Raw genomic sequence first — 57,671 nt, 5'->3', positions numbered from 1 at the left:
CCAAACATCGCAACCAAGGGCCCTAGGCTAAGAAGCATCCCGATTTGCTCTTGAGAAAATTTAGCGCTATGCAGGTAAACCGGCATAAATGTGCCATAAACAGCATTTCCCATGTAAATGACTACGTAAAACAACAAAAAAGCGTTCATCTTCGTTGTCAGCCCCTTCTTTCCTTTTAGAATAATACGACATTTAAGAAGCAATCTCTTCCATTTCACGAACGAGAAGTCGGCAGTACTAACTGTACGACAGTGTAGTATGCGGTTCAAGAACTTTTTTTGTAATTCTGGCGCCGCTAGCATGGCCATAGTCTTACTCCCATCGAGGCTTCCCGCGTCGTTCGATATAGCGTCTCAGAGGAAGGAGTCTATCATTTTTTTGTCGAATTTTATAGGTACTATTAACTACTTCAGGAGAACATATGAAAAAGCAATTGAATAGCCCTAATATAGATCATAAGCCAAGAAATACCACTGAAGCTTTCATTGCCTTACAAAATGAAAATGATTACCTCAAAAAAACCATTCTCGATATCGCGCAAGGTATTGAAAGTGAAGTCGCAGAAAGTTTTTTTATTCACTTGGTACAATATCTAGCTCGCGCTTTAAAATGCTCCTATGCTTTCATTGCTGAAGTTGATCATCATTGTGTAAAAACAATCGCCATGTATAAGCAAGGAGAAATGATAGAGCAATTTGAGTATAATTTGGAACATACACCTTGTGAAAATGTTGTAAATGAAAAGCGTCTGTGTTGTTATCAAGAGTTTGTGCAGAATTTATTTCCTTTGGACTCGGATTTAACCAGATTTGATATTCAAAGCTATCTGGGTATTCCTCTTTTACATGTCGATGGTAGTGTAATTGGCATACTTGTTGTGATGAATGATCAACCGATTCATGACAGGACTCTTGCAGAAACAATACTGAAAATTTTCTCGTTTAGGGCATCTGCTGAGCTAATTCGATTGTTGGAAGAGAAAAAATTAAAAATAAGCGAGCAGAATTTACTAACTTTAATTCATACTATGCCTGACATCGTTGTTTTTAAAGATGGTAAAGGCAGATGGGTCGAAGCAAACAATACGGTTCTCCAACTTTTTGAGTTAGAACAAGATACATACAAAGGTAAAACGAACAGCGATTTCCAAAAAACCAATGAATTTCACAGAGAGATGTTCATTACATGTGAAGAAACGGATCAAGAAGCTTGGGAGGCACGTAAACCGATCATTTTCGAGGAAGAAATTAAGCGTTCAAATGGTGCAAGTTTGATGGTTGAATATACCAAAGTACCCATTTTTGATCATAAGGGAAGCCGACAATGGCTTATCGTTATTGGCCGCGACATTACGGATCGGAAATTAGTACAAGATAACTTACTAGGTCAAAATGATATTTTGGAAATGATCGCAAAAGGAAAATCCATTGGTGATATTTTGCATAGAATTATAGAATTAGTCGAACAACAAAGCGGCGCTATTTGTTCGATTCTTTTATTGGAAAACGAACAGTTGAAACATTGTGCAGCTCCAAACCTCCCTGAATCCTATGTTCGTGCGATAGATGGCGTGGAAATAGGACCAGCAGTAGGTTCTTGTGGCACAGCCGCTTTCTACAATACCAAAATCATAGTTTCAGACATCGGGAATGACCCTTTATGGAATGACTATCGCGAGCTTGCATTAGTCCACGGACTAAGAGCTTGTTGGTCCGTACCGATTACGGATAAAAATAATCAGGTACTTGGAACATTTGCCATGTACTACAAAGCTCCGCATTCTCCCCAAACCTATGAGCTTAAATTGATTGAACGAGCGGCATACCTTGTAAGTTTGGTGATTGAAAGAGATAAAGCGGAAGCAACCATTCGTCACTTGGCTTTTCATGATTCTTTAACAAAACTTCCGAATCGAAAATCGTTTCAACATATGCTTGAACAAGCCATTGTTGATGCCAAACAGAACGATCAAATCGTTTCCGTGCTTTATCTCGATTTAGACCGCTTTAAAATGATTAACGATTCCATGGGGCACTCCTTGGGAGATGTTTTACTGCAGAATGTTTCTGATCGTTTGAAAACCATAATTATGGATAGAGGCGTTGTCTCACGTCAAGGCGGAGACGAATTTACAATATTGTTACCCGACACATCCAAAGAGGAAACGGAAGTTATAGCTAAATCAATTATGGTTGCTTTAACTATACCCTTTCATATTCAAGATCAAGATTTATATATCTCAACTAGTATCGGAATCAGTATGTTTCCTTTGGATGGGAGCACTTTCGAAACATTAATCAAACATGCAGATATCGCGATGTATCAAGCGAAGAAGCAGGGGGAAAATTTACACCAGTTTTATGTAAAAGAGAATGAGTATCCCGCCTCTGAACATGTAGAACTCTACAGAAATCTAAGAAAAGCATTAGACAACAATGAATTTGTTCTTGTTTATCAACCGCAATATGATATAGAAACGAAAGAATTCATTGGTATAGAAGCATTAATTCGGTGGAATCATCCCGAGAAGGGAATCATCTCTCCATTGCAATTTATTCCATTTGCCGAAGAAGTTGGACTCATTGTCCCAATCGGGAAATGGGTCTTGCATGAGGCCTGCAAACAATGGCGTTTATGGATGGATCATAACTATCTTGGACGTACATTAAAAATGTCCGTCAATCTATCCTCGAGGCAGATGTATGAACCGGACTTAATTGAATTGATTTCCAAGATTTTGAATGAAACAGGCATGGATCCTCATTTCTTGGAAATTGAAGTTACGGAAAGCATCACGATGAATCTTGACCGTGCAACGATGCTGCTTTCCAAACTGAAAGGCATTGGAGTAAGCATTTCCATTGATGATTTTGGTACGGGGTTTAGTTCATTGGCGTATTTGAAGAACTTCCCCATCGACCGCATTAAAATAGATCGAACATTTATTAAAGACCTATCTAATGATATCAGCGATCAAAACATAGTGAAGACCATCATCGCCTTGGGTATCAATTTAAATCTAAAAGTAATCGCTGAAGGCGTCGAGTCTGAGGAGCAGCTTAATCTTTTAAGAAACTATGGTTGTCATGAAGCACAGGGATATTTTCTGGGACTTCCGATGTCTGCGGGTAACATAGCTAAGATTATTTATACGGAATAGTTTCTTTCAGTTAATTTAGAAGTGGGGCTGTCTCCAAAATGATAATACATTAGATGGGCAGCTTCTTCATGGATACATGCATCCATCTACCAATGGTAGGCTTCCACTAAAGGGAACGTAGAGACGCTATTTACATGAAATATGCTCTAATTCAAGCAAACGAGGAACGTAGAGACGCTATTCCGTTGTTTTAGCTTCAGTTTGCTCAAATTTCATCAAATAACGGCCTCTCGTCCGCTAATTCAATTTTTAGCTCATTTCATCCACTTTAGCGGCTTGTCGTTCCGCTAAGATCAACTCTGTGCCAAAAGGACCTCCCCCTATTGGCGGAAGTCCACATGGATACGTGTAACCATCTTTAAGGCAGATACCCCTCAAGTTCTATAACCCTTTTGGGACAACCACACTTCCTTTACGCTTCATTAAGAGTTCTCTATCCATTATTAAAGGCTCAAAAATGAATGCCAAATGAATATAACAAACCAAATAACAAATAGACAATCCGTCACTAAAAAAGTTGTATTAACAGAAATGCTTTTCTTATGGTTATTTCTACAACTCAAATGATCTTGCTTACATGTATCAATTGCTTCATTATCCAATAACCGTACTTTCAATTTGTTTAGATGATTGGATGCAGAAAGTAAAGCAGAGATTGAAACAACCGGCCATAAGAATAAAGCTATCAACAATACGGCTAATGCATTCATTAAGTACTCATTTGGTAAAACAATCTTCCATTTAATGATCAGCATGGCTACAAGATTAAAAGCAAGAATACCTAGGCCCAAATAACCTATTATTATTCCTTTTTTCTTATTTCTCATATCAATCTCCATATCGTTGCTTTCCCGCAATTTGGCTATCAGATTAAAGCGTGCTGCCTTAATCCTGATTTCTCAAAGCACTCTTGAACCGCCTGTCTCAAAATACCGCAGCCCTGCTCAAGCTCCTCCATTGATATAGTTAACGGGGGCATCAGCTTGATGACAGCGTCTTGACGACCCACCCTTTCCAAAATGAGTCCCAACTCATAACAGCGGCTGGCAATTTCTTTGGAAATGTTCTCATATTTGCTTGCGGACACATCAACGCCCCAGAGCAAACCCATCCCCCGGATCTGGATATCCTCGCTTAATGGAGCGATTTCCTCCTGCAAAAACCGACTGACAAAATGAGCTTTCTGGTGAATCTCAGCTTCTAAGTTATATAACTCCCTGTACTCCAGTGCTGCAGTTGCACCTACAAACGCCAGTTGGTTGCCGCGGAAGGTCCCCGTATGCTCCCCAGGGTTCCAGACATCCAATTCCGGCTTTAACAAGGTAATGGCCATCGGGAGACCATAGCCGCTGATCGATTTGGACAACACAACAAGATCTGGAACGATTCCCGCCCGTTCAAAGGAGAAAAATGGACCTGTTCGGCCGCAGCCAACCTGAATTTCATCGCAAATGAGCAAAATGTCATGACGGGTACACAGATCGCGAAGACGCTGCATCCACTCGATTGGCGCTTCATTCAGGCCTCCCTCGGCTTGCACGGTTTCAAAGATGATGGCGGCCGGCTTGTCGATACCGGAATGGTCATCCGTCAGCACCTCATCTATATATTTGATCGTGTCAAATGTACGCATGTAACCGCATGGAAAAGGCATAAAAGAAACATTGTGTAAATCCGTACCCGCCGCTAATCTGTGGTACAGGTTGCTGGTTACCGATAAGCTGCCAAGGGACATACCGTGAAAAGCCCCCATAAAGGAGAAAATTCCCGAGCGTCCTTTGACTTTGCGAGCCAGCTTTAACGCCGCTTCCACAGCATTCGTTCCGGTCGGCCCGCAAAATTGAACTTTATAATCAAGCTCTCTCGGCTTCAAAATGAGCTCTGAAAATGTATGCAGAAACGTCTCTTTCGCCGAAGTAAACATATCGAGGCCATGGGATATGCCGTCCGATTCCAAATATTCGACCAGCTTACTTTTGATGTAATCATTATTGTGACCGTAATTCAAAGCGCCCGCTCCCGCAAAAAAGTCGATAAACGTTCTACCGGACTCGGCGTACAGTGTAGAACCTTTCGCTTTCGTGAACACATCGGGAAAAGACCTGCAGTAAGAACGTACATTCGATTCCATTTTTTCAAAAATAGACATGAATTCCACTCCTCTTATCTTTCGATTGATTTCATGAAAGCAGCCTTCTCTTACGCGATGACCGGTTCCGTCTCGTGCTCTTTATGCGATTGCTGCCGGTACAGCTTTGCATATAATCCTTCTTTGGCCAAAAGCTGCTGGTGGCTTCCCTTTTCCTTTACGACACCTTGTTCCATCACATAAATGACGTCCGCCTGTTCGACAGTAGATAGCCGATGAGCGATCATCAGGGTCGTCCTGTTTTTCATCAATGTATGTAAAGCACTTTGTACCCAAAACTCGGATTCAGCATCCAGTGCTGAGGTAGCCTCATCGAGCAGGAGAATCGGGGCGTTTTTGAGCAAAGCCCGGGCAATGGCAATTCGCTGACGCTGTCCTCCGGATAACGAAGTTCCCCGCTCGCCAACCATCGTATCGTAACCGTCTGTCAGCTCCATAATAAATTCATGCGCATAAGCCGCCGTTGCCGCATCCTTCATGTCTTGATCCGTGACATCGGGTTTGCCGAATCGGATGTTATCGCCAATTGTACCGTGAAACAAATAAGGATCCTGTGGAACATAGGCAGTTAGCTCACGGATTTCGGAAAGCTTATAATGACCCAGCGGCTTTCCAAGGATGCGGATCGTCCCGCCCTTAGGCGGATAGAAGCCGAGAAACAGCTTCATGACTGTGCTTTTACCGCTGCCACTGGCGCCTACGAGGGCGGCTACCTGACCTTTCTGCACGGAAAGTGTACTCCCGGATAGAATGCCAGCAGCAGTACCGTAATCGAAGATCACGTCGCTCATTTCCAATTCTGTACTTGGAATCGCCTCCTGCTCGCTGCCCTGCGGGGATACAGACGAATACCGATCCGGTTCCGCCCTTTCATCAAGCAGCTCGAATACGCGTGCGGCCCCGGCAAACGAATGCTGTATCAGAGAAACGATGCTGCCAAGCTGCAGAAATACCATCGAAACACCCGTTTGCAGCTGAATGATTTGCCCTAGAACGCCGAGCTCGATCATACTCTGCGAATACATGATAATCCCAACAACGAGCATTCCGCCTAAGCTCATGAAGTTAATCAGGAAATTCACTGCTTCAAGCAAACCCGTTTGATTCCCTTGCTTCATCGCTGAAGCTGTGACCTCCCCATTCCTATCATGGAAACGCTTCGTAACCGTGCGATGAAGCGAGAACATTTTGATCACTTGCAGACCAGCGAGCAGGTCAGCCAAACGTTCGGTCAAACCGCCGGTTTGTGCTTGAAACCGATCGCTTATTTTTCGTAAAGGGCGTGCGAAGCGCGTATTGATCAAGATGGACAGCACACCGAGCACCAGCAATACCAAGGCAAGCCGCCAATCGAGTACAAACATAACGGTCAGGGAGCCGACCAATGTCAAGCATTCTACAATGATCGATTTCAAATGTTCAGTAAACGTTTGTTCCATCAAATGCATATCATTCGTCGTTCGCGAAACGATATCTCCTGAATGACGGGATTCATAATAGCTCTGCGGCAGCCGTCCCAGCCGTTCGAAAACGAGCAGCCGGATGTCCACCATCGTTTGTTTCACACTGCGATGATACATATAGCTAAAAAACGGCGACAGTACACTCAGCATGACGAACGTGCCGCCAACGATCCAAACCGCCTTCATAAGCACCGCCTGATCGCGATGAACGGAAAATTCAAGTAAATATTGAATAACAAAAGACATCAGGATAGCAATGCTGGCATTGCTTAAGCTATCTCCGATTAATCCGATGAAATACCTTTTACGGCGCAGCTGCATAAAAGACATCAGTCGTTTAAATTCCCTGTAGGACTGCCTCAGGAACATGACTTAAGCCCCCTCTCTGTCTGCGCTGGCGGTACCGTCTTGCAGCACAAATTGTTTGAAGTACAGCTTCTTGTAAGGACCATTGCTGCGGATTAATTGTTCGTGTGTGTTGCATTCCACAATTTTCCCATCGCTCATAAAAATCACACAATCCGCTTTATCAATCGTTGTCAGGCGATGCGAGATGACGAGAACGGCACGGTCTTTCATCACCCGTTCGATCGCTTCCTGAACGATGGCTTCGGAGTGCGTATCGAGCGCGGATGTCGGCTCATCCAGCAGCAGAATCGGCGCATCCTTTAACAGTGCGCGCGCGATCGCAATCCGCTGCTTTTGACCTCCAGACAAGGAACCCCGTTCTCCGATGACGGTTTCATACCCTTCAGGCTGCTGCATAATAAAATCGTGCGCATTCGCTTCTTTGGCCACCCGTACGATATCGTCACGGGTGGCATGAAGGTTCCCGAAACCGATGTTCTCAGCAATCGACCCCGGAAACAGGTGGGTGTCCTGAGAAACGAGTGAAATTTGGCTGCGAAGCTGCTTCAGATTCCACTCATTGAGCGGCCTGCCGAGTACCTTAATCGTACCGCCCCCTGGTGACAGTTCGTAAAAGCCGCAAAGCAGCTTGAACAACGTGCTTTTCCCGCATCCACTGGAGCCTACAAGAGCGATCGTCTGTTGATTTTGCAGCCAAAAGCTTAAACCATTCAGCACATTCGTTTGTCCGTCATAGGAGAACGTGACGTTCTCAAATTCAATCGGTGCCGCATTTAGATCCACATCTTGGAAGGAGAGGATGTCCTGCTCCACCGACATATCAAGAACATCAAACAACCGCCTGGCTGCCCCGGTCACTTCCTGTACCTGAGCAGACAGCACCGGGATCATGGATATGGGCTGAAGAACAAACGAAAACATATACAAGAAAATGATGATGTTGCCGGATGTCAGCTCGCCTTTTTCAATCAAGTAGCCGCCGATGACGACCATAAAAATGAGCGGTGTTGACAGCAGCAGAATACTGATTGGCGACATGAGTGCGCGACGCTTTTCGAGCAGCAGACTTTTGGACAAAACCTGCTGCATCACTTTGCTGTACTTTGCGAACAGCGTATCCTGCCTGTTAAAAGCTTTGACCATCGAGATTCCGCCGATCATATCTTGGGTGACTGCATTAGCAGAGCCCAGTTGTTCCTGCAGCTGTTCGGAATATTTGCTGATCGGCCTGCTCAATATGGCGGTAACGGCAATGCCAACAGGCAGCAGGGTGAGACTGAACAGGATCAGCTTCCAACTCGTAAGCAAAAGAATCGTAAGCGCACTAACAAAGACGACTGGCATGTAAAAAAGATTGGCAAAATGGTGGATAAAAAAGTTTTGCAGCACCGTCGTATCGTTCGTCAGACGGGATACGAGATCGCCCGATTGCTGCTTCTCCACGGTGGAAACCGGCAGGTTTTCCAGATGATTCGCAACCGCATTGCGCAAATCTCGCAGCGCGTAGGCACTAAACCGGGTCGAAGCATATTTGATCAAATACTTCGAAATCACACCGATCAGCGCCATAATGCCAATAAAACCAGCGGAGAACAGCAGTTTATCCGAAGAGCTGTCGACCATTTGCTCAATCAGCTTTCCCATCCCGATATCGACGCCTGCAGCCATGAGCGAGGTTACAATCGTCAGAAGAACCCAAAAGCTGTAAGGCTTAATATAGGCCATTAGCCGGAAGAAAATCGGCTTCGGTCTTGGTGGCTGCGACTTGCTTTTTCGACTGGCCAAAGTATCGCTCCTCTTCATCGCGGGTTATAAGGATAAGATTTCCTTGACGATCTCTGCATTTTTGGCGGCATACGGCGCATCCAACATGTCTTCATGAGGACCTGCTCCCTCATAGCTGCGGTACTTCGCAGTGGTAGATTGGTTCCACAATGTGCTGCCGCTTAACTTGCTGCTTGGTTTGATTTCATTTTGTACAAAATGGACGTTTGCACGAACGGAGCCGCTATTTTGCAAACCATTCAAGTAGATCATGTAGCTTTTCATTTTTTGAATCACACTGTTTTTGATAAGTTCGTTACTTACATAAGCTTCGTATTTTGCGTTAGACTCGGCTTCCTGGAGCAAAGCGTCGACCTCTTTTGCCACTACCTTTTCGGATTGACGTATAACTTTGCTTTTCCTTGAAGCATCCAGCATGATCAGATCCGAGACAACGTACCCTTTTGCCTCCATCGCCTTCGTCAGCTCGAACATGAGGTTGCCGCCGGCGGAATACCCCATAAAGACATACGGTCCTTCTGCCTGAACACTTGTCACAAGTTCGATGTAACGTTCCAGGCGATCCTCGCTCTCAATAAAATCAAGACCGTAGAGGGCATGCGAACCGATCTGCTCCGCGAGCTCTTTAAACACAAAACCGATGCCGCCAACCGGTGGGAAACAGAATACATGACGATCCGTTTTCCGGTTCAATAAGGTAATAGGTTTGTTAAAATCGATCCTCAGCTCTTTGGAATCCATGTATTGAGCCATTTGTTCAACAGTCGGATGCTGGAATAAGTACTGCAGCGGTAATTCCTCCTGCATCGATTCGTAAATTCGCGTCACAAGCTGAATAGCTTTCAGCGAATGGCCGCCAATTTCGAAAAAGTTGTCGTGAACGCCAACTTGCTTCAGGCCAAGGATCTCCTGCCAAATAGCTGTGAGCCGCTCCTCAGTAGCGTTACGAGGTGTGACATATGCTGCGCGTGCCAATGTGCTTTCATCCGGTTTCGGCAGTGATTTTTTATCCAGCTTACCGTTCGGAGTCAGCGGCATGGCTTCCATGCGGATGAAATAACTCGGGACCATGTAAGCCGGCAGCTCGGAGGAAAGATACGCTCTCAGCTCTGCCATGTCCGTACCTTCTCCCGCAACAATGTAGGCGCAAAGCACCTTCTCCCCGTGCATCTCTTCCGTCACGACGACAGCTTCCTGCACATGTTCATGTCTAAGGAGATTAGCTTCTATTTCTTCCAGTTCGATCCGGTAGCCCCTAATTTTCACCTGCTCGTCGAGGCGTCCGATATATTCAATCGTACCGTCTGGTAAGAGGCGGGCAAGATCTCCCGTTTTGTACAACCGTTCGCTTTTGCCTGCTTTGGATGTGAATGGATTCGCGACAAATTTTTCGGCAGTCAGGTCATCACGATTCAGATACCCTCGGGCCAAACCGTCTCCTGCGATACACAGCTCGCCAATGATGCCGATCGGCTGCAGATGATGATCTGTCTCATTCACAATGTAAACTTGCGTATTTGCGATCGGACGTCCGATTGTAATGTCCTTATCCGGCGCCAGATCACGCAGGAATGTGGCTACCACGCTGCTTTCCGTAGGACCGTATTCATTCACAAGCTCAATGTGCGGGAATAGCTGCTTGCTCCGCTCAATCACATGTGTGTTTACCTTCTCGCCGGCAACCGTAATGATGCGCAGCGAGCCAGCATCTTCGGTGTTCATGCACTCTAGCAGCGCTGCGTATAAGCTTGGCACGCTGATGAAATGCGTGATGCGATGCTCCGCGATCTGCTTTTTGATTGCGAAAGGGTCTTTCGCATCTTCTTCTTGCGGCAGGATAACCGTAGCTCCCGCCAGAATTGGTGTGAAAAAGCTGGTCACGAAGCCATCAAAAGCAAACGAAAACAGCTGCAGTACCTTATCGTTTGTGCTCAGCGCATATTCCGACTTTCTCCACAGGAGATTGCCGGCGATGCTGCGGTGCTCGATCATGACGCCTTTCGGTTTACCCGTCGTACCTGATGTATAAATGATGTAGGCCAAATCCGTCATCACATTGACTTGCTGCAGATTGGAGCCGTCAGCAGTGTAGTGCTGATCGTCGTTCAGATCCAGCCATTCTCCGGCGAAAGCCGCCTTTACTTCCCCGCTCATGCCCGCGATCAGTCGCTCCTGAGTCAGCACGATCGAAGTGCCGCTATCCTCCAGCATGTAGCGAATCCGCTCTTGCGGATACTTCGGATCAATCGGCACATAGGCTCCGCCGGCTTTCAGTATCGCCATGATACCGACGATCAGTTCGAGCGAACGGTCAGCCATAACGCCTACCCGCGTCTCTGGGCGAACGCCCTTATCCCGCAGCGTTCTTGCCAACTGGTTGGCCTTCGTATTCAACTCCGCATAAGTCAGCTGCCGGCCCGCACAGACGACAGCCGTTTGCTCAGGTGTTCTCGTCGCCTGCTCCTCAAACAGCCCGTGCAGCGTATTATCGGTTAGCACGTCAGTCTGCGTTGCGTTGAAGAGAGCCATTTGCGAAAGCTCATCTTCCGTCACTATGCCAATCTCAGCTAACGACGTATCGGGACGATCTAATAAGTTATCGATCAGCTTTAACAAATGGCGGCCCATACGCTCAACAGTTGCTTTGTTAAACAATTTTGTGCTGTACGCTAGATTAAATCCGATCTCACCTTCGGTCTCAACCGCTGTTAACGCAAGATCGAATTTGGCGACTTTATGCTCGAGAGGGAACGGTTTGAACTGCAGTTCGTTAAGTTCGATCACCGCTTCATCTGTATTTTGGAAAATAAAGATCGTATCGAACAGCGGATTACGGCTTAAGTCCCTTTGTAAGCCCAACTTTTCTACCAACAGTTCGAACGGGTAGTCTTGATGCTCGTAAGCCTGCAGCGAGGTTTCCTTGACTTGCTGAAGGAAGTTCCGGAACGTCAATCCGGCTTCTGGACGGCTACGAAGCGCTAGGGTATTAACGAACATCCCGACGACGCTTTCCACGTCCGCATGCGGTCTGCCGGCAATTGGTGTTCCCACCACAAGATCATCCTGACCGGAATATTTGGCAAGCAGCACGTTAAATGCGGCGAGCAGTACCATATACAGCGTCGTTTCCTGTGATGCTGCCAACCGGTTCAGCTGCTCCATCCTTTGAAGACCGGAGCCGAAGGCGATAAAATCCCCTGTGAAGCTTTTCACTTGCGGTCTAGGGTAATCAGTCGCGAGATTTAGCAGCGGCACTTCACCGGCAAACTTGCTTAACCAGTATTGCTCATGCCTCTGCATGACACCGCTTTGGAATTGCTCATTTTGCCATACCGCAAAATCCTTGTACTGGATAGTCAACTTCGGCTGCTCAGCACCGGCATACATGGCAGCAAAATCATTCACGATGATGCCGCTCGAGACACCGTCTGAAACGATATGATGCATATCTAAGACAAAGACATGCTTATCGTCCGCTCTTCGAATTACAGCTGCTCGAATCAATGGTGCTTCACTTAGCTTGAACGGACGGATGATTGACTGTACGAGTTGAACGGCAGCTTCGTCTGAATCAGCCTCGAAGACCTCGATTTGAGTATGAAGTTCAGCATCCGTATGCACCATCTGTCTCGGCTCCCCGTCCACCGTATGGAATGAGGTGCGGAGCGCTTCGTGCCGACTAACGAGTGCCCGATAAGCCTGCTCAAATCTCCCAAAATCCAACTCGCCTTCGATCAGCATCACATCCGGCATGTTATAACCAACGCTGCCCGACTCAAACTGCTGCAAAATGAACATCCGTTTCTGAGCGGATGACAACGGGTAATATTGCTGCTCTTGAGCAGACTGAATCGCGTGGTAATCGTGCGATGTGGATTGGTCAATAAACTTGGCAATCTGCTGCACCGTCGGCATCTCGAACAGCGTACGGAGCGGCACTTCCACGCCCGTTTCACGGTGAATCTGGGCGAGGAGCATCATCGCCTTCAAAGAATGGCCGCCCAATTCAAAAAAGTTATCTTGAATGCCGATCCGGCCGATTCCGAGTATAGGTTGCCAGATGATGCAAAGCTTACGCTCCGTCTCATTTGACGGTGCCGTATAATCAAGCTCTTGCCGACCATCTGGCTCCGGAAGCACTTTGCGGTTAATTTTACCGTTCGGTGTCAAGGGAAGCTGATCCATTTGGACAAAGTAAGAAGGCACCATATAACCTGGAAGCTCCTTGCTTAAGCTTTCCTTCAGCTCCGAAGCTGGCATGATTTCGTCCGATACGAAGTACGCGCATAAGTACTTTTGAGTATGGGAGTCCGTCCGATCGATGACTACGGCTTCTTTGATACCTGCTTGTTTCAGCAAAATCGCCTCGATTTCGCCGAGCTCGATCCGGTAGCCTCTGATTTTAACTTGATGATCCACCCGTCCGATATATTCCAAATTGCCGTCAGGCAAGAAGCGTGCCAAGTCGCCCGTTTTGTACATGCGAATACCTGTTTCGCTGCGGAAAGGGTCCTCCATAAACACTTTCTTCGTTCTCTCCAGGTCATTCAAATAGCCGCGCCCAACCCCGATGCCAGACACACATAATTCTCCTTGAACGCCAATCGGCACAAGCTTCATATAAGGGTCAACGATGTAAACATGCAGGTTTTGCACCGGCTTGCCGATCGGCACTGTTTCCAGCTTCGGCGCCTCATCCATCTCGTACAACGTAATGTCGTCCGACGCTTCCGTTGGCCCGTAAGCGTTGACCAGCTTCACGTGCGGATAGCGCTCGAACCATTTTCGCGCCAGCGGAGGTTTGATCGACTCCCCAGTCACCAGCACATATTGCAAGTCGGGAAGCTCTACGGCTTCCGGCAAATCGAGCATCGCGGTCATATAAGAAACGACTACCTCCAGAACCGTCGCCTTGTCTTCCGCCACTTGCTTCATAAATTCACGTACATTCAACACGAGTTCATGACTGTACATCGCCGTCCGTCCACCAATCACCAAGGCGGTAACCAACTGCCAGACGGAAATATCGAAGCAGTGCGGGGCATTCTGGACAATGACACTTTGTTCATCCAGTTGGAAGGCGCTGATCATCGCATCCATATGATTCAGCATGCCAGCATGCTCCAGCATGGCGCCCTTCGGCTTTCCGGTAGAACCGGATGTATAAATGACATAAGCAAGATTCCCCGATACGGGTACAGGAAGCCTGACTTTCTCCTCCTTTACCTGACGGATGACCTCATCGTCCTTATCAATTGGAATGATTACTCCGTTATAATCTTGCTCGATTTCAAGCGTTACGTATGGCATTTCGGTCAACAGGCACACAGCGCCAGAATCTGCAAGCATATCGCGGATTCTTTGCGGCGGATAGTCAGGATCGATAGGCACATAAGCGCCGCCCGCCTTCCAAATCGCCAGAATGCACACAATCATCCTTGGTGAACGGTGCAGCAAGATGGCCACCAATTCCTCCTGCTTCATACCTGTTAACAGCAAGAAACGCGCTAACTGGTTTGCCTGCTCATTCAACTCGCGGTAAGTGAGGTGCGTTCCTTCGAAGCTGACCGCAATGCGATCCGGCGTTTGCGCCGCTTGTTGTTCGAACAGCTGCGGCATCGTCACATCCAGGTTGAACGGTTCTCTCGTATCGTTAAATACATGGATGATTTCATGCCTCTCAGCAGCGCTTAGCATATCGATCTCAGCCAGTTTAGTATCTGGGCTCTTGACGATTTGATGAAGCATCCGCAAATAGTGCTCCGCTAATCTTCTCATCGTATCCCGGGTAAATAATCTCGTGCTGTATTCCAAATTGAAACGGATTTGATCTTCTTCTTCCGTTGCTTCCATCGAAAGATCGAATTTGGCAATTCGACTCTCTGTTTCATAAGGCGTAAATTGGAGCCCTTCCAATTGTGCCGCCCGAACAGCAATGTTCTGCATGCTGAACATGGTGTCAAACAACGGGTTGCGGCTTAAATCGCGGGCCATATTCAATTTGTCTACAAGAGATTCGAAGGGATAATCTTGGTGCTCGAATGCGCTGAGCGTCGTGTCTTTCACCCTTGCCAAAAACTGCTTGAAGGTTTGCCCGCCTTCCGAGCGGTTACGCAGTGCCAGCGTGTTTACGAACATGCCGATAACCGGTTCAAGCTCCGCACGCGGTCTGCCGGCGATCGGTGTTCCGATCACGATGTCTTCCTGCCCGCTGTATTTGGACATCAGCACATAATAAGCCGCTAACAGCACCATGTACAGCGTTGTGCCGGTTTCGGCGGCAAGTCCTTTTAGCTCGTCTGCCAACTCTTTGCCGGAGCCGACAGTCAAATAATCGCCTTCAAAGCTTTGGATGGAAGGTCTGGAGAAATCGGTCGGCAAATCAAGCACCGGAATTTCCCCCTCAAATTGAGATAACCAGTAAGTTTCCTGCTTTTGCATGAAGTCCGACTGGAAAAACTCGGTTTGCCACACAGCAAAATCTTTATACTGGATCGGAAGCTCCGGCAATGGTTCACCTTGATACAGGAGGGCGAATTCATCAACGAGGATAGCCATCGATACGCCATCGGAAATGATATGGTGCATATCGAAAAGGAATAAATGACGTCCAGGCTGTAGATGAATCAGACCTACGTGAAGTAAAGGCGCCTTCGTTAAATCGAACGGTCGTACGAACTGTTCAACTAAACGGTCTACTTCCGTATCATCTTGAACGCAATCTATATATTCAATCTCAAATTGCAGATTACGGTGAACGGTTTGGACTGGTTCGCCATCTACGACAGAGAAAGAGGTTCGCAGCGATTCGTGCCGTTCAACCAAGCGAATGAACGACTGTTTGAATCTTTCGAGGTTCAGCTCACCTTCGATGAACATGCTACCTGGCATATTATAAGCTGTTCCGGAGCCTTCAAATTGCCCAAGTACAAACATCCGCTTCTGGGCGGAGGAAACCGGGTAATAGTCGCGCGGCTCCACCAGCTTGAGCGCCGTATACGCCTCTCTATCGGCCTGTGCGATATGCTGGGCTAGCGCGTCAATCGTCGGCGATTCGAACAGCACCCGCAGCGGCACATTCACTTGAAGCTGCTGCTTGATCCGCGCCAGCAGCGTCATCGCCTTCAGCGAGTGGCCGCCGAGCAGGAAGAAATCGTCGCGGATGCCGACCTGCGGCACACCAAGTACGTCCTGCCAGATGGCAGCGAGCTGCTCTTCAGCCATATTACGCGGTGCTTCATACGCTGTGCCTAGTCCAAAGCCGCCTTCCGGCTCGGGCAGCTCACGGCGATCAATTTTACCGTTGACCGTCAGTGGCAACTTTTCCATCAGCACCACGTATGCTGGCACCATGTAAGATGGCAGCACTTGTGCCAGAAACGCCTTTACAAACAGTGCGTCCAGCTCCTGTTCCGCTACGATGTAAGCACACAAGAACTTCTGCCCATTCGCGTCCTCCCGTGCGGTCACTACGGCATCCTTCATGGCGGGATGCTTCAACAACTCCGCCTCGATCTCGCCCAGCTCGATCCGGTACCCCCGGATCTTCACCTGCTGATCGATGCGGCCCCTATATTCAATCGACCCGTCCGACAGCCATTTTGCCAGGTCGCCGGTGCGGTACATCGTCTCTCCCGCTATGAATGGGTTCGGTACGAAGGTCTCGGCCGTCAGCTCCGGCCGGTTCGCGTACCCTCGCGCCACGCCATCACCGCCGACGTACAGCTCACCCGGCACACCGACTGGCTGCAGCTGGTTGTACTTGTTAACGATGTACGCTGTGGAATTGCTGATCGGACGCCCGATCGGAATGCTTCCCTCGTAATCGCGTTCGACCCTAAATGTCGTGGAGAACGTGGTGTTCTCCGTCGGCCCATAGCCGTTAATCAAACGCAGACCTGGACACTTGCTGCGCACATGATTAATGTAGCTCGGAGACAGAGCGTCTCCGCCGACCAGCAGCTGTCGCACACCCGTAAACAACTCTGCATTCTCCTGCGAAAGCTGGTTGAAAAGCGGTGACGTGAGCCACATGGTCGTGATGTGGTGTTCAGCGATGAATGCGCCGAGCTGCTCACTATCCAGGATGACACTCTTGTCAGTTAGGTAGAGCGTACCACCGTTCAGCAGTGCCCCGAATATCTCGAAGGTGATCGCATCAAAACCAAGTGCTCCTGTCTGCAGGATCCGCTCATCAGCACTCCACTGAACGTAGTTCGTTTCCTTAACTAGCCTTACGACGCTGCGCTGCTCGTTGAGCACCCCTTTTGGCTTGCCGGTGGAGCCGGACGTGTAGATGACATACGCCAGATCGCGCGATGAGCCGGACAGCTCCAGGTTGGAGCAGTCGTTATCATGAGGGACAACCTCATCGTCAAGGATGATCACTTGAACAAAAGCAAATGCCGTAGTCTGTTGACGAAGGTGCCGCTCCGTCAGGATGATACGAGCACCGCTATCTTCGAGCATGTACTTCATGCGCTCTACAGGTACATCGAGATCAAGGAGCAAGAAGGCGCCGCCAGCCTTCAGAATGCCGAGCAGGCCGACCATGAGCTCCAATTTATGTTCCGCCATCAGGCCGACGACATGATCGGGACCTACTCCTTGTGCGATCAGCGTCCGGGCTAGCCGGTTCGCTTGCTCATTGAGCTGACGGTAAGTCAACTGCTGCCCCTTCCAAACGATGGCAGGATGATCAGGCGTTTGCTGGGCCTGCCGCTCAAACAACGCAGCAATGGTCATTTCACTCGGGTAATCCGTTTGCGTATCGTTGAAATCAACCAGAATTTGTCGTCTTTCTTCCTCTGAGAGCATGTCGAGCTCCGCCAGCTTCCTCTCCGGTTCCTGCACAATGGATTCGAGCAGAACGAGGTAGTGGCGGCCCATTCGTTCGACGGTTTCCCTTTCAAAAAGATTCGTGCTGTATTCGATATGAACCGTCAGACCGTTCGCCGCTTCCTTCGCTTCCAAGGACAGATCGAATTTGGAAATGTAATTCTCAACAGCGAATGGCTCAACATGCAGCTCGTCGAATCCGGCCTCCTGCACATCGATGTTTTGCACCATGAACATCGTGTCAAACAGCGGATTGCGGCTAATATCGCGCACAATGTTCAGCTTTTCGAGCAGAGATTCAAACGGGTAATCCTGATGGGTGTACGCCATCATCGCGTTCAATCTGACTTCCGCTAAAAACCGCTTAAATGTTTTGTGGCCCTCGGGCTTATTTCTCATCGCCAGCGTGCCGACAAACATGCCAATGATGCCTTCCACATCGGCATGGGATCTTCCGGCTGTCGGCGTGCCGACAACAATGTCTTCTTTTCCAGAATATTTGGAGAGCAAGACGTTATAAGCAGCAAGCAGCACCATGTAAAGTGTTGTTCCAGTTTCCGCAGCGATGCGCTTTATGCCTTCCAAAATTCGTTTTTCTGCCTGCAGCGTCAAATGATTGCCCTCAAAGCTTTGAACCGCAGGTCTCGCATAATCGGTTGGCAGCTCCAGCTGCGGCAGTTCCCCTTCAAACAAATCAAGCCAGTAGGCTTCCTGTTTTTTCAGTTTCTCGCTGTGCAGACTGTCGTGCTGCCATACGGCAAAATCTTTATACTGAACGGAAAGCTCCGGCAGCGCTGCCCCATGATACAATTCAGTAAATTCTTTGACGAGGATCGACATAGACACCCCATCCGAAATGATATGGTGCATATCACACATGAATAGGTGATGCTCATCGGCAAGCTGAATCAACCCTACGCGGAGCAGCGGAGCCAACTGTAAATCGAACGGCTGAATAAATAAACGGATCAACGCCTCGACCTCGACACGAGATGGCTCTCCCCCATCAACCTCCGTATAACTGATCTCAAACGGAACAGATGCGTGTACTCTCTGAAAAGGCTCTCCATTTACCGTTTCGAACGATGTTCGCAGCGTCTCATGCCGCTCGATCAATCGGCGGAACGCCTCTTCCAAGCGGTTTCTATCCAACTTCCCTTTCAAAATGAACATGCCGGGCATATTATAGCCTGTTCCTGATCCCTCAACTTGATTGATGATGAACATCCGCTTTTGTGCGGAAGAAACAGGATAAACATCCTGCTGAGGTGCAGGGCGAATCGCCGAATATCCGCCGCTTTCTTCGCCGTTAGCTTCTAAATAACGAGCCACCGCTTCAATATTCGGCGTCTCGAACATCAAGCTTAACGGCACTTCCACATCGTACGCTTTGTGCAGCGCTGTGAGGAGCGACATCGCCTTCAGCGAATGACCGCCCAGCGCGAAGAAATCGTCCAGCACACCGACCTGACTGCAGCCGAGCACCTCCTGCCAAATTTGCGCGATCCCCGCTTCCAGCTCTGTTCTCGGTGCTACGTAAGCCGTCCCCGAGTCCAGCCCGCCTTCCGGCTTCGGCAGCGCTTTGCGGTCGATTTTGCCGTTGGAGGTAAGCGGTATTTTGTCCAGCTTCACAAAATACGACGGGATCATGTACGCCGGCAGATCGCTGCCGATATGCGCCCTAAGCTCACTCACGGTCAGCTCCCCGTCTGAGATGAAGTAGGCGCACAGGAACTTCTGCCCCTGTTCGTCATCCTGCGCCAACACCGTCGCTTCCATGATCCGCTCGTGCCGAAGCAGCTGTGTTTCGATCTCGCCGAGCTCTATGCGATGCCCCCGGATCTTCACCTGATGGTCGATCCGTCCGAAGTATTCCATCTCGCCACTGGGCAGCAGACGCGCAAGGTCGCCAGATCGATACAACCGTTCCTCCGGCTTGTATGGATTCGCGACGAACCGCTCAGCCGTCAGCTCCTCGCGGTTCAAATATCCGCGGGCGACGCCATCTCCGCCCACGTATAGCTCGCCGACGACGCCGATTGGCACCAGTCTGCGCTGCGCGTCGAAGATGTAGCTCGTCAGCGTTGGAATCGGACGGCCGATGTTGCTCAGATTCGTTTCGATTTCGCGATCCGTTATTTCTTTATAAGTAACATGCACAGTCGTTTCGGTAATCCCGTACATATTGATCAGCAGCGTATCCGGATACTTCATCTTCCACGGCTTCAGCATGATCGGGTTCAGTGCTTCCCCGCCGAAGATAACGCAGCGGACGGCAAGCCCCTTGCCCGGCTGCTGCAGCTCCTCGTGGATCAGCGTATAGAATGCAGTCGGCGTTTGATTCAGTACCGTCACTTGCTCTTGCCGCAGCAGTTGGGCGAATGCTTTCGGGTTTTGTGCGGTTGTCTTCGGCACAACCACACACCTGCCGCCGTACAGCAGCGCCCCATACATTTCCCACACGGAGAAATCGAAGCAGAAGGAGTGGAATACCGTCCACACGTCGCGCTCGCTGAAATCGAACTGCAGCCGGTCATGAACGAGCAAACGCACAACATTCTGATGCTCGATCATAACGCCCTTCGGCTTGCCGGTCGTGCCGGACGTATAGATGATGTAGGCCATATCGTGCGGTCCATTCACCGGTTCCAAGTTTGTAGAATCCCCGGCATACAACACCGCATCGTTCAAGTCCAAGATGACGCCATCATAAGGCGCTTTATCAGCCAAATGCGGCTGCGTCAGCAGGACGTGGGCCCCGCTGTCCTCCAGCATGAACTGCGTGCGCTCATGCGGATAGTCCGGGTCGAGCGGTACATAAGCGCCGCCGGCTTTGAGGGTCGCAAGGATGCCGACGATCATATCGAGTGAGCGCCGGGCGAGCAGGCCGACCCTAACATCAGGCCCCACTCCGTGGCTGCGGAGGTTGCGGGCGAGGCTGTTGGCGCGTTCGTTCAGCTGGCGATACGTCAACCGCTCCTCACCGCAAGATGCAGCGACGCGCTCCGGCGTTCTTTGCACCTGCTCCTCGAACAAACCGTGAATCGTTTGATCCTGCGGGAACACCGCCCCTGTCTGGTTGAATTCGTCCAGCAGCGTCATTTTTTCAGCCTTGGATACAAGCTCAAGATCCGCCAGGCTGCGGTCCGGTTCGTTCAAAGCCGACCGCAAAAAATGAATCAGGTGAAACGCGATTTGCTTCATCAAAAATTCGCTATACATACCATTGTTGTATTGGACGACCAGTTCAACCTGCTCATCAGCTTTTGAAAACTGGAAAATAACATTGGATTGGACATGATCGACGATGCTGCGGTCATGAATGCTATCGAGCAAAACGAGCGTAGGCAGGTAAGGTTCGCTTCCGCTCCCCCCCGGCAGTTCAAGCTGCTCAGCCAATTTCGCATACGGAAAATTTTGATGCTCATTGGCCGAGGTGACGGTTTCCTTAACAGCTGTCAGCCACTGCTTGAACGTGCAGGTTTCCTGCAGGAAGGTCGTTTGCAGCAGCAGAAGCGAGTTCACCATAACGGCACTTTGCTTGTTTTGCTTGAAAACAGGCATACCAACGATGATCTCCGATTGGGCCGTATACCGATACAGGATGTATTTAACCCCAGACAAAAGGATCATATAAAGAGCAAAATCGGATTTATTCGTGATATGCTGCAGCTTCTGCGAGAGCTCTGACGGAAAGTCGTATTTCATCGCGGACATTTTGTCGGTAAGAGCAGCTGATCGATCGGCATCCCTCGGAAATTCCGAAAGAACGATTTCACCCTGCAGCTTGTTCAGCCAATACTGCTGCTCTTTCTCAAATTGACCGCCGGCAAGCATCATATTTTGTGAATATTTATCAATCATGAGCATCCTCCTAAGAGTTTTGCTTTAGCAAAACTAACTTCGTAAGCATAGGCTGAGTTTTCCGTAGGAAAACTGACTTCGTAAGCATAGGGGGCTGTCTCAAAAGGTTAAAAACCAAGAGAACAGCCTCTTCTTTGTCATAGCAGGGGCGAAGTCTAACAGGAATTCCTCCTGCTAAATTCGTTTTGAATAGTTCTGAACCGACATCTAGAGGGAAAATATCCCTATATTTCAAGGGGATCCTCACCAATTTGCGAAAAGGCATCGGAAATAGCAGGAGCTTTTCCATGTAATCCCGCTTTTTGAGCAGAAATGCCCACATTAACGGGAGGTTTTCCAGTTAGCGAAACAATAGGAGCAAGAAGCCGGCTAAAGTTCAATCACCTTATGGGGCAGCCCCTAAAATAGAAACTCCACTGCCCCATCCAACACATTTTCCAGCTTGTCGTAGTGCGTAAGTAGAATCTCACTCAACAAAATGTCCGGATTTTCCGTAACTTGCTGAAGTAACGCTTGATAATCGGTCATCATCCGTTCAATCGTCTCTTTATTAAACAAATGGATGCCGTATTCCGCATGGAGCACAATATCACTCTCATCCTCGATCGCTTTGACAGACAAATCGAACTGGGCGATTTTGTTTTCCCTGTGGTAAGGCTCAAAACGAAGACCGGCAAACTCCGAAGCCTTCAATTCCTGGTTCTGACTACTAAAGACCGTATCGAAGAGCGGATTTCGGCTTAAATCCCTGCGCAGCTCCAATTGATCAATAAGCATCTCCAAAGGGTAATGCTGGTGTTCCAGAGCAAGCAATGAACTTCGCTTCACTTCCTCCAAAAACTGCGCGAACGTTTTGCCGCTTTCCGGCTGGCTGCGTATCGCGAGCGTATTAACGAACATACCTAGGATGTTCTCCGTTTCAGCAAACGGCCTGCCTGCTACCGGTGTTCCAACGATTACATCCGTCTGCCCGCTGTATTTGGAAAGGAGTACTTGATAAGCAGCAAGTAACATCATATAAAGTGTGGCTCCATAATCGGACGCTATTTTGTGAATTTGATCATGCAATGGCTGCCCTAACCTAACGGTGACTGCATCCCCTTCAAAACTTTGCACGGCTGGTCTCGGAAAGTCGGTCGGCATCGCCAACACCGGAATATCGCCGGAAAACGTCTCAAGCCAGTACGCTTCATGGATACGCATCGACTCGGAAGAGAGCATGCCGTTCTGCCAAACGGCGAAATCTTTATAATGAACCGTTAATTCAGGAAGATCATCTCCGTGATACAGACAAGCAAATTCATTCAACAAAATGCCCATCGACACACCGTCGGATACAATGTGGTGCATATCAAACAGCAGTAAATAGCGCTGAGCACTTACATGTACGAGCTTGACTCTCAGCAGCGGCGCCTTTTGCAGATTGAATGGCTGTACAAACTCCGAAACGATGGATTCCAGCCCGTCCTCTGTGCTTCTGGCGTACTCAACCTGAAAATCAACATTCGTATGTACGATTTGCACCGCTTCGCCGTGGGCCGTCTCGAATGTCGTTCGAAGTGATTCATGTCGGGCGACCAAGCGCCGGAACGTTTGCTCGAATCTCTCCAGATCCAATTCACCTTCGATGAACATGACGCCTGGAATGTTATAGCTCGTGCCCGAGCCTGTAAACTGGCTCATGATAAACATCCGCTTCTGAGCGGAGGAAACCGGGTAATAGTCGCGCGGCTCCACTGGCTTAATCGTCTCATATGCTTCCTTATCGGCTTGTGCGATATGCTGGGCCAACGCCTCTATCGTTGGCGACTCGAAAAGCACCCGCAGTGGCACGTTCACTTGAAGCTGCTGCTTGATCCGCGCCAGCAGCGTCATCGCCTTCAGCGAGTGGCCGCCGAGCTGGAAGAAATCATCGCGGATACCGATCTGCAGCACACCGAGTACGTCCTGCCAGATGACGCTAAGCCGCTCTTCCGCCATGTTGCGAGGCGCTGCATAATCTGTGCCTAGCCCCAAGCCGCCCTCCGGCTCAGGCAGCTCGCGGCGATCGATTTTGCCGTTAACGGTCAGCGGCAGCCTCTCCATCTGTACCAAGTACGCCGGCACCATGTAGGATGGCAGCTCCTTTGCCAGAAAAGCCTTTACTTCCAGCGTACCAAGCTCCAGCTCCGCCACGATGTAAGCGCACAAGAACTTCTGCCCGTTCGCATCCTCACGTGCGATCACTACGGCATCCTTCATGGCTGGATGCTTCATTAGCTCCGCCTCGATCTCGCCCAGCTCGATCCGGTACCCCCGGATCTTCACCTGCTGATCGATGCGGCCTCTATATTCAATCGTTCCGTCCGGCAACCATTTCGCCAGGTCGCCGGTGCGGTACATTGTCTCTCCCGCTATGAATGGGTTCGGTACGAAGGTTTCGGCCGTCAACTCCGGCCGGTTCGCGTACCCTCGCGCCACGCCATCACCGCCGACGCACAGCTCGCCCGGCACGCCAATCGGCTGAAGTTGGTTGTACTTGTTCAAGATGTACGCTGTGGAATTGCTGATCGGCCGCCCGATCGGAATGCTTCCCTCGTAATCCCGTTCGATCGAGAATGTTGTGGAGAACGTTGTGTTCTCCGTCGGCCCATAGCCATTAATCAAACGCAGACCCGGACACTTATAGCGCACGTGATTAATGTGGCTCGGCGACAGAGCATCTCCGCCGACCAGAAGCTGTCGCACACCCGTGAATAACTCCGCATTCTCCTGCGAAAGCTGGTTGAAAAGCGGTGAAGTGAGCCACATGGTCGTGATTCGATTGTCGGCGATAAACGCGCCGAGCCTATCGCTATCCAGAATAACGCTCTTATCAGCTAGATACAGCGTACCTCCGTTCAGCAGAGCGCCAAAGATCTCAAACGTAACAGCATCGAAGCCAAGCGCGCCTGTCTGCAGAATGCGTTCGTCTTCGCTCCACTGGACGTAGTTCGTCTCCTTCACCAACCGAACAACGCTGCGCTGTTCGATAAGTACGCCTTTCGGCTTACCTGTGGAGCCTGACGTGTAGATCACATAGGCCAGATCGCGTGGTCCTCCCAGTGACAACAAGTTCTCGTTAACTTGGCTATTCACATACAATGCGTCATCATCGAGGTCGATCACATGCTCAGCGAGCGCCGCCTGCGCCATCCAGTACAATTTCCGCTGCGCCAATACGATGCGGGCGCCGCTATCTTCGAGCATAAATCTGATTCGTTCCGCAGGCATCTCTAGGTCAAGCAGCAAATAAGCGCCACCCGCCTTCAGAATCCCCATCAGACCGATCATCAGCTCAATTGAACGATCCGCCAGCAGGCCAACGACCTTGTCGGAGCCAACCCCCTGTCTCCTCAGTTCGCTTGCAAGCAGATTCGCCCTCTCGTTCAGTTCTCGATAAGTGAGTTGTTTGTCTTCATAAACGACAGCCGGATGCTCCGGCGTCAGCGCAGCCTGCTTCTCAAACAGCGTCGCGATCGTCTCGCTGTTCGGATAATCAGATCTCGTATTGTTGAACTCTTGGATGATTTGCCACGCTTCTTCATCAGTTACCATGCTTAGCTCAGCCAGCGTTTGATCCGGCACTAATGAGATATTTTCTAACAAGCATACGAAATGGCGCGCCATCCGCTCTGCTGTCTCCATCGCAAACAAATTCGTGCTGTAATCCAGCTGGAACTCCAGATTTCCCGCTCCTTCCCGCACTTCCAGCGTCAGATCGAATTTGGCGATGCCGCTTTGCCATACGTACGGCGTAAAGGTCAATTCCCCAAAGCCTGTTCCACCCTCTTGGCCTAGTCCAGGATCGATGCTCTGCATACTGAACATCGTATCGAACAGAGGATTGCGGCCGGGATCGCGCCGAATATTCAACCGATCCAGCAGCGAATCAAACGGATACTGCTGCGCTTCAAATGCTTGAAGGGCATACTCCTTTACTTCCGACAAGAAGGTGCGGAATGTTTTCCCGCCTTCCGGACGGCTTCGCAGCGCCAGCGTACCGACGAACATCCCGACGACATATTCCAAGTCAGCCTGGGAACGGCCGGCAGTCGGCGTTCCTACAACGATATCTTCCTGTCCGGAATACTTGGAAAGCAGCACGTTATATGCAGCAAACAGTACCATATAAAGCGTTGACCCGTTTTCCGCAGCCAAACGTTTCAATGAGCCGAGCAATTCGGTCTCAACTTCAAAGCGTATATGGTCACCCTCGAAGCTCTGTACCGCAGGGCGAGGGAAGTCAGATGGAAGCTCCAGCTGTGGCAGCTCGCCAGCAAACGAATTCAACCAGAACGCTTCTTGCTTGCGCAGTGATTCACTCTCCATCTGAGCCTGCTGCCAAACCGCATAGTCTTTATATTGGATGGGCAGCTCAGGCAAAGTACCACCGCCATACAGCTGTACAAACTCCTTCACAATGACGGACATCGATACGCCATCTGAGATAATATGATGCATGTCGTACATGAACAAATGCCGCCGTTCCTGGAGCTCTACGAGCGCCACACGGATCAATTGCGCCTTTTGCAGATCGAACGGACGCATAAAACGTTCGACCATTCGTTCAATGACTTTGTTTTCTGCGGCCAAATCCTCGGCGCCTTCAGACAGTCGTGAGAACTCTACCGTGAAATCGACGTTTTCATGAATCTTCTGAACCGGCTCCCCGTCGATCAACTCAAAGGACGTGCGCAGCGCTTCGTGCCGCAGGATGAGGCGCTGGAACGCTCCCTCGAACAGGTCGCGATCTAACACGCCTTCGATGATGAATACTCCAGGCATATTGTAGCCTGTACCTGCATCATCCAAATCTTGCAGCACAAACATACGCTTTTGTGCGGAGGAAACCGGATAATACGACTTTTTATCCGCTGGCTGGATCGCTTTCCTGACATCCTCCTCCGACTCGCGGATCTTGCGTGCCAGCCCTTCCGTCGTAGGCGATTCAAACAGCTCGCGCAGCGGGATGTTGACACCGAAATGCTTGTTCAAGCGCGACATTAGCGTCATGGCCTTCAGCGAGTGACCGCCGAGACTGAAGAAATTGTCATGAATGCCGATGCGAACAATCCCCAGCACTTCCTGCCAAATCGCAATAAGCGCTTCTTCCACGACATTTGTTGGCGGTACGTACTCCGTACCCGGCACAAATTCCCCATCAGGTTCAGGCAGTGCGCGACGATCTGTTTTGCCGTTCGGTGTCACAGGCAGCTTTCCCAACTCCATAAAAAACGACGGAACCATGTATTCCGGCAGTTCTTTAAGCAAATACGCCCGCAGCTCTAGCGAATGGAGCGGTCTATCTGACACATAATACGCGCATAAATAGGTTCCGCTCTGCGCATCTTTGCGGTCCAACACAGCTGCAGCCATCACCGAAGGATGATTCAGCAGCTGTGATTCGATTTCACCAAGCTCAATACGGTGCCCACGGATTTTCACCTGATGGTCGATACGGCCGAGAAACTCAAGATTGCCGTCCGGCTTCCACCGTGCCAAATCGCCCGTTCGATACATACGCTCGCCGTTGCGATATGGATTTTCCATAAACTTTTCCACAGTCAGCTCGTCGTTGTTTCTGTAACCACGCCCCACATTATCGCCGGCAATAAATAATTCTCCCGGGGCGCCGAACGGTTGAAGCTGTAGTCCGTCATTCAAAATATAGATGCCGTTGTTCGCAATCGGCCGCCCAATCGAAGGCAGCTCAGGAATGTCACCGTTTGGCTCCATCTGAAAGATGGTGACGACATGAGTCTCCGATGGTCCGTAATGGTTATGGAGATACACGTCATTTTTTTGCAAAAAGGAACGAAGCTGATTCGTGACCACTAGCTGCTCGCCGGCAGTAATGATATGTCGTACACAGGACGGAAAACCGCTGGCATATTCTTGCTCGTTAAATATAAATTTCAAGAAGGAGACCGGGAGGAACAAGACTTCAATTTGCGCCTCTTCAATCAAATGAAGCAGCTTGTGCACCTCTCGCTTCGTATCTCCGTCGATCAGATATAATTTCCCTCCCGAACACAATGTTGAAAAAATCTCCTGGTAGCACACGTCGAAGCTCATCGTTGTGTATTGCAGAACGGTACTGCCGTAATTTACTTTGTCGTGGCGGAAAACATAGTGAAGCAGATTGACCATATTGCGATGCTCAAGCATGACACCTTTCGGCTTGCCTGTCGTACCTGACGTATAAATGATATAGAATAGCTGGTCAGCGCTGCTAGTTAGCTCTAAGTTGCTTCCCTCCGAGTCATATACGTAATCGCTAGAAATATCGAGGATTTCCCCGCCAAACGCTACCTTTTCGTATAAATGGCTTTGTGTTAGCAAAATGGACGCTCCGCTGTTGTGAAGCATATAGCCCACGCGTTCTTCCGGCAGCTCCGGATCGATCGGCACATAAGCGCCTCCAGCTTTCAGAATCGCCAGAATACCGACTACCAAATCCGGCGAACGTTCCACCATGATCCCGACAGCCTGATCCGCTCCAACGTTTTTGCCATGAAGCGTTCTGGCTAATCGATTGGCCCTTTCGTTCAGTTCACGGTACGTCAACTGCCGTTCCCCAAATACAATGGCCACCCGATCCGGCGTTTCCTCCGCCTGCTCCTCAAACATACGATGAATCGTCAAATGGCTTGGAACTTCTTCCCTCGTATCGTTTAACTTCAGAAGAAGCTGCTTTTCTTCATCGGTGACCATAGCAAGATCCTGCAGGCGTATCTCCGGATGTTCCACGATCGTCCATGCGACGGTGTTCAAATGCCCTTCGATGCTCCGCAGAAATTGCGTGTCGTACACGTTCGCGTTATAGTTCAGGCGCACCGCCAGCTCCCGGCCTGGCATAACCAACAAGTTCAAATCGTAGCTCGTCTGCTCGATCATACTCACATCCGTTGCTTCAAATCCCAATTGGCTTTCGAGCGATCCATTTTGCACGGACTCTTCTACGGGATAGTTTTCGAAAACGAGAATATGATCGAACAGATTACTCTTAAGCACGCTTTGCGCCTGAACCTCAGCAAGCGGCAAGTAGGTGTACGATTCGGCAGCCAGCGCACCCAGCTGCACACTTAGCAGCACATCCGAGAATGATTGATCTGCGGTCGATTTCACGCGTACCGGAATCGTATTAATGAACAAACCGACCATTTTCTCTATGCCAACAACTTGCGACGGTCGACCGGAAACGACGGAACCAAATACGACATCATTGGCATGACTGTACCTTTGCAGCACAATGCCCCAGATCGTCTGAAACACCGTATTTAACGTTACCTGATGCCTGCTCGCCAACTGCTGAAGCTTCGCAGTCAGCTTCTCATCGAACCGGATCGTCAGTTCTTCCTGCTTATATCCGCGCTTGGTAATATCCGTGGCGGTAGCTGTCATCTGGGGCACGGACGCCAGTTGTTCATATCCAGACAGCGCCTCAGCCCAAAAACGCTTCGCTTCATCCTTGTCCTGGCGTTCCAGCCATTTGATGTAGTCGCTGTAAGGATATGTCCTTTCCAACTGGATCGGCGCCTGTTTCCGCAAGGAGGCATAGATTTGGAACAGTTCACCGACGATGATACCAAGGCACCATCCGTCCATCAGAATGTGATGGTGGCTCCAAAAGATTTGATAGTCAGACTCCCCCGTCTGAATGACGGAGACACGCATCATCATGTCCTTGGACAGATCGAATCCATGCTCCAGATCTTCCTGTTTAAACCGCTCTACAAATAGCCCACGTTCCAGTTCAGGCAAACTGCTGACATCTTCGAAGTGAACCTGAATCTGACGCTCTTTCAGCACCACTTGCACCGGGCGTTTCACTTTTTCATAAAGGAACACGGTACGAAATACGTCATACCGCTGAGCGATTCGGTTTAAGCTGACCGAAAACAAGCCAATATCGAGCGTCCCTCTTACGCGGATGGACATTTGTTCGAAGTAAGCATTCGATTGGCCCTGCTCGAGCAAGTAATGAAACAGCATCCCTTCCTGCATCGGGGATAAAAAATACATGTCTTGGACGTGTTCTTTTTTAAATTGGCTCATACAGCGGCTTCTCTCCTTAGAATTTACATTAGGGACGTAAGCATTTGCTATGCTATCATTTCGCGCATCTAGCCATGATTACAGCTTTTCACCAAGCAATTCGAAGATATCATCGACGTCGTCCGTAGTCAGTCCTTTGGAGCTGAAATCACTCGCAGTCCGCTCGCTTTCCTCTTTGTTCCTACAGTGATCGATGATGCGGAGCAGATGATATTTGAAGGCAGCGGATAAACATTGCATAGTGGACTCCTCATACTGCTTCGGGCTATACGAAAATCGGAAGCTCATCTCGCCGTTTGCTATCATTCCGTTCATGATGATTGGATACATGCGGTGGGAATTCGGATTAATCGGTTCTCCCATGTCATATGGGGACGGACCGAACGCATCATGGACGAGATTCGCATCGAACTGACCGAGATAATTGAAGCAGATCTCCGGCTTTAGCTTAAAATGCAGCCCGGACCGTTTGTCTTCCGGTGTCAAATATTTCAGAATGTCATAGCCGATTCCCTTGTTCGGAACCTGTCTGAGAGTCTCCTTCACCGACTTGATCTCCCTGGATAAATCACCATCCGTCAGATCAAGCACGACCGGATACATGGAGGTAAACCAGCCCACTGTTCGGGAAATGTTGACGTCTTCCATCATCTCTTCGCGCCCGTGGCCTTCGAGTTGAACAGCAATCCGATCGGTCTGCCCCCACTCCTGAACTGCCAATCCTACAGCAGTTAAAAGAATGTCGTTCATTTCCGTATGGTAGGCTTGATGGACATGCTTCAGCAGATGCTCGGTCTGTTCCCGGGTAAGCGTAATTTCTGCCGTTGCACTCTCGCCTAAAGTACAGGTTTCAATTGCAAAATCTTTATACAATGAGCCAATTGATTTATTTTCCAATTGTTTCCAATAATCAATTTCCTGCAGCAATTCCTTGCTTTCCGCGTAAGCCATTAAGCGCTGAGACCAATATTGGAACGAATCCGTTTTTTCCTGAAATGCGGTGTCTTCGCCAGCAAGGGCCTGCGCATAGCTTGTCGCCAAATCTTCAAACAGGATGCGCCAGGAGATACCGTCAACGATTAAATGGTGAGCGGCAAGCAGCAGGTGATCACCTTCAGCTGTTTGGAACAGAGCAGCTTTCAGTAGAGGACCTTGACTCAGGTCGAAGCTTTGTTGAATGTGATTAGCTGCCGATGCAATGCGCACTTCTGTGTCAGAATGATCCGTGAAATCGAACCGTTCGAATCCGTACATCTCGCCTTCTAGGCCGCGGCCCAACTGAACGATCCGCCCGTCCTGCTCGTCGTAAACCATACGAAGCGCATCATGATGCTGGACAAGATCCCGAAGCGCTTTCTCCAAAGCCAGCGAATCGAATCCGTCAGACTTATGCAGCATAACGGATTGATTCCAGTGATGCTGGTTTGCAAAACACTGATCGAAAAACCATTGCTGAATCGGTGTCAAACCAACTTCACCCGTTACTGTCTCCTGACTGATTTGGCGCTTGACCAGCGCAACTAAGCTGCTCAGCTCTTCGATCGAAGGGTATCGGAATAGATCTTTCATCTCAAGCTGCAGCCCGTGATTAAACAGACGTGAAGCTACTTGAATGCCTTTGATCGAATCGCCGCCGAGATCGAAGAAATTGTCACGTATACCAATCCGGTCCGATCCCAGCACTTCCTGCCAGATGTGCACCAGCTTTTCTTCCAACTCGTTTCGAGGCGCTATGTACTCGGCACCTGTCTTCAGCCCACCCTCCGGCTTCGGCAGCGCCTTCCGGTCAACCTTGCCGTTAGACGTCATCGGCATGTGCGGGAGCCTTACAAAATGCGATGGGATCATGTATGCCGGCAGATCCTCTGATGCATGTGCCCTCAGCTCAGTCACGGTCAGATCCTGATCCAACAGCAGGTAAGCGCAAAGGAACTTTTGCCCCTGCTCATCGTCCAGCGCCATCACGACGGCCTCGCGAATCGCCTCGTGCCTCAAGAGCTGCGTCTCGATTTCGCCCAGCTCGATCCGATGCCCGCGGATTTTGACCTGGTGGTCAATCCGGCCCAAATATTCCATTTCTCCGCTGCGCAATAATCTGGCAAGATCGCCCGATCTGTACAGCCTCTCCTCCGGCTTGTAGGGATTCGCGATGAACCGCTCTGCTGTCAACTCATCGCGGTTCAAGTACCCGCGAGCCACGCCTTCTCCGCCCACGTACAACTCTCCAGTGACGCCAATCGGAACGAGACGCTGCTCGCTATCAAAGATATAGCTTGTCAGTGTCGGAATCGGCCGGCCGATATTGCTTAAGCTTATCTCCATGTCCTGTTCCGTTATTTCTTTAAAAGTAACGTGAACGGTCGTTTCTGTAATGCCATACATGTTAATTAGCTGTGTCTGCGGGTACTTCGCCTTCCATGGCTTCAGCATGATCGGATTCAGCGCCTCGCCGCCGAAAATGACATAACGTACCTGCAGATCGTTGTCCTGACGTCCAAGCACCTCGTGAATCAGCGCGTAGAACGCGGTCGGCGTCTGGTTAAGCACAGTTACACCCTCTTGGCGCAGCAGCTGTGCGAACTCCTTCGGATTCTGTGCCACCGATTTAGGCACAACGACACAGGTGCCGCCGTACAGCAAAGCGCCGTACATTTCCCAAACGGAGAAATCGAAGCAGAAGGAGTGGAACACAGTCCACACGTCGCGTTCTGTAAAATCGAACTTCATCCGGTCGTTTAGCATCAGACGAACGACATTGCGGTGCTCGATCATGACGCCCTTCGGTTGGCCAGTCGTACCGGACGTATATATGATGTATGCCATGTCCTCAGGCTGATTTACTGACTCCAGGTTCGAGCCATCACCGCTGTATAGCGCCGGGTCACTCATATCAAGCACCGTCCCATTAAACGGCACTTTACCAGTCAGTTGAGGCAGGGTCAGCAGTACGCGGGCGCCGCTGTCATCCAGCATAAATTGCAGCCGGTCCTGAGGGTAATCTGGATCGAGCGGTACGTAAACGCCGCCGGCCTTCAACGTGGCAAGTATTCCCACGATCATATCGAGCGACCGGTCAACTAACAGACCTACCCTATCGTCCGGCAATACGCTGAGACTACGCATTTCCTGGCCAAGCTGGTTGGCTCGCTCATTCAACTCGCGGTAGGTCAACCGATCCCCGCCACATACGACCGCGATGCGATCCGGCCATTTCGCAGCCTGTACCTCGAAAAGTTCGTGCAGCGTCATTCCTTCTGGATACTGAGCAGCGGTATCGTTCAAATCGACCAGCAAATGTCTCTTCTCCGCCTCACTCAGCATATCCATATGAGAAATCGTCTGGTATGGGTTAGCAACCGCAGTATGTAAAATATTCAGAAAATGATCGGCCATACACTTTACGGTTTCCTGCTTGAACAACTTGGTCCGGTAAACGAAGCAAAGCTCGATCCCCTCTTCGTCTTCTCTCGCTTCAATCGTCAAATCGAACTTCGCGATGGGATTGTCTAGTAGGCCTGGCGATATTGACAATCCGTCCAGCACCATGGCTTCAAGCTCAATGTTTTGCAGGACAAACATCGTATCGAACAACGGATTGCGGCTCATATCTCTGCGCACATCGACCTGCTCAACCAGCGTTTCGAACGGGTAATCCTGGTTATCGTAAACATGAAGCATGTTCATCTTGACTTGTGCCAGAAATTCGGCAAACGGAAGCTTGCCGTCTACTCGATTACGGAGCGCCAGCGTACCCACGAACATGCCGATGATCGATTGCAGATCGGGGTGGGATCTGCCGGCAATTGGCGTCCCGACGACGATATCTTCCTGTCCGGTATATTTGGCAAGCAGCACATTATAGGCTGCCAGCATGACCATAAACAGTGTAGTTCCTGATTCAGACGCAAGACGTCTGAGCGCCTCCTTCAGCTCTTTGCCGGTATGGACGATAACCTTATCTCCCTCAAAGCTCTGAATAGGCGGTCTTGGATAATCCGTTGGGATTTCAAGAACAGGAACATCCCCACCAAACATCTCGACCCAGAAGGTTTCCTGCCGTTTCATTACTTCGGATCCGAACCATTCGTGCTGCCAAATGGAAAAATCTTTGTACTGAATCGCAAGCTCCGGCAAGTAGTTCCCTTGATACAGGAGCATGAATTCCTTGACGATAAGACCCATCGAGGTACCGTCGGAAATAATATGATGAAGATCGAACAAGAAGAGGTGCCGTTCTGCAGCGAACCGGATTAACTCCACGCGCAGCAGCGGTGCCTTGCTTAAATTAAACGGGTGTATGAAGTCGTTCAACATCTCCGCAGCGTCTTCTTCGTTCGCCTCTTTTACAGGAATTCGCAGCTCAACCTGCGGATGCACGATTTGCACAGGCTCCCCGTCCACCGTATCGAAGGAAGTACGCAGCGTATCGTGCCGCGCCACTAGAGCTTGGAATGCTCCGCGGAACTTTTCTACATCCAAGGGTCCTTCCAGCAGCATGGCCCCTGGCATATTGGAGCTGGTACCGTCAGGGTCAAGACGGTTCAGCACGAACATCCTTTTCTGCGCGGAGGATACCGGATAATAATCACGCTGCTCCATAGATCGGATCGCTGCATAGACTTGTTCGTCTGCGCCTTGAATATACTTGGCAATCTGCCTTATTGTCGGACTGTCGAACAGTACCTTGATAGGTACTTCCACCTTCAGTTCCTGATGAATTTTCGAAATAAGCATCATCGCCTTCAAAGAATGGCCGCCGTTTTCGAAAAAATTGTCCGTGACACCGATATACTCCGTCTTTAAAATCTCTTGCCAAAGCGGCAGCAGATTAGCTTCCGTAAGGTTAGCCGGCGCTTCATTCACGGCAGCGGATTTCAATTTCCCTTCCAGCTTCGGCAGTGCTTTGCGGTCAATTTTGCCGTTCGGCGTAAGCGGCAGGCGTTCCATCGGTATAAAGTAGGAAGGCACCATATAGGCTGGAAGCACCTGCAGTAGGTCGTCTTTAAGCTCAGCTGCTGCCCCTGTTTCGAGTGTATAATACACAGCAAGCGCTTTTTCTCCCCCACCGTCTTCGACGACGAGCACGACAGCTTCTTTCACTAGGCGATGCCTCAGAATCGCCGCATCGATTTCTCCGAGCTCGATGCGGTAGCCGCGAATTTTAACCTGATGATCGATCCGATCGATAAATTCGATATTGCCGTTCGGCAGCCACTTGGCTAAATCGCCGGTTTTGTACATTTTCGTGCCTGGAAGGAAGGGATTGTCGATGAATTTTCCCAAGGTGAGCGCTTCTCTGTTCCAATACCCTCTGGCTAACCCTGCTCCTGCTACGCACAATTCACCCTTCACCCCAACAGGCAGCAGCTGGTGATGTTGATCCAATATGTATACCTGAGAGTTAGCGATCGGATGACCGATCGTTACCGACTCTCCAGGCACAAGGTTACGGCAGACAGTCGAGATGACGCTATTTTCCGTCGGGCCGTACTCGTTGACAATTTCCGCTCCTGGAATGATTCTCTTTGTTCTCTCCAGCATATAAGGCGAAATGCTCTCTCCGCCGAGAGTTACAGCTTTCAGCGATGAGGCTTCCTCCGCATGCATCGTTTCCAAAATCGCGGCATACAAGCTCGGGACGCAGCTGAAATGAGTAATGTGCAAGGAAGTGATTCGTTTCTTCAGCGCCAACGGATCTTTCGCTTCCTCATCACTTACCATGACAACCGTCGAACCGGACACGAGCGGAGCGAAAAAGCTGCTCACAAAGGCATCGAACGAAAACGATAAAAAAAGCAGTACACGATCATCCGTGCCGAATCCATATTCCTCTTTTCTCCAACGGATCGTATTCACGATGCTTGCGTGTTCGATCATAACACCCTTCGGCTGACCGGTCGTTCCTGATGTATAGATCATATAGGCCAAGTCCGCTAGCCCGCTTGTTCCAGTGAGATTAGCAGCATCAGAGGCATAATTCGCTTCATCTTGCAGATCTAGGAACTCGCAATGACTTCCCTCAACCTTGTGCATTAAACCCGTTTTGCTTAAAAGGAACTGCGAGCCGCTATCTTCAAGCAAATAGCGGATCCGATTAGCGGGATATTCCGGATCGCATGGCACATAGGCTCCGCCGGCCTTCAGAATGGCGAGCAGACCGACAGACATTTCTAAGGAACGTTCCGTCATGATGGCAACCATTCGGTCCTTGCCTACGCCTTTTTCTTTTAATACCCACGCGAGTTTGTTGGCTCTTTCATTAAGCTCCCGGTACGTCATGCTCAAATCTCCGCAAACAATAGCCGTTTGATCCGGTGTTTTTATGGCCTGCTGCTCAAACAGCGCATGGAGCGTTTGCTCTTGATCCTGCGGATAACGGATTTCCGTATCATTAAAAGAGTAGAGAATTTGCTGTTTCTCTTGCTCCGTTACGATTTGAATATGCTTGGGCAGCATGTGCGGATCGGCAACGACCTGAGCGATGATTTGCTTCATGTGCCCTTCGATGCTGTTCATCCATTCCACCGCATAAACAGCTGCATTAAAGCTAAGCTTGATCAAGAGTTCAGCGCCTGGTGCCACAACGATATTCAAAGGATAATTGGTCTGTTCCTCGACATGCACATCGTTGATAACGAAGCCCAGTGCTCCCTCCCAACCGTTATTTTGCAGCTCTTTGGCGACCGGATAGTTTTCAAAAATAAGGATATGATCGAATAAATCCTGCTTGTGTCCATTCTGGCTCTGAATTTCGTACAAAGGAACGAAATGATTGGCCTCCGAAGCCAGCGCATTGCGCTGAGCTTCGGCAAGCAGACTGCCAAACGATTGCTCATCTTGATAGGAAATGCGTACCGGAATGGTGTTAATAAACAATCCGACCATTTTCTCAATGCCCTTCACCTGCGAGGGGCGTCCGGAAACGACAGAGCCAAACACAACGTCGTTCGTATGGTTATATTTACTAAGAAGCAGTCCCCAAATCGTTTGGAAAACCGTGTTTACCGTCGTCTGACAGCTGCTGGCAAGCTGTGCGATCCGCCCGGTCGTCGTTTCATCAATAACGAAGCTGATCTCTTGCTTTTGATACAAACTGTCCTCAGGTACGAATGCTTTAGGGATATGAACGGATTGCTCGTAGCCGTCCAGATACGTTTGCCAATAGGCCAGCGATTCGTCTTTATCCTGCTTTTCCAGCCACTTGATATAATCGCTAAAAGGGTATACCGCTTCTTGAGGCAGCGTCTTCTCATTCTTCAAAGCTTCATAGATTTGAAACAGCCGGTTGATGACAATGCCAAGCCCCCACCCGTCCATCAAGATATGATGGTGGCTCCAGATGAACTGATATTCCTGTTCAGCCGTTTGGAATACAGCAATGTACATCGGAACATCCTTGGCCAGATTGTAACGGCCGGCATTCCGTTCGCTGATAAAAGACGCGATGCAGTTCCGCTGCTCGCTTTCATCCAGATGATCGATTTGTTCGAAATGAAGCTGAATCGTTCTTTTGCTTAAAACGACCTGTCTTGGGCGCTGAAGATTTTGATGTACAAAAGCAGTACGTAAAATATCGTTTTCTGCGATTAATTGGTTAAAGCTTTGTTCGAAAAGGCTGACATCGAGCTGCCCGCAAAGTTTTGCTTGCAGCAGATTATGATAGGCGCTCGAGTCTGGATCCATGATTGAATGAAAGAGCATCCCTTCCTGCATGGGAGTGAGCGGATACACTTTTTGGATTGTGTCTGATTTTTTCATTATTCACCTCTAAAGAGTTTGCACTCCGGAATCAAGACTCGAAAATATCAACCAAACCATCCAGTTCTTCCAAGGAAAGCTCATGATCGCCGAGATCACTTGGGGTCAGCTCAGGTCCTTGTTTATTCACGCAGTGCTCCATAATTTCCAGCAGGCGCTTCTTGAAGCTATTTTGCAGTTGTGTAATCGTGGTCTGATTGTACTCCTGGATATTGTAGGAAAAACGAACGCTTAGTTTACCGCCTTGAATCATAGCGGTGACGTCGAGTGTAAACAACCGCTCCGCATCCGGACTCATCGGCTCTCCCATATCATAAGGCGACACTGTAAACCATTTTGTCGTTACGTCCGAGTCGAACTGGCCCAAATAGTTGAAACCAATCTCAGGCTTTGGCGTCAGGTTCAAACGCAGCTCTTCCGGAGACATGAATCTCAGCAGATCGAATCCGATACCCTTGTTCGGTATACGCCTTACGTGCTCTTTGATTCGCTTAATATGGGAGCCCGTATCGTTCGATCCCTTCAAGTCAAGCACAATCGGGAATTGAGCTGTGAACCAACCGACCGTTCTCGATACGTTGACATTACCCTCCAAATCTTCCCTGCCGTGCCCTTCCATATTGACAATCACACTGTCCTGCTTCGTCCAGTCCTGAACGCTTAAGCCTAAAGCCGTCAACAAAATGTCCGGAATGTCAGTATGATAAGCTTGATGAACCTGCTTCAATAACCGTTCGGTCTCTTCCTCATTCAATTCAAAGGCGGTGCTTCGCGTATGAATGAGTTTCATTTCTTCCGCTTTTTTATCTTTCGGCAGCGCAGCCCAGGACAAGTCGTTGATATGCTGCCAGTAATTCTTTTCCTTTACCACTTCTTTACCTGCGGCATAGGCTTTTAGCTGTTCCGTCCAAACTTGATAGGAATCCGTTTTATCCTGAAATAGGATGTCCTCATCGTTCATCGCTTGTTCATACCCTATAGCAAAATCCTCCAGAATAATACGCCAGGAAACGCCATCGACCACGAGGTGGTGCGCGACGATTAGCAGATGGTCACAGCTTATCGTTCTGAACAACGCCAGCTTGATCAAAGGCCCCTCGTTCAAATCAAAGCTTGACTGCAGGCGGCTCGCCTCTTCGGTAATAACCGAAGACTCATCAGCATGGTTCCTTACATCGATCACGTTCAGGTGTACCAAGGGTTCCACCAAACCGCGGATCTGTGCAACGACTCTATCGTTATCTACCCGGAAAACGGTTCTTAGCGCATCATGATGCTGGATAATTTTAGTGAATACTTTGCGGACAACTGACTCCTTAAATCCATGATTACCCTGCAGCATAATCGATTGATTCCAATGATGCATGTCGGTGAATCTCTGGGCGAAGAACCATCGTTGGATGGGAGACAGCTCCAATTCCCCGACAACCATTTCTTGGCTGCTCTTACGGCCTAATGTTTGTACGTAGGAACTAACTTTTTCAATAACGGGATTTTGGAACAAATCCTTCATTTCCAGCATCAAATCATGTTTATACAAACGCGTTGATACCTGAATTGCTTTGATCGAGTCGCCGCCTATCTCAAAGAAATTATTCTTAATGCCGATTGGATGAACGCCCAGCACTTCTTCCCATACTTCCGCAAGCAGACGTTCCAGATCATTTCTAGGCGGTTCATATTCCGTGCCTGTGATGGCTGTGCCCAATTCAGGTTCGGGAAGCACTTTGCGATCAATTTTACCGTTAGGCGTCAGCGGCATTTTTTTTAATTGAATAAAAAACGATGGCACCATGTAATCGGGCAGTGATTCGACTACATGCTCTCTCAGGTTCGATATGGGAGCACTGGATCTGCCTGTGAAATAAGCGCACAAGTAATGGTGTCCATGATGGTCTTCAAGGGCGATGACGATCGCTTCTTGAATCAGGTCGTGATCCAGCATGACAGATTCAATTTCCGATAATTCAATCCGGTATCCTCTGATTTTTACCTGATGGTCGATTCGTCCCAAATACTCGATATTTCCATCAGGCAGCCAGCGAGCAAGGTCGCCGGTATGATAGATATGTTCACTTGGAGCAAACGGATTGTCTGTGAACTTCTCATCCGTCAGTTCCGGCTTATTCACGTATCCTCTGGCCAATCCGACACCGCCTATGCACAATTCGCCAGGTACCCCGATCGGCTGCAGCAGGTTATCTGCGCTCATGATGTACACCTGCGTATTGGGAATCGGGTAACCGATCGGAACTACACCCGTATGCAGGTCTGAATGATTGGCGTTCCAAATGGTCGCACAGATCGTTGTTTCGGTCGGACCGTACGCGTTAATATACTGCACTTTCCCTTCCCACCTGCGGATCAATTCGAATGAGGTGGCGGAGCCGGCAGTGATCACCTTCTTCAGAGAGCTCATCCGCTGCGGATTCAGGTGCGTCATGTAAGTCGGCGGCAAGGTAAGAATGGAGATCCGGTGTTCACTTATATAATCTTCAAACCTAGTGTAATTACCGATGATATCCTTGGACAACACATAGAGCGAAGCTCCCGTCAGCAGCGCCATAAACATTTCCCAAACCGAAGCGTCAAAAGAACTGCTGGCGAATTGTCCTATCCGGTCATCGGCCGTCACACCCAATTGATTCTCAAAAAATGCCTGTAAATTAGCAATACCTGCATGCTCGAGCATAATCCCTTTCGGTTTGCCTGTTGTCCCCGACGTATAGATGATGTAGGCCAAATCGTAGGATATACTTGCTGAGCCCAAGTTGGTGTCCAATTTGAAAGTCAGATCCGTTTCCTCAAGCGCTACAACTTCGCCGGCAAATCCTACTGGACATTCCGCCTTCTGCGTAACAATTAATGACGCTGCGCTATCTTCAAGCATGTATCGAATCCGATCCGCCGGATAATCGATGTCGATCGGCAGATACGCGCCACCGGCTTTAAGAATGGCCAGTATGGTGACGATCATATCCGCGGAACGCTCCATCATGACGCCAACAATGCAGTCTGCGGCGACGCCCTTCTCGCGTAATACCCTCGCTAAGCGGTTTGCCTTGGCATTCAACTGACAGTAAGTCATCCGCTCGTTTTCCCAGACGACAGCCACATGATCCGGTGTCTTTTCCACCTGCCGCTCGACTAGCTCCTGAATCGTGCAGTTCTGCGGGTAATCGGCTTTCGTTTGGTTGAAATCTACGACAATTTGCTTCTTTTCCTCCAAAGAAAGCATGTCAATTTGCGCTAACTGCGCATCAGGCTGATCGGCAATTTCCTGTAAAACACGAACGAAATGCCCTCCTAATCGCTCCATTGTTTCCTGTTTGAACAGCGCCGTGCAGTACTCGATCGTCAATTCCAATCCGTCTTGATCTTCCATGGCAAGCATGGTCAGGTCGAACTTCGATGTCGTATGCGGAACCTCAACCGGAACAAATGTTAATGGCTTGATGCCGATCGATTGGTTCCCGATATTTTGCATAATAAACATCGTATCAAACAGTGGATTGCGGCTTAAATCACGCTGCATCTCCAGCTTTTCCACCAGTGTTTCGAAAGGATAATCTTGATTCTCAAAAGCCATAAGCGCCTGTTCTTTGACTTCGGCCAAAAACTGTCTAAACGACTTGGAACTTTCAGGCCGGTTCCTCATGGCAAGCGTATTGACGAACATCCCAATGACATGTTCCAAATCAGCATGCGATCTGCCGGCAATTGGCGTTCCGACCACAATATCCGTTTGATTAGTGTATTTCGACAGCAATACATTGTAAGCAGCAAGCAGTACCATATAGAGTGTCGTGCCGCTCATCGCCGCCAGCTGATGAAGCTGTCTTAGCAAAGATTTATCCGCTCTGAACGTTACACTGTGTCCCGCGAAGCTGCGCATGGACGGTCTTCCATAATCCATGGGCAGATCAAGCAGCGGAATTTCACCTTCAAACATCGTTAGCCAGTAGGATTCCTGCGCTTTGATCGTTTCCGACTGGAACAAACGGTTTTGCCATGCCGAGAAATCCTTGTATTGAATTCGGAGCTGCCGCAGTGGTTTCATTTGATACAACTGTACGAATTCTTGAATGAAAATACCCATCGACACCCCGTCGGAAATAAGATGGTGCATATCGAACAACAGCAAGTGGCGTTCTTCCTCCAGCTTCACCAGTCCGACTCTGAAGAGAGGCGCGGTCTTCAAGTCAAAAGGCCGGACAAAGCGCTCGATAATCTCATCTATCGTCGGAAGCGAATCTGTCGCATACTCGATGTAATCCACTTGTATCTCGAGATTAGGATGTACCCTCTGGGTCGGTTCTCCGTCGACCGTATCAAACGAAGTGCGCAGCGTTTCATGGCGGTCTACTAAGCTTTGGAAAGCTCCTTCAAACTGCTGGATATCGAGCTTGCCTTCGATCGTCATGGCACCTGGCATGTTATAGGTGGTGCTTCCGCTATCCAGTAAATTCAAGATGAACAATCGCTTCTGCGCAGACGAAAGCGCGTAATACGGCTGCTCCGCCGCCAATTGAATCGACTCGTACCGAGAGAGTCCTGCTCCTTGTAAGTAAGCTGCAAGCTCCTTGACAGAAGCCGTCTCAAAGACAGCTCTCAACGGAACTTCGACCTGAAATTCTTTGTACATTTGAGAGACTAGCGTCATGGCGCTGAGCGAATGGCCTCCAAGGTCAAAGAAGTTATCTAGCAACCCGATTTGTCCGATTTCCAGCAAATCCTGCAGCAAACCAATCAATTTGGCTTCTGCTGCACTAGAAGGAGCAACATATTCTTTTTTGACCATAAGATCCGTATCCGGCTCCGGCAAAGCATGCTTATCTACTTTCCCGTTCGGGGTAAGCGGCATGACTAACAGCTGCATGAAGTACGACGGAACCATATAGGCTGGCAGTTTTTTCCCTAAGTGCGCCTTTAAATCATCAAGTGTAAACACATCATCTGCGGTAATATAAGCGCATAGATACGTATGTCCGCGATGGTCGTCCTTCGCTAACACAACCGTTTCGTTAATGAGCGGATGCTGCAGGATGACGGATTCGATCTCGCCGAGCTCGATGCGGTAACCCCTCACCTTCACCTGTTCGTCCAGACGACCGATGAATTCGATCGTCCCGTCAGGCAATCTGCGGGCAAGATCTCCTGTCTTGTACATCCGTTCATTCCCGTTATCCTCGGCTGCAAACGGGTTCCGCACAAACTTCTCGGCAGTCAGACCCTCGCGGTTTAAGTACCCGCGTGCCAAACCGTTACCGGCAATGCACAACTCGCCAATGACTCCGATAGGCTGCAGACCGCCCTCTCCACTCACAATATAGATTTGCGTACCCATAATCGGTCGCCCAATCGTAATCTCTTTGTTTGGCTCCAGGCCTCTTTCGTACGTTGCTACAACACTGTTCTCCGTTGGTCCATATTCATTCACCAACTCGATGTGCGGGTGAAGCTGCATGCTGCGAGAGACCACGTTATCGGTCACTTTCTCCCCGGCCAACGTTACGATACGAAGCGAGCTTGATTCTTCTTCGCTCATGCACTCGAGCAGCGCTGCATACAAGCTTGGTACACTGATGAAATGCGTGACTAGATGCGCAGCGATTTGCTTTTTCATGAGCAGCGGATCCTTCGCTTCCTCTTCCTGCGCCAGGATGACCGTTGCTCCGGCAATAATCGGCGTGAAGAAGCTGGTCACGAAGCCGTCAAAGGCGAAGGAGAACAACTGCAGCACCGAATCGTTTGTATCCAGCGCGTATTCGACTTTTCTCCACAGCAGATTACTGACAATGCTGGCGTGTTCGATCATGACGCCTTTAGGCATTCCTGTCGTTCCAGATGTGTAAATGATATATACCAGATCAGTGGGATCATTAACCTTCGGCAGATTCGATCCGTCAGCGTTATAATGGCGCTCGTCATGGAGATCGAGCCATTTTCCGTCGAAGGCAGTATGAACATCTTCACTCATGCTTGCGACCAGATGCGACTGACTCAGGACGAGTTTGATGTTACTGTCCTTCAACATGTAGCGAATCCGTTCCACTGGATACTGCGGGTCGATCGGCACATAGGCCCCGCCCGCTTTCAGAATCGCCAGGATACCAACAACCAGTTCTAATGAACGATCCGCCATAATGCCTACACACGACTCAGAAATGACGCCTTGATCGCGGAGTGTCCTCGCCAAACGATTAGCTGCGGAATTTAGCTCCGCATAGGTCAATTGCACACCTGCACAGACGACTGCTGGCTGATCTGGCGTCCTCTCCGCCTGCTCCTCGAACAGCCCGTGCAGTGTCTTGCCTGTAGGCAGATCTGTCTTTGTTTCATTAAATGTAACAAGCAATTGGTGCTGTTCCGCTTCGTTCAACACCGTCATGTCAGCCAGACAGATATCCGCGTTATTAACCGCAGACTGTAACAATTGAACGAAATGTCGTCCGATCCGTTCCACCGTTGCTTTCTTAAACAATTTGACGCCGTAATCAATAAACAATTCTAATTCGCCATTTACTTCTCTGGCTTCAAATGTCAGGTCAAATTTGGCAATGCCGTCATGCATAGCTGATGCAACCAATTTCAAGTCATCGCTTGAGCTAACCGATTGTGAGTGCGTCTCGATGTTCTGCAGGATAAACATCGTATCGAACAACGGGTTACGGCTTAGATCCCGAGCCACGCCAATGTGTTCCACCAGCCGCTCAAACGGGTAATCCTGATTCGTATAGGCTTCCAGCGCACGATGCTTCACATCGGCTATTAACTCACGGAAGGTTTTTTCCGCATTGACACGATTCCGCATAGCCAGCGTATTAACGAACATCCCGAGCACGCCCTCTGTGTCCGGATGCGATCTCCCCGCAATTGGGGTTCCGACTACGAACTCTTGTTGCCCAGTGTATTTGGCTAAAAGCACGTTGTATGCGGCTAGGAGCACCATAAAAAGAGTACTGTCCGTTTGCGCAGCAAGCTGGCCAAGCTGCTTGCAGAGCTCACTTCCGACGACGATATAAACACGATCGCCTTCAAAACTTTGCACGGCAGGTCTAACAAAATCAGCCGGCAGATTGAGCACCGGAATTTCGCCGGCAAATGCGTCTAACCAATAGGTCTCTTGCTTTTTAAAATGATCCGTTTCGAACCAGGCATTTTGCCATACGGCAAAGTCTTTATATTGAATCCCTGGATCAGAAAGGCGCTCACCCTTGTATAACCGCATCCATTCATCCATCATAATGCCCATGGATACACCGTCTGAGATGATATGATGCATATCAACAAGGAATAAGTGCCGCCCATCGGCAAGTTTGGCCAGACCTGCTCTAAGGAGCGGAGCTCTGTTTAATTTAAATGGACGCACAAACCCTTTTGCGAACTCTGCAAGTTCGGATTCATTGGCGTTGATGGTTTCAACGATAGTTTCGACCGAGAATTCAATGTCCGTATGAATTTGCTGCACCGGCTCGCCGTGAATCGTTTCAAAGGAAGTTCGCAGTATCTCATGTCTGGCAATAAGCTCCTTCAAAGCTGCTTCCAGTCTAGTCACATCTAACTCGCCATCAAGAATGAAAGCCTCTGGCATGTTATATCCGGTACCTGCGCCTTCAAACTCACTGAGAATGTACATCCGTTTTTGTGCTGAGGATACAGGATAAAAGTCCTGTTCATCCATCACCCGCCCAATGGATACATAGGCCTCTTTTACGGCCGTTTGGATATACACAGCGATCGCTTCGACGATCGGTGTATCAAACAATACCTTTAAAGGGACTTCCACTTGGTAAGCCTTGTGCATCGCGGAAATAAGCGACATCGCCTTTAGTGAATGGCCACCTAGTGCAAAGAAATCGTCCATCACCCCGACCTGGCCGCAGCCGAGCACCTCCTGCCAAATTTGCGCAAGTCCCGCTTCCAATTCTGTTCTCGGCGCCACGTAGGCCGTGCCCGAGTCCAGCCCGCCTTCCGGCTTCGGCAGCGCTTTGCGGTCGATTTTGCCGTTGGCTGTAAGCGGAATTTTGTCCAGTTTCACAAAATGCGACGGGATCATGTACGCCGGCAAATCGCTGCCGATATGCGCCCTTAACTCGGATACGGTTACTTCACCGTCTGAGATGAAGTAGGCGCACAGGAACTTTTGCCCCTGTTCGTCATCCTGCGCCAGCACCGTCGATTCCTTGATCCGTTCGTGCCTCAGCATCTGTGTTTCGATCTCGCCGAGCTCTATGCGATGCCCTCGGATCTTCACCTGATGGTCGATTCGTCCGTAGTATTCCATCTCGCCGTTCGGCAGCAGACGCGCAAGGTCACCGGTTCGATACAACCGTTCCTCCGGTTTGTAAGGATTCGCAACGAATCGCTCTGCTGTCAGCTCCTCGCGGTTCAAATATCCGCGGGCGACGCCGTCTCCACCCACATACAGCTCGCCGACAACGCCGATCGGCACCAGCCTGCGCTGCGCGTCGAAGATGTAGCTCGTCAGCGTCGGAATCGGACGACCAATGTTGCTTAGATTCGTTTCGATTTCGCGATCCGTTATTTCTTTATAAGTAACGTGAACTGTCGTTTCTGTAATTCCGTACATATTGATCAGCTGCGTATCCGGATACTTCATCTTCCACGGGCTCAGCATGACCGGATTCAATGCTTCCCCACCGAAGATGACGCAGCGGACGGCTAGCCCCTTGCCCGTTTGCTGCAATTCCTCTTGGATCAGCGTGTAGAACGCGGTTGGCGTTTGATTCAGTATCGTCACTTGCTCCTGCCGCAGCAGCTGGGCGAATGCTTTCGGGTTTTGTGCGGTCGTCTTTGGCACAACCACACACCTGCCGCCATACAGCAGCGCCCCGTACATTTCCCACACCGAGAAATCAAAGCAGAAGGAGTGGAATACCGTCCACACGTCACGTTCATTAAAATCGAACTGCAATTGATCATGAACGAGCAAACGCACGACATTCTGATGCTCGATCATAACGCCCTTCGGCTTGCCGGTCGTACCGGATGTATAGATAATATAGGCCATATCATGCGGTCCATTCACCGGTTCCAAATCTGCAGAATCCCAGGCATACAGCTCTACATCGCTCATGTCCAGCATGACTCCGTCATAAGGCACCTTGCCAGCCAAATGCGGCTGCGTCAGCAGGACACGCGCCCCGCTGTCCATTAGCATGAACTGCGTACGATCCTGCGGATAGTCCGGATCGAGCGGTACATAAGCGCCGCCGGCTTTGAGCGTCGCAAGGATGCCGACGATCATATCGAGTGAGCGTTCGACAAGCAGGCCGACCCTAACATCAGGCCCCACTCCGTGGCTGCGAAGTACGCAAGCCAAACTATTTGCGCGTTCATTCAGCTGGCGGTACGTCAGCTGTTCCTCGCCACAAGATGCAGCGATGCGCTCCGGCGTTCTTTGCACCTGCTCCTCGAACAGACCGTGAATCGTTTGATCCTGCGGGAACGCCGCCCCTGTCTGGTTGAATTCATCCAGCAATTGCGTTTTTTCCACATCAGAGAGCATGTCGATATCGCCTAATTGGATATCTGAATTCGCTGATACGGCTTGAAGAATTTGCAGAAAATGCTGTGCCAGCCTTTCTGCAGTCGCACGATGGAATAAGGCTGTGCCATATTCGAGATGGAACGCGATCCCATCTTCCCCTTCAGCAGCTTCGAGCGACAGATCGAATTTCGCTACGTTTCTGTCTAAACTGTAAGGTGAGAATGTCAGATCGGCGATTCGAATATCTTCATCTCCCGTATTTTGAAGCACGAACAAGACATCAAACAGCGGATTGCGGCTTAAGTCGCGTCGAACGTTCAGCTTATCAACCAACTCTTCGAAAGGATAATCTTGATTTTCAAAGGACCTCAGAGATGTTTCCTTTACCTCCGTCAAAAATTGTTTGAACGATTTACCAGCCTCCGGATGGTTTCTAATTGCCAGCGTGTTGACGAACATTCCGATTGTGCGTTCCACATCTGCATGCGGCCTTCCGGCGATTGGCGAACCGATGATGATATCCTCTTGACCGGAATATTTGGCCATGAGCACGTTGTAGGCTGCGAGCAGTACCATGTACAGCGTCGTACCGGATTCCGCCGCTAGTTTGTGCAGTTCCTGCATTAGCACCTTGCCGGAATCAAATATGACGCGATCGCCATCAAAGCTTTGTACGGGCGGTCTTACATAGTCGGTCGGCCAATCAAGCACTGGAATTTCACCGGCAAAAGCGTCGAGCCAGTATGCTTCTTGGCGCTTCAAATCCTCACTTTGCAGCCGTTCGTTCTGCCATACGGCAAAATCTTTGTATTGTATGCGGAGCTCAGGCAAACTTGCCCTCTCATACAGAGCGGTAATTTCACGAATGAGCACCGAAACGGAAATTCCATCCGAGATGATGTGATGCATATCGCACAGCAGCACATGGCGTTCCGCAGCCAATCGTACAAGACCGACCCGCAAGAGCGGCGCCTGACTTAAATTGAACGGCTTGATGAAATCGCGAACCATTGCAGCTACGTTCTCTTCATTCGCTTCCATAACTTCAACGTCGAATGATACATGTGCATGCACCTTTTGTACCGGCACGCCATCCACCGTATGCAGCGAAGTGCGAAGCGCTTCGTGGCGCAGAATCAGTCCCCGGAATGCTTCTGTGAACCGTTCAAGGTCCAGCTTTCCTTCAACCAGCATCACATCCGCCATATTATAGCTTGTGCCTGTTTCATCCAGTTGATGGATGACGTACATCCGCTTCTGTGCTGATGATACGGGATAGAAATCCTGCTCTGGCACAGGCGCAATTGCTGAATAGCTCTTCTCATCCAAATCGATCATGTAAGCTGAGACAGCAGCAATCGTCGGATTCTGGAACAAAGTACGCAGCGGTATTTCTACACCGCAAGCTCTGTGCATTTGCGAGATGAGCATCATCGCTTTCAGTGAGTGACCCCCGAGCTGGAAGAAATCGTCATAAATGCCGATTTGGTCGATACCAAGCACCTCTTGCCATACAGAAGCAAGCTTCGCTTCCATGACATTCGTCGGTGCAGCAAAAGTGGTTCCTAATTGAACGCTGCCTTCGAGTGCCGCCAGTGCTTTGCGGTCCAGTTTACCGTTTGGCGTAAGCGGCATTTTATCCAGCTGCACGAAATGGGACGGGACCATGTAAGCTGGCTGCTGGCCTGTCAAGTGTTCGCGAAGCTCCGGAATCGTCAGCGTTCCGTCCGCAACGAGATAGGCGCACAAATATTTTTGCTGCGCTTGGTCATCTTTGGCGATAACAACGGCTTCCTTGACGCTTTCATGCTTCAGCAGGCCCGCTTCGATTTCTCCGAGCTCGATGCGGTATCCTCTAATTTTCACCTGATGGTCGCCCCTGCCAAGGAATTGCATGTTGCCGTCCGGCATCCATCTGGCCATATCCCCTGTGCGATACATGCGTTCACCGGATTCAAACGGATTATCAACAAACTTGTCTGCAGTCAACTCAGGCTGATTGTAATAACCCCGGGCAACCCCGATTCCGCCGATACACAGCTCGCCAATGACACCAACCGGCTGCAGACTCAGTTGCGGGTCAAGCACATAAAACTTCATATTCGGCAGCGGCTTCCCAATCGGCACATTGCCGAAATACGGCAGTGATGCATCGGTGTGTTCGTAGAAGCTGGAATCGATACAAGCTTCCGTCACACCGTAGCTGTTCACAATCCGCATCATATGACCGAATCGTGCTTGCAGATTGGTAAAATCTTCAGCAGAGCAGCTGTCCGATCCCAAAATAAGCAATTTCAGCTGACTCATGTCCAAGCCGTGATCGTAAATATATTGCATCAACGGTACGATCAGCGCCGGCGTCGATTCAAAAATATTGATTTCATAGTTCTTAATCAGCGAGTATATCGAAGCTGGATCGAGCTTTACATCATTTGGACAAATGATCAGCTTACCGCCGTTCAGCAGCGCTCGCGCCATGTCCCCGGCAAATACGTCGAATGCAAAGCTCGCCATCTGCAGCAGGCTAACCTGGAACGTATCCAGTTTGTATGCCTCTCTCCAGGCGAAAGCAACATTCGTGTAGCTGCCGTGTTCGATCATTACGCCTTTTGGTTTCCCAGTCGTTCCCGAAGTATAGATGATATAGGCCAGTTGATTCTCTCTGTTAACAATTCCGAGATTGGTTGAAGCCTCGGAGTACAAGCCATTATCCTCAAAACATACAATTTCTTTATCAAAAGATACCCGGCGTGCAATCGCGCGCTGAGACAATAATAGTTCCGCACGGCTGTCTGCCAGCATGTATCCAATCCGTTCATCCGGATACTCGGGATCAATCGGCAAATACGTAGCTCCCGCTTTCCAAACAGCGAGCACGCCGATGATCATGTCAATCGAACGATCAACCATAATCCCTACGACGCTTTCCGATTGAATTCCTTTGGTAAGGAGCTTCCGCGCAAGCTGATTCGCCATGCTGTTAAGCGTCCTGTAGGTAAGCAGCTCCTCTTCACAAACTACCGCTACATGATTAGGTGTTTTCTTCGCTTGTTCTTCAAAAAGCTCTGTGAACGTTTTGCCGGATGGATACGCCCGCTCCGTCTCATTGAACCCTTTCAAGAGCAGCCGGTTTTCATCCCCCGTTACCATTGTAATATCAGCTAGTGTGATATCCGGACATTCCGTAACAGACTTCAAAATTTCGATATAATGCCCAGCCAGACGTTCCATCGTCGACTTTGCAAACAGCTTCGTACAATACTCCAGTTGGAATACAAGTTCCAGTTCCTTCTCCGTTGCTTCCAGTGACAGATCGAATTTAGCGATACGGTTATCCAAAATGTAGGTTACGAAGGTTAATGAGTCGCCCATCTCCAGCATCATCAGGTCTTTCATCTGAAGGCTGAACATCGTATCGAACAAAGGGTTCCTGCTCATATCTCGTGCTACATCCAGCTTTTCCACCAACATCTCAAACGGGTAATCCTGATGTTCAAAAGCGTGCAATGCGTTTTGCTTCACATCTTCCAAGAAATTGCGGAAGCTTAAGGCCGGGATCGGCCGGTTGCGGAGAGCAATCGTATTAACGAACATTCCGATCGTATGCTCCACATCAGGGTGAGGTCTGCCTGCCACCGGTGTGCCCACAACGATATCGTCTTGACTTCCATATTTAGCGAGAAGCACGTTGTACGCCGCAAGCAGCAGCATGTACATTGTCGTGCCCGTTTCTGCGGCAAGACGGTTTAGCCGCGTCATCAATTGATGACCCGTACCAAATATGATGCTGTCACCTTCAAAGCTTTGAACAGACGGTCGCGGAAAATCGGCTGGCATATTAAGTACAGGAATATCACCAGCAAAAGCTTCCAGCCAATAGGCTTCCTTCTTTTTCATTGCGCCTGACTGGAAAAATTCGTTCTGCCAAACCGCGAAGTCCCTATATGGCACCGGCGCCGCAGCAGGCTCTAAGCCACGGTATAAGTCCGCCAATTCACGAATGAGAATCTCGATCGACAATGCATCGGAAATGATGTGATGCATATCAAACAAGAAAAGGTGGCGATTTTCACCGATCTTTGCAAGTCCTATTCGGATTAGCGGGGCTTGATCCAGTTTAAATGGCTGGACAAACTTGGATACGAGAAAATCAATAGAATCATCAGACCTTTGTAAATCATGTTGAATGGTAAAATTGATGTGGTTGTGTACTTTTTGTACAGGGTGTCCATCGATGGTGTGAAAGGAAGTGCGAAGCATGTCGTGACGAACAGCCAATCGGTTAAAGGCAACTTCCAATTGTCTTGGATCCAAAGGTCCTTCGACGGTAAAAACGCCAGGCATATTATAAGTCGTTCCCGTGCCTTCGAATTGGTTCAACACATAAAGTCGCTTCTGAGATGAGGATAGGGGGTAATATTCTTGTTGTCCCGCAGGTAAAATTGTGGTGTATGTACCTTTGCTAGCTTGATCGATATATGGTGAAATTGCAGTAATCGTCGGCGTCTCAAACAAAACGCGAAGCGGCAGCTCTACATGAAATAACTGATGAATGCGCGAAATGATCTGCATGGCTTTTAAGGAATGGCCGCCCAGCTCAAAAAAATTGTCCTGCACGCCGATTCGTTCCTGCTCCAATATTTCTTGCCAGATAGTAACAAGCTTTTCTTCCGTATCGCTGCTTGGCGGCATATATTCACGGCCAGTTACAGCGAGCCCTGCAGGCTTAGGCAGCGCTTTGCGATCTATCTTTCCGTTCCCAGTGATTAGCATTCTATCCAAATGTACAAAATGGGAAGGGACCATATACGCTGGAAGCTCCAGCGCTAGGTGCATGCGCAGTTCAGAAACCGTCAGCTCCATCTCGCTAATCAGATACGCGCACAAATATTTTTGCGCCTGCGCATCGTCGAGTGCGATAACGGTAACCTCATGAATCATGGGGTGCTCAAGCAATCTCGTTTCGATTTCGCCCAATTCGATGCGGTGTCCGCGGATTTTCACCTGATTGTCGATCCGGCCCAAATACGCCATTTCTCCGTTCGGGAGCATTTTCGCCAAATCGCCCGTTTTATATAATCGTTCCCCGGGCTTATACAGGTTCATGATGAAACGCTCCTGCGTCAGTTCATCACGGTTCAAATAGCCTCGGGCTACACCCGCTCCGCCGACATACATTTCGCCCGTAACACCCATGGGTACTAATTTCCTGTTTTGGTCAAAAATATAACAGGTCAACGTCGGAATTGGCGAACCGATATTACTTACATTCGTATCGATTTCCTGTTCGCCAATCTCTTTGAACGTAACATGCACCGTTGTTTCTGTAATGCCGTACATATTAATCAGCTTCGTCTCAGGATACTTGTTCCGCCATGGTTTTAGCATACTCGGGTTAAGCGCCTCACCGCCAAATATGACGTAACGGATTGCCAGCAAGCTGTCTTCCTGCAGCAGCTCTTCATTGATCAACGAATAAAATGCTGTAGGCGTCTGATTTAGCACAGTTACTTTTTCATCTCGGAGCAGCTGAGTAAATTCCTTCGGATTTTGCGCAATAATCCTCGGAATCACCACACATTTACCCCCGTACAAGAGGGCGCCATACATCTCCCATACCGAAAAATCAAAGCTAAACGAATGGAACGTGGTCCATACGTCATTCTCGCTAAAGTCAAACTGCAGCTTGTCGTTAAACAGCAGACGGACCACGTTACGATGTTCGATCATTACACCCTTTGGCTTTCCAGTCGTACCGGAGGTGTAAATGATATAAGCCATGTCGGATGGCTGATTTACGATCGACAAATTGGAACTATCAACAGAGGAAAGCAGCTCCGTATCGATGATCAAAACAGTCCCCGCGAAAGTCATTCTTTCCTGCCACTGCACTTCAGTCAGTAATACCAGTGCCCCACAGTCCTCAAGCATAAACTGGATTCGCTCTTCCGGATAATCAGGATCCAGAGGCACATACGCTCCACCCGCTTTAAGTATCGCGATAATGCCTACGATCATTTCCACAGAACGATCCACCATAAGACCAACCCGATCGTCAGGCTTCACACCCCGATCGCGAAGCATTCTCGCCAAACGGTTGGCACGTTCGTTCAGCTCCCGATATGTAAGACTTTCGGTACCGAACACGACCGCAATGCGATCCGGCACCCTTTCCGCCTGTTCTTCAAACATCCCATGTATGGTTTGATCCATTGGATAATTAGCTTCAACACCAGATAAAACATGCAGCAGCTGGTTTTTTTGCTGCTCATTGCAAAGCTCCAGCTCAAGCAATGGTTTGCCCGGATTGTCTAATACATCCTTTAGAAGCACAAGCATGTGCTCAAACATGGAGAAGATTTCTTCACTCGTAAATAAGCCTGTACGATAATCGATGTCCAGCTGCAGCTGGTCTATATCCATACGATCTTTGATATGTATGATGAAATCGTTGGCTTCGTGCCCATTGCCAAACGGTTCCGTAACGTATTCGATCTGTTCTTTTTTCTGCCATTCCATGACTTGGTATTCCACGAATACACCAAACAGTCTGCTGATATCGATGTGCTTTTCCCGCAATTCGTTGACCAATACGTTATAGGGGTATTTTTGATATCTGAAAATGTTCATCTGCTTTTTGCCGACTTTGCGGATAAACGACAGTGCATCTAGCTCAGGCTCCACCTGCATTCGAAAAGGTGTCGTGCTAACGAACATACCCATCATATTTTTTTCTTTCGCGTTCGTCCGATTGGAGAAATTGGTACCGAGAACAATATCCTCATGAGAGGTGACGCGATAAATATATGTGTACAGCATGGCGACAAACAACGTAAAAACACTGACGTTATGTTCTTTGCAAAATCTCACAATGTCATCACGAAGCGTTTGAGGAATAATGATCGATTCTCTCGCTGCTTCGGTGCTTACACGGTATAAATCGTATGTTTTCAAACTCGTAAATTCCGGGATTGTCTGGAATTCCTCATGCCAAAATTTTTGATCTTTCAGGTAACGGTCCGATGATTCATAGTCCGGCTCATTCCGAACGTAGTCCACGTACGACGGACGATTCTCTTGAACGGTGTCCTCACCCTTCACAAGGCCTACGTAGATATCGATGATTTCGTTAACGACAAGCACCATAGATATCCCGTCTGATATCAGATGATGAATTTTAATATATACCCGACCCTCGTCACCACTAATTTTGAATATAGCGAACTCAAACAAATCAGCATCATGCAGCTGAAAAGGCTGCTTCATCTCTCTTTCGCCCCATTGCCGTACCGCTTCGCTGGCATCATCAAGGCTGCTGTAATCGTAGAATGGTATTTCGAAGGGTACGAATTCAGTCATATATTGACGCGGTTCGCTGCTGTGCTGGTCTACCACACGTAAACGAATCGTATCGTTCAACCTGACGAAGTCGTGAATCGCTTGCGCTAACAGCCCGTAATTCAATCGTGCGTCTTTCAGATTAAACGTACCGCCTAGATTGGAAATACTCGTGCCCGGATAAAATTTCTCCGTATACCAAATTCTTTTTTGCGCATGAGTTAACGGGTGAGTCGGTTGGTTCGACATTGGGTTCCCTCCACCATGTTTAATAGTTCTCTACAGCCAAATTACGTTACCGGTGTGAACGACTTGCTTTTGGGTCGGTTTCGCAGGGACTTTGTGAAAGCTATCGTAAACCGTCTGCATGATGTTTTCTTGTTGGTTGTGCAGAAAAAAATGATCTCCATCAAACATATGTAGAAAAAATTCGTTATTGGTTTGTTCATTCCAAGCTGCCAAGGAAGCAACGCTCACATCATAATCGGCATTCCCGCCGAATGCGGATATCGGACAACGCAGCGGTTGATCCTGGATGTAAGAATACGTCTCACATACTTCAAAGTCGGCCCTCAGCCTCGGCATCAGCAGCTGCATCAATTCGTCATGCTGCAGTACCGACTCTGGCGTGCCATTCATGCGTTTCAATTCCATTTTGAACTCATCATCTGGAAGTTGGTGAAGCTTTTTCTTCGTATAAGGTAGCCCAGGGCCAGAACGTCCTGAAACAAATAGATGAACAGGCTGTTTCCCATATTTTCTATTAATTTGGCGGGCTGTTTCATAAGCAATCAATGCGCCCATACTATGACCGAAAAATACAAAAGGCGTTTGAAGCAACGGCCCAATTTCCACAACAATCGCTTGGACAATTTGCGACAATGAGGTCATTGGGGATTCAAGTCCCCTACTCTCTCTGCCAGGTAACTGAACGGGGCACACCTCAACATCCTTTGGGAAAAAACGGGACCATTCACGAAATACCGAAGCTCCTCCTCCAGCGTATGGAAAGCAAAACAATCGAAGGTTGGCACGGGAATTCACATTTGCATTTAAGAACCATGAATGAAGTTTGGTTGTCATATCTTTACCTCTTCCACTCTAATAAATTGTTTTTATAATAAAAAGAACACTTCTAACCTAGAAAATTGCTATTTCCCCCCTGTCCAGAAACGTACACCTGACCTCTTTAAAGTTAATGCTGAATTATTAGCGTAGTGTTAACTGAATAAGAAATATTTATAAAGAAAATAATGGTAAATATTAAAGTTTATGTGAACGAATTGTTAATTACAGGAAAGTTAACATGGTGAAATATCGGGATGTAACCTGCATTAAACCCCCAATAACAGTAGAGAAAAGCCTATTTGGACCAAACTCTTCTGTTATTTAGATTAAAATTATCTTTATAAAAATAAATTATAATGCATGTAAAAGCCCCATCTTCATAAACAATTAAAATACATAAATAGGAAAATAATGAGATAATTGAATCGGCTGGCCAGCCCATTTGATTACTATTAAGAAATGAGAGGAATGAAATCATGAAGAAATTTGCCACTTCCATCATGCTAGCTTTCATACTGGTCATAAGCTTCGTTATCGCGCCTGCCTCCGCTGCCGTTTCTAACCCGAACTTGAACCGTGTCCCAGGCACATGGTCACCGGGAGTAACCCCAGCCAACTTGAATTCGAAATTGCCTGTCATTTTATTCGTACAAGGACTCGGGGGCAATGCAGGATCTTGGTATGACACCAATGATATGTATCAAACAGCTTACAATAACGGCTATCAGACTGCTTTTATCGAACTGAACGATTCGGCCGGAACTCCCAAAAATATGTGGGACAATGGACAGCTGTTAGCTCAAAAAATTGCAGTCATCTCCCAATACTTTAATAAGAAACTTGTGATCGTCGCACACAGCAAAGGAGGTGTGGATACGCAAGCTGCTCTTGTGCACTACAATGCCTATCCTTACGTTACAAATGTGATTACACTGAGCTCTCCGCATCATGGTTCTGAGTTAGCCGATCTTGCTTATTCAAGCTGGGCGGGGTGGCTAGCCGACCTCATCGGCTACAAAAACGACGCCACTTATTCCATGCAAACCTCCTACATGAACTACTTCCGCTCTGTTACCGATTCGAACCCTAATAGTTCTTACAATAAGTTCTATACATTGGCTGGAAAAGGCTGGGCCGCATCACCTAGCAGCTCTTATTTTGCCGGCGGTCTTTACTTGTCGCTATTCGGAAATAACGACGGCGTTGTTACTGTAAACAGTTCCTATGTGCCTAAGGGCACTATGGTCAAGATCGGAGATTGGGATCATAATACGATCCGCAAAGGATCTACCACGTTTTCTTTATTCAAACCGTTTTTAACAGCTACTAGCACAGCATCGGCAAAAGCTGCTGTTCCTAGCGACCTCGTCACGATTGCAAGTAATAAACCATCTGATGCTTCGCAAGAAAATACTGTTGGGACAGCAAGTAATTTATTAGTACGTGGCGGAGCACACAATGGAACTGCCAGCGAAAGCTTTCTTGTTGAAAACGACGTTAAAAGCATTACCGTTGACTGGATCTCCGATCAGAAAGCAGATCAAGTGGAACTAATTCCCCCTACAGGTGGGCAAACGAGCGTAAAAGTCAAAACTTATCAAGACGAGCAGGTGTTCAAAAACGCTTGGCATCACATTGCCGTGGTGAATAATCCCAAACAGGGAGAATGGACACTTAAGACTCACAGCGTTAATTCAGGCGGCTACCTGATGACAGTCCGATACGACTCAGATTTGGACAAATCCATCCGATTGAAGCTAAACGATGACAAGACAAAGATTCAGGTCGAGCGCGATAAGGCTTCATTGCAAGGAGACAAGCTTAAGGTCCAATATCAAGTTGACTTTACTCCTGAGGGCAGCAACGCCGACAAAAAACAAACAACCAAATTAAAAAATCTCGCAACCATCGATTCGGACAGTAATGTAAATCTATCTGATGTAAGCAGTCCAGGTGTCTACCAAGCTTCATTCGTCGTAAAGGGACAAACAGCAAAGGGTGTACCTTTCGAAAGAACACTGATTCGTTCCATTTACATTGATGAGAAAGGTGACAGACACTAAACCATTCATGAAAAAACGGCTCTTTCGCATCGTTGAACAGTGACCCCTTTCATGGACCCTTAAAAGAATGATCCTAGATTAAGCTGTTAAAAGATGGCTCCGGTATGCGCCGGGAGTCATCTTTTTTATGTCCATTGAGTACGATGGGCTACAGTGATTACCAATGTTGTAGTTTCTGCAACAATTCACATGGCTAAAGGCTATTTTGCTAGTAAAAGTTGTA

12 protein-coding genes (1 of these 12 running past the window's edge) are annotated in these 57,671 nt (G+C 48.9%); 2 read left to right on the top strand and 10 right to left on the bottom strand.

The annotated features are described in order from the left end of the window. A protein-coding gene (locus GC102_RS26485) for an MFS transporter (protein WP_246321137.1) crosses the window boundary here: on the bottom strand, positions 1-308 show its 5' portion. It extends 1,000 nt beyond the left edge of the window; only the first 308 of its 1,308 coding nucleotides appear in the window; its start codon is at positions 306-308; the stop codon falls past the left edge of the window. A gap of 113 nt (positions 309-421) precedes the next feature. Between GC102_RS26485 and GC102_RS26480 the strand changes: the two genes are divergently transcribed. Further along, positions 422-3,160 carry an EAL domain-containing protein gene (locus GC102_RS26480; RefSeq protein ID WP_171692192.1) on the top strand — a complete coding sequence of 913 codons (2,739 nt, stop codon included), beginning with the start codon at positions 422-424 and terminating at the stop codon, positions 3,158-3,160. Between the two features lie 443 nt (positions 3,161-3,603). Here the strand turns inward: GC102_RS26480 and GC102_RS26475 are convergent, their stop codons facing one another. From GC102_RS26475 to GC102_RS26435, 9 genes are all read right to left on the bottom strand, one after another. Continuing rightward, a complete protein-coding gene (locus GC102_RS26475) occupies positions 3,604-3,987 on the bottom strand; it encodes a hypothetical protein (RefSeq protein WP_171692191.1) in 384 nt (127 codons plus the stop codon). A 38-nt stretch (positions 3,988-4,025) separates the two neighbouring features. Next, a complete protein-coding gene (gene ectB, locus GC102_RS26470) occupies positions 4,026-5,309 on the bottom strand; it encodes a diaminobutyrate--2-oxoglutarate transaminase (protein ID WP_171692190.1) in 1,284 nt (427 codons plus the stop codon). Positions 5,310-5,359: 50 nt separating this feature from the next. After that, positions 5,360-7,141, bottom strand: coding sequence for an ABC transporter ATP-binding protein (locus tag GC102_RS26465; RefSeq protein WP_171692189.1), 1,782 nt, complete (start codon positions 7,139-7,141; stop codon positions 5,360-5,362). 3 nt (positions 7,142-7,144) lie between these two features. Further along, complete coding sequence (locus GC102_RS26460) at positions 7,145-8,926, bottom strand: ABC transporter ATP-binding protein (protein WP_246321136.1); 1,782 nt, start codon at positions 8,924-8,926, stop codon at positions 7,145-7,147. Positions 8,927-8,950: 24 nt separating this feature from the next. Further along, positions 8,951-21,628, bottom strand: a complete 12,678-nt coding sequence (locus GC102_RS26455) for a non-ribosomal peptide synthetase (protein ID WP_171692187.1) — start codon at positions 21,626-21,628, stop codon at positions 8,951-8,953. Positions 21,629-22,027: 399 nt separating this feature from the next. Then, complete coding sequence (locus GC102_RS26450; RefSeq protein WP_171692186.1) at positions 22,028-29,707, bottom strand: non-ribosomal peptide synthetase; 7,680 nt, start codon at positions 29,705-29,707, stop codon at positions 22,028-22,030. A 78-nt stretch (positions 29,708-29,785) separates the two neighbouring features. Then, positions 29,786-37,465 (bottom strand): non-ribosomal peptide synthetase, encoded by a 7,680-nt coding sequence (locus GC102_RS26445; RefSeq protein WP_171692185.1) that lies wholly within the window; start codon positions 37,463-37,465, stop codon positions 29,786-29,788. A 31-nt stretch (positions 37,466-37,496) separates the two neighbouring features. Then, positions 37,497-54,566, bottom strand: coding sequence for a non-ribosomal peptide synthetase (locus tag GC102_RS26440; protein ID WP_171692184.1), 17,070 nt, complete (start codon positions 54,564-54,566; stop codon positions 37,497-37,499). A gap of 30 nt (positions 54,567-54,596) precedes the next feature. Continuing rightward, a complete protein-coding gene (locus GC102_RS26435) occupies positions 54,597-55,400 on the bottom strand; it encodes a thioesterase II family protein (RefSeq protein ID WP_171692183.1) in 804 nt (267 codons plus the stop codon). Between the two features lie 461 nt (positions 55,401-55,861). On the opposite strand from GC102_RS26435, the gene GC102_RS26430 reads away from it, so the two are divergent. After that, positions 55,862-57,448, top strand: coding sequence for a lipase family alpha/beta hydrolase (locus tag GC102_RS26430; RefSeq protein WP_171692182.1), 1,587 nt, complete (start codon positions 55,862-55,864; stop codon positions 57,446-57,448). Positions 57,449-57,671: the final 223 nt, after the last annotated feature.

Origin of the sequence: Paenibacillus germinis (genome assembly GCF_013141785.1) — a bacterium.
In the GTDB taxonomy this organism is placed as follows: domain Bacteria; phylum Bacillota; class Bacilli; order Paenibacillales; family NBRC-103111; genus Paenibacillus_E; species Paenibacillus_E phytorum.
The sequence above is the reverse complement of the archived record's forward strand: the minus strand, read 5'-3'. Positions and strand labels throughout refer to the sequence as shown.

Coding starts and splice junctions, on each gene's coding strand:
- GC102_RS26480 (WP_171692192.1), top strand. CDS start 422: ATGAAAAAGCAATTGAATAGCCCTAATATAGATCATAAGCCAAGAAAT.
- GC102_RS26455 (WP_171692187.1), bottom strand. CDS start 21,628: ATGATTGATAAATATTCACAAAATATGATGCTTGCCGGCGGTCAATTT.
- GC102_RS26445 (WP_171692185.1), bottom strand. CDS start 37,465: ATGAAAAAATCAGACACAATCCAAAAAGTGTATCCGCTCACTCCCATG.
- ectB (WP_171692190.1), bottom strand. CDS start 5,309: ATGTCTATTTTTGAAAAAATGGAATCGAATGTACGTTCTTACTGCAGG.
- GC102_RS26475 (WP_171692191.1), bottom strand. CDS start 3,987: ATGAGAAATAAGAAAAAAGGAATAATAATAGGTTATTTGGGCCTAGGT.
- GC102_RS26450 (WP_171692186.1), bottom strand. CDS start 29,707: ATGAGCCAATTTAAAAAAGAACACGTCCAAGACATGTATTTTTTATCC.
- GC102_RS26465 (WP_171692189.1), bottom strand. CDS start 7,141: ATGTTCCTGAGGCAGTCCTACAGGGAATTTAAACGACTGATGTCTTTT.
- GC102_RS26435 (WP_171692183.1), bottom strand. CDS start 55,400: ATGACAACCAAACTTCATTCATGGTTCTTAAATGCAAATGTGAATTCC.
- GC102_RS26440 (WP_171692184.1), bottom strand. CDS start 54,566: ATGTCGAACCAACCGACTCACCCGTTAACTCATGCGCAAAAAAGAATT.
- GC102_RS26430 (WP_171692182.1), top strand. CDS start 55,862: ATGAAGAAATTTGCCACTTCCATCATGCTAGCTTTCATACTGGTCATA.